Annotated in this window: 35 protein-coding genes and 1 other annotated feature; of the genes, 15 read left to right on the top strand and 20 right to left on the bottom strand. The window is 45.1% G+C overall.

The genetic code is table 11. The features are described 5' to 3' along the window. Positions 1–302: 302 nt before the first annotated feature. The 3 genes from R7O12_RS19890 to nfo form a co-directional block, all read right to left on the bottom strand. Entirely contained in the window at positions 303–854 is a 552-nt protein-coding gene (locus R7O12_RS19890; protein WP_005381807.1) for a hemerythrin domain-containing protein, read from the bottom strand. A 113-nt stretch (positions 855–967) separates the two neighbouring features. Further along, positions 968–1,648, bottom strand: coding sequence for a uracil-DNA glycosylase (gene ung, locus R7O12_RS19885; protein ID WP_042521850.1), 681 nt, complete (start codon positions 1,646–1,648; stop codon positions 968–970). A 289-nt stretch (positions 1,649–1,937) separates the two neighbouring features. Continuing rightward, positions 1,938–2,822, bottom strand: coding sequence for a deoxyribonuclease IV (gene nfo / locus R7O12_RS19880; RefSeq protein ID WP_318100740.1), 885 nt, complete (start codon positions 2,820–2,822; stop codon positions 1,938–1,940). Between the two features lie 326 nt (positions 2,823–3,148). Here nfo and grcA point away from each other — a divergent pair, with 326 nt between their 5' ends. Further along, entirely contained in the window at positions 3,149–3,526 is a 378-nt protein-coding gene (gene grcA / locus R7O12_RS19875) for an autonomous glycyl radical cofactor GrcA (protein ID WP_005381814.1), read from the top strand. 111 nt (positions 3,527–3,637) lie between these two features. Here grcA and R7O12_RS19870 read toward each other — a convergent pair whose 3' ends face one another. From R7O12_RS19870 to thrL, 5 genes are all read right to left on the bottom strand, one after another. Continuing rightward, complete coding sequence (locus tag R7O12_RS19870) at positions 3,638–4,297, bottom strand: NADPH-dependent FMN reductase (RefSeq protein WP_042521848.1); 660 nt, start codon at positions 4,295–4,297, stop codon at positions 3,638–3,640. 139 nt (positions 4,298–4,436) lie between these two features. Then, positions 4,437–5,717 (bottom strand): threonine synthase, encoded by a 1,281-nt coding sequence (gene thrC / locus R7O12_RS19865; protein ID WP_005381818.1) that lies wholly within the window; start codon positions 5,715–5,717, stop codon positions 4,437–4,439. Beyond that, entirely contained in the window at positions 5,714–6,670 is a 957-nt protein-coding gene (gene thrB, locus R7O12_RS19860) for a homoserine kinase (RefSeq protein ID WP_017635074.1), read from the bottom strand. The genes thrC and thrB overlap by 4 nt, the downstream gene beginning before the upstream one ends. 20 nt (positions 6,671–6,690) lie before the next feature. Next, positions 6,691–9,150, bottom strand: coding sequence for a bifunctional aspartate kinase/homoserine dehydrogenase I (gene thrA, locus R7O12_RS19855; protein ID WP_017821509.1), 2,460 nt, complete (start codon positions 9,148–9,150; stop codon positions 6,691–6,693). Between the two features lie 53 nt (positions 9,151–9,203). Further along, positions 9,204–9,323, bottom strand: a sequence feature (Thr leader region). Continuing rightward, a complete protein-coding gene (gene thrL / locus R7O12_RS19850) occupies positions 9,259–9,336 on the bottom strand; it encodes a thr operon leader peptide (RefSeq protein WP_074192076.1) in 78 nt (25 codons plus the stop codon). Its footprint overlaps the feature before it by 65 nt. Before the next feature lie 423 nt (positions 9,337–9,759). On the opposite strand from thrL, the gene R7O12_RS19845 reads away from it, so the two are divergent. Continuing rightward, on the top strand, positions 9,760–10,230 hold the full coding sequence (locus R7O12_RS19845) for a hypothetical protein (protein ID WP_017821468.1): 471 nt from the start codon (positions 9,760–9,762) through the stop codon (positions 10,228–10,230). On the opposite strand, the gene R7O12_RS19840 is transcribed toward R7O12_RS19845, so the two are convergent. Further along, positions 10,227–10,709, bottom strand: a complete 483-nt coding sequence (locus R7O12_RS19840) for a putative 4-hydroxy-4-methyl-2-oxoglutarate aldolase (RefSeq protein WP_005381822.1) — start codon at positions 10,707–10,709, stop codon at positions 10,227–10,229. The genes R7O12_RS19845 and R7O12_RS19840 overlap by 4 nt on opposite strands. Before the next feature lie 64 nt (positions 10,710–10,773). Then, complete coding sequence (locus R7O12_RS19835; RefSeq protein WP_005381823.1) at positions 10,774–11,181, bottom strand: DUF3293 domain-containing protein; 408 nt, start codon at positions 11,179–11,181, stop codon at positions 10,774–10,776. A 361-nt stretch (positions 11,182–11,542) separates the two neighbouring features. Here R7O12_RS19835 and arcA point away from each other — a divergent pair, with 361 nt between their 5' ends. Next, on the top strand, positions 11,543–12,259 hold the full coding sequence (arcA, locus tag R7O12_RS19830; protein ID WP_005381824.1) for a two-component system response regulator ArcA: 717 nt from the start codon (positions 11,543–11,545) through the stop codon (positions 12,257–12,259). 85 nt (positions 12,260–12,344) lie between these two features. Here arcA and R7O12_RS19825 read toward each other — a convergent pair whose 3' ends face one another. The 4 genes from R7O12_RS19825 to R7O12_RS19810 all read right to left on the bottom strand — a co-directional run bounded on the left by R7O12_RS19825 (position 12,345) and on the right by R7O12_RS19810 (position 18,128). Beyond that, positions 12,345–12,794, bottom strand: coding sequence for a hypothetical protein (locus R7O12_RS19825; RefSeq protein ID WP_005381825.1), 450 nt, complete (start codon positions 12,792–12,794; stop codon positions 12,345–12,347). Position 12,795: 1 nt separating this feature from the next. Further along, complete coding sequence (gene arcB / locus R7O12_RS19820; protein WP_005381826.1) at positions 12,796–15,150, bottom strand: aerobic respiration two-component sensor histidine kinase ArcB; 2,355 nt, start codon at positions 15,148–15,150, stop codon at positions 12,796–12,798. 237 nt (positions 15,151–15,387) lie between these two features. Then, entirely contained in the window at positions 15,388–17,133 is a 1,746-nt protein-coding gene (locus tag R7O12_RS19815; RefSeq protein ID WP_318100745.1) for a diguanylate cyclase domain-containing protein, read from the bottom strand. Between the two features lie 35 nt (positions 17,134–17,168). Then, positions 17,169–18,128 (bottom strand): TIGR01212 family radical SAM protein, encoded by a 960-nt coding sequence (locus R7O12_RS19810; RefSeq protein WP_017633631.1) that lies wholly within the window; start codon positions 18,126–18,128, stop codon positions 17,169–17,171. Positions 18,129–18,679: 551 nt separating this feature from the next. Between R7O12_RS19810 and gltB (R7O12_RS19805) the strand changes: the two genes are divergently transcribed. From gltB (R7O12_RS19805) to R7O12_RS19760, 10 genes are all read left to right on the top strand, one after another. Beyond that, a complete protein-coding gene (gene gltB / locus R7O12_RS19805) occupies positions 18,680–23,230 on the top strand; it encodes a glutamate synthase large subunit (protein WP_136976980.1) in 4,551 nt (1,516 codons plus the stop codon). Next, entirely contained in the window at positions 23,230–24,699 is a 1,470-nt protein-coding gene (locus R7O12_RS19800) for a glutamate synthase subunit beta (protein ID WP_042521841.1), read from the top strand. Before gltB (R7O12_RS19805) ends, R7O12_RS19800 begins: the two co-directional genes overlap by 1 nt. Before the next feature lie 448 nt (positions 24,700–25,147). After that, entirely contained in the window at positions 25,148–29,611 is a 4,464-nt protein-coding gene (gene gltB, locus R7O12_RS19795; protein WP_318100751.1) for a glutamate synthase large subunit, read from the top strand. 20 nt (positions 29,612–29,631) lie between these two features. Continuing rightward, positions 29,632–31,044 (top strand): FAD-dependent oxidoreductase, encoded by a 1,413-nt coding sequence (locus R7O12_RS19790; protein WP_053304346.1) that lies wholly within the window; start codon positions 29,632–29,634, stop codon positions 31,042–31,044. 91 nt (positions 31,045–31,135) lie between these two features. Beyond that, the gene (locus tag R7O12_RS19785; protein WP_025768418.1) at positions 31,136–31,564 is read left to right on the top strand and encodes a DUF1499 domain-containing protein; all 429 of its coding nucleotides are present in this window, start codon (positions 31,136–31,138) and stop codon (positions 31,562–31,564) included. A gap of 63 nt (positions 31,565–31,627) precedes the next feature. Further along, positions 31,628–32,323, top strand: coding sequence for a 5'-methylthioadenosine/S-adenosylhomocysteine nucleosidase (mtnN, locus tag R7O12_RS19780; protein ID WP_005381837.1), 696 nt, complete (start codon positions 31,628–31,630; stop codon positions 32,321–32,323). An 11-nt stretch (positions 32,324–32,334) separates the two neighbouring features. Further along, positions 32,335–33,288: a cobalamin biosynthesis family protein gene (locus R7O12_RS19775; protein ID WP_318100754.1), complete on the top strand. Its 954-nt coding sequence runs from the start codon at positions 32,335–32,337 to the stop codon at positions 33,286–33,288. After that, positions 33,288–34,109 carry a vitamin B12 ABC transporter substrate-binding protein BtuF gene (btuF, locus tag R7O12_RS19770; protein WP_237306520.1) on the top strand — a complete coding sequence of 274 codons (822 nt, stop codon included), beginning with the start codon at positions 33,288–33,290 and terminating at the stop codon, positions 34,107–34,109. The genes R7O12_RS19775 and btuF overlap by 1 nt, the downstream gene beginning before the upstream one ends. Positions 34,110–34,178: 69 nt before the next feature. After that, the gene (locus R7O12_RS19765) at positions 34,179–34,799 is read left to right on the top strand and encodes a TRIC cation channel family protein (RefSeq protein ID WP_005387377.1); all 621 of its coding nucleotides are present in this window, start codon (positions 34,179–34,181) and stop codon (positions 34,797–34,799) included. Between the two features lie 128 nt (positions 34,800–34,927). Further along, a complete protein-coding gene (locus tag R7O12_RS19760; RefSeq protein WP_005387379.1) occupies positions 34,928–35,782 on the top strand; it encodes a LysR family transcriptional regulator in 855 nt (284 codons plus the stop codon). Here the strand turns inward: R7O12_RS19760 and R7O12_RS19755 are convergent. Further along, a complete protein-coding gene (locus R7O12_RS19755) occupies positions 35,724–36,503 on the bottom strand; it encodes a TSUP family transporter (RefSeq protein ID WP_138938959.1) in 780 nt (259 codons plus the stop codon). The two genes, R7O12_RS19760 and R7O12_RS19755, sit on opposite strands and share 59 nt — an antisense overlap. Positions 36,504–36,807: 304 nt before the next feature. On the opposite strand from R7O12_RS19755, the gene R7O12_RS19750 reads away from it, so the two are divergent. After that, positions 36,808–37,677, top strand: coding sequence for a hypothetical protein (locus R7O12_RS19750; protein WP_017633622.1), 870 nt, complete (start codon positions 36,808–36,810; stop codon positions 37,675–37,677). After that, positions 37,674–38,099 (top strand): hypothetical protein, encoded by a 426-nt coding sequence (locus R7O12_RS19745; RefSeq protein WP_017633621.1) that lies wholly within the window; start codon positions 37,674–37,676, stop codon positions 38,097–38,099. Before R7O12_RS19750 ends, R7O12_RS19745 begins: the two co-directional genes overlap by 4 nt. A 323-nt stretch (positions 38,100–38,422) precedes the next feature. On the opposite strand, the gene carB is transcribed toward R7O12_RS19745, so the two are convergent. The 5 genes from carB to R7O12_RS19720 all read right to left on the bottom strand — a co-directional run. Continuing rightward, positions 38,423–41,656: a carbamoyl-phosphate synthase large subunit gene (gene carB / locus R7O12_RS19740; protein WP_005381854.1), complete on the bottom strand. Its 3,234-nt coding sequence runs from the start codon at positions 41,654–41,656 to the stop codon at positions 38,423–38,425. A gap of 16 nt (positions 41,657–41,672) precedes the next feature. Further along, a complete protein-coding gene (gene carA / locus R7O12_RS19735; protein ID WP_017821483.1) occupies positions 41,673–42,812 on the bottom strand; it encodes a glutamine-hydrolyzing carbamoyl-phosphate synthase small subunit in 1,140 nt (379 codons plus the stop codon). 481 nt (positions 42,813–43,293) lie between these two features. Further along, a complete protein-coding gene (gene dapB, locus R7O12_RS19730; RefSeq protein WP_005381860.1) occupies positions 43,294–44,103 on the bottom strand; it encodes a 4-hydroxy-tetrahydrodipicolinate reductase in 810 nt (269 codons plus the stop codon). Between the two features lie 110 nt (positions 44,104–44,213). Further along, the gene (gene mutT / locus R7O12_RS19725) at positions 44,214–44,612 is read right to left on the bottom strand and encodes an 8-oxo-dGTP diphosphatase MutT (RefSeq protein ID WP_005387387.1); all 399 of its coding nucleotides are present in this window, start codon (positions 44,610–44,612) and stop codon (positions 44,214–44,216) included. Between the two features lie 155 nt (positions 44,613–44,767). Next, a partial coding sequence (locus tag R7O12_RS19720; protein WP_318126295.1) for an SEC-C metal-binding domain-containing protein occupies positions 44,768–46,180 on the bottom strand: 1,413 nt, incomplete at its 5' end.

Genomic DNA, 46,180 nt, shown 5'->3' with positions numbered 1-46,180 from the left:
ATGAGTAGTTTTACAGGCAAAGCCGAAACGGATGATAACCACCTACTGAAGTAGGTGGTTTAGGGCTGAAAACAAAAGGCACCTTACAGGTGCCTTTTGTTTTTTGTTTACAGTGACCGTAAACACCGTGAGTTTATGTACCAAGGTTTAAGTATGAATACCATTATTACTCAATGAGAATCTTCCGTACTTTTTGCCGAGAAATATGCACACTAAATTTTCGGTTGATTCCCAATAAATAAGAAATGTATCTCACAAACCCGAGAGACGGCTTTCGCTCGCTCAGGTTTCATCACTCAGGCTTAAACATACTCAGTATCACTTTGACGAACACGTTCGGCCAACTGCTTATAACGATCAGCAATCGTGTCACCAAACACAGGATCATCCTCACTGACGCTCCATAAGCTCTCGACGTGCTGCCAATCTTCTGTGGTAAATAACTCTTCAATGAGAGGCAAAATTTTTCGCTCTTCTAGCTCCAAGTGGTGCCTTTGCGATTCTATGAAATCTTCTAGGTGAGCGACAAACATGTCTTGTGGCACAACAGCATCCTGAAGGATCATCTCTATCACGGATGAAAACTCTCTGGTTTTACTCGCTAACTCTAGATGTTCTTTCTCTAAATTTTCCATGGTTTGTTGCTTACCATAGTGTTCAAGAAAGTGGTGATAGAGGATATCTTCTTTCGGGTGGTGTACTTTCTCCGAATGATTAGAGAGGTAATCAACAATCTCGCTTACTAACGCATAGTTGATTACACGTTCTTTTTTTATCTCATTAAGCTTATGGCGCAGTATCGCCAACAGACGAACCATATAACCATGTTCGCGTCGAATTCTTTCGATCATCATAGCGTCTCTCCTTAACACCTACTTTTAGTAAGTGTACATGAGAAATTTACTATCAGCCTCGAGCGTGCTCAAAAAAACAGCGATCATACCACCCATGATCGCTGTCTCTTCATTTATACCGTTAATGGCAAATGCCAGTTAATTGGTGCTTTTTCTTGTGATGTAAGCAACTGGTTTGCTTGAGAGAAATGCTTACAACCGAAAAAGCCTCGATGTGCAGAAAGTGGCGATGGGTGTGGGGCAGCTAACACATGGTGCTTATTGCGATCGATAAAACGACCTTTCTTCTGTGCATGTGAACCCCACAGCAAGAACACTACACCTTCTTGATGCTGATTAATGGCTTCAATCACTCGATCAGTAAACGTTTCCCAACCTGTCTTTGAATGTGAATGCGCTTTACCTTGCTCCACCGTTAATACCGTATTGAGTAACAATACGCCTTGTTCAGCCCAGCTTTGCAAAAAACCATGCTGAGGGATTTGGAAACCTTCAATATCTTGCGCCAGCTCTTTATACATATTAACCAGTGACGGTGGCGTTTTAATGCCAGGAAGTACAGAGAAACACAGGCCATGCGCCTGATTTGGGCCGTGGTATGGGTCTTGTCCTAGAATCACGACCTTAACGTCTTTGAACTCGGTAAAACGAAACGCGTTAAAGACATCTTTTGCGGGAGGAAAAATAGCTTTGCCTGCGGCGCGTTCGGCTTCAACAAAATTCAAGGTGTCTACAAAGTAGATCTGCTTTTTCTCTTCGCCGATCACATCGTGCCAAGTGGGTGACTGATTCATGGAAAGTTCCTGTCCTAAATTTTGCTTCTATTCTAACGAGCGAAACTCAAACAAACAAAAACTTACCACGAACTTGAGACAAGTAATAAAAGACTAATGCTTCTGTGGCGTTCGAAAGTGCCCCTGTCCGGTAATGTGACGATTAGGCATCGGTAAGCGAAGCACGCGACGAGTGTAAGCATAAGGAGTAAAAGAGAGTGGTCGAGACATGTTGGCATCCTTCTTTGCTAATTCAGAGATTGATGTTCAATGACTAAGAAAGAAAGGTGCCAACTTTGTGGTTACGCCATTAACTGTCAATGGCCGCTAAATGGAATTGACGCAACGTGTTGATCTCTTGCTGCCAAATATCTGGATCAATTGTTTCTAAAATCAGAGGGATACCATCAAAACGAGGGTCTTTCGCGATGTACTCAAAGCAATCCCACCCGATCTCTCCTTTACCAAGAGAATGGTGGCGATCTACTTTGCTGGCAAACTCTACTTTTGAATCATTTAGATGCATTGCTCTTAAATAGTGCATACCTACGATACGGTCGAACTCTGCAAAGGTGCGCTCGCAATCTTCTTTTGTACGTAAGTCATAACCAGCCGTAAAGGTATGGCAGGTATCAATACAAACGCCGACACGATCTTTATCTTCCACTTGCTCGATGATTTCAGCAAGGTGCTCAAACTTCCAGCCTAAGTTAGTGCCTTGACCTGCCGTATTCTCGATAACAGCGATCACATTCGGCACCGCTTTATGCGCAAGATTGATCGACTCGGCGATCGTTGCGAGGCACTCCTGTTCAGAGACTTTCTTTAGGTGACTACCCGGGTGGAAGTTAAGAAAAGTCAGCCCTAACTGATTACAACGCTCCATTTCATCAATAAATGCCGCGCGGGATTTATTCAGCTTTTCTTCTTCCGGCGCACCCAAGTTAATCAGATAAGAATCATGGGGAAGAATATGTTCTGCTCCGAAACCCAGCATTTTACAGTTCGCTTTAAACGCACTGATGGTTTTTGCTTCTAAAGGCTTCGCCACCCACTGGCGTTGGTTTTTTGTAAATAGTGCGAATGCATTCGCGCCAATTTCACGAGCTCTCAACGGAGCTTGATCGACCCCACCAGCAGCAGAGACATGTGCACCAATGAGTTTATTCCCAAGCTTGTTTTTCATGTTTGTCATTTAATCACTTTAGACTTTCAGTATTGCTACCTAAATACAGATAGTTGCGTTAACCAGTTTAAACTTTAATCTCAATTTGTAGTAAATTTACAACAAAACCAGTTATTAAATATTTTTTATATTATCAAATAAATTGTAATTAGTTTGTTTTCAAAGGTTTTATTGATTTAACTCAATAAAATTACCTTAATAAAAATGATGTTTTTGGTTGTTTTTTGACTTAAATCAATATTAAAATAGTGGATATTAGCTATATAATACTCAGCTCAACGAAAATTCGAAAATTAACACCAATAATCACCACGTAAGTGGTCTAGGAGATAGTGATGATCCAAGGTATCCAAATTACAAAAGCGGCAAACGACGACCTACTAAACTCTATCTGGCTATTAGATAGCGAAAAAAATGAAGCTCGTTGTGTTGCTGCAACTGCTGGCTACGAAGCAGACCAAGTTATCGCAATCAGCGACCTAGGTGAATACGAAAGCCGTGAAGTTGCAATCGAAACTGCTCCTCGTATCGAAGGCGGCCAACACCTAAACGTGAACGTGCTTAAACGCGAAACACTAGAAGATGCAGTTGCACACCCAGAGAAATACCCACAACTAACTATTCGTGTTTCTGGTTACGCAGTACGTTTTAACTCGCTAACTCCAGAGCAACAACGTGATGTAATCGCTCGTACTTTTACTGAGACTCTATAATCTCTCAGTAAACTAGCTCGCTAGAATTTAAAAAGCTTGGTCTGCAATGACCAAGCTTTTTTTGTTTCAGAATCCTTCTAAACCCTTTCTATAATGGAAAGCAACTCGCCTCTAAGGTGCATTTCTTTGCGAAGGATCTTTCTGAAACGCTTGCGCTAAAGAGGTTGGATCAAGCCTATCTCTTTGCAGTGACGCCCCTTCTGCCCACCAAATCATTTGATGCATAGTGCGATTCATATAGTTGTCCCACTGCGTCTGCTCCGACTCATCCGCAGCAACGCCCTGTTCATCAAAGACTTCTTGCGCTTTCGGAATGTGGATCATCGCAGAGACAGGTAGACATCCAAGTTCAGATAAGAAGGTACGCATAGAAACAGCAGCTCTAACACCACCCCATTGTCCGGCAGAATAGGTCACGATAGCACTCGGCTTGTAAGAAAACAGCGAACTGCCGAAATGGTTAAGCATGTTCGCCAAAGCAGGACTCATCGAATGGTTATATTCCGGGCTAACCATCACATACCCATCGGCCTGTTTGATTTTGTCTGCCAGCTCACTTAGGTGCTGCGGAACTTTAGAGCGGTGATAAGCAAACTCGGGCTTAAACACATCGCCAAAGTCGTAATTCAAAGGGTCGATGATTTCGACCGTATGTTGCGAATGTTGACTCGCGATGAGTTTTTCACACGCTTTACTGACTCGCATTCCTAAACGGGCTGGTCGTGGTGGCGTGCTGTTTCTCACTGAGCCAAGAAAAATCAAAAAATGCATGCTTCTCTTTTCATCTCATTTAGTTAAGTTCGTTTCTCAATAATAAAGAGAGTCAAAACTTACCGACAATAAAAAAGGTGAATGATTACTCATTCACCTCTCGTTATTTCTGTTTTTGATACTTACTATACTTTGAAGCTTACTGCACGCGGCGCAGTACTTGTTTCAATGCGTCAAAGTCTGCGTCGAGCTCTTCCGATAGCAGCTCCATCGCAGCGTGCTTCGCTAGTGGCGCAGGAAGCTCGATATCGGATTCTAGAATATCATCCACGACTTCTTTGAACTTCGCAGGGTGAGCAGTACATAGGAACAGACCGGTTTCACCGTCTTGCAATTGTTCTTCAAGAACGCGGTAAGCAATCGCACCGTGCGGTTCGCATAGATAGCCTAGAGCATGTAAGTCTTTCACTGACTGTGCGCTTTGCTCATCAGATACTGCACCTTTACCTAACGTCTCCAAGCCCCACTCTTTCACACGGCACAGCTCTTCGATACGAGGCCAGTTGTTTGGTTGGCTCACGTCCATCGCGTTCGATGTTGTTGCGACTGTTGGTTTTGGCTCCCACTTACCTGTTTCTAGGTAGCGAGGAACCGTGTCATTGGCATTAGTTGCAGCGATAAAGCGTTTGATAGGCAAGCCCAACGCTTTTGCCAATAGACCAGCAGTTAGGTTACCGAAGTTACCGCTTGGTACTGATACCACTAGGTTTTCACGCTCTTGCTTGCTCATTTGCGCAGCTGCTTCAAAGTAGTAACAGATTTGCGCCATCAAACGGCTGATGTTGATTGAGTTTGCAGAGTTCAGACCGATCTCTTCACGCAGTGCAGAATCATCAAAAGCTTGCTTAACCAGTGCCTGACACGCATCGAAGTCGCCATCGATCGCGACAGTGTGAATGTTTTTACCAAGCGTACAGAATAACTTCTCTTGCAGTGGGCTGATTTTTCCTTTCGGGTAAAGAATCACAACATTGATGTCTTCCATACCGTAGAAAGCATGCGCAACGGCTGCGCCAGTATCGCCAGACGTTGCCGTCAGAATGGTGATCTTGCCGCCGTCCGAAACCGCAGCAAGAGATTGCGCCATAAAGCGACCACCAAAGTCTTTAAACGCAAGCGTTGGACCATGGAACAGTTCCAGTGCATAAACACCGTCTTTTACTTGGTTGATAGGCGCAGGGAATTGAAACGCAGCATCAACAAGGGCATTCACTTGCTCCTCTGTAAGTTCATCTCCAATTAACGCCGATAGAATCTTAGTGCTACGAGAGACAAAGTCTTCTGCAAGCAGCGCATCGATATCTTCAAATTTTGGTAATTCCGATGGAAAAAATAGACCTTGGTTACGGCCTAACCCTTGGCGAACGGCTTGGCCAAAGGAAACTTGTTCATCATTTTCTTTTATATTGTAAAGCTTCATAGCTCACTTCCTGTTACTTTCGAACCCTGCTTATCTAGACGACAAACGTGGACGAATCCTTCTTCGTTTTGTACGTAGTTTTGTTCTAACCAGCGAGCAACTCGCTCAGCGACATCTTTCTCTTTGCAAATACTGAACAGTGTCGGACCACTGCCAGAAATACCGGTTGCCAATGCACCCGCAGACGCTGCGTATTGACGTGCATTCGCAAAACCTGGAAGCAGTTTCTCACGATACGGTTCTGCGATCACGTCTTTGATCATTTTTGCAGCAAGTTCTGGCTGACCAGAATGACACGCATGAATAAAGCCCGCAAGGTGGCGACCATGAGCAATGATATCTTGTCGGCGGTATTGAGATGGTAGGATCTCACGCGCTTCCGCCGTTGATACCTTGATACCCGGATACGCCATCACCCAGTACCAATCATCAAAGCAAGGTACTTCTTGACTGATGATACCCAACTCTTCAAGCATCAGTTGCACACCACCAAGGTAACATGGCGCAACGTTGTCGTAGTGAATACCACCAGAGATCTTGCCTTCCATCTCTCCCATCAGCGCTAGTAATTCTGTCTCGTTAAGTGGCTGTCCATGGAATCGGTTCAATGCATCTAATGCAGCAACGATAGAACATGCACTTGAGCCTAAACCAGAGCCAATTGGCATGTTCTTTTCTAGCGTCATCTCAAGTGGTTTTAGCTCAACGCCTTTTTTGTCTAACTCACGAGCAAACACAAGCCAACAGTCGTAGACGATGTTCTCTTTTGGTTCAGTTGGCAATTTCTCAACAAAATCACCCGCCGTTTTAAGGCTGAACGGGTCAGCCCCAGATTTCACCAATACACGGTCACCCAATAGTGTGCCATCCACTGGAGACACGGCAGCCCCCAGCACATCAAAGCCAACGCTTACATTACCAATTGATGCTGGGGCATAAACCACTACATCCATATCACTTGAACTCATTATTGTTATACCCCTAGTTTCCAACCTAAAGTACGCATCACGTCAGAAAATACACCCGCAGCCGTTACTTCGGTGCCTGCACCATAGCCACGTAACACTAGTGGGATTGGCTGATAGTAACGGCTGTAAAATGCCAGTGCGTTTTCACCGTCCTTGATTTTATACATTGGATCGTTTTCATCCACCGCAGCGATGCTTACTGTGCACTTGCCCTCATTAATCTCACCAACGTAGCGCAGTACTTTGCCTTCTTCCGCTGCCTTTGCAGATAATTCTTTAAAGTAGGCGTCTGCTTCAGGTAAACGCGCCATAAATTCATCAACGCTACCAGAATCATCAAAACCTGGTGGCAGTGCTTGATCAACCACAACGTCTTCTAGTTCTAGAGACATGCCTGCTTCACGAGCTAGGATCAGAAGCTTACGCGCGACATCCATACCAGAAAGGTCATCACGAGGATCCGGTTCAGTAAAACCATTTTCTTTTGCGATATTAGTTGCTTCACTTAGGCTCATACCTTCATCTAACTTACCGAAGATGTATGACAGAGAGCCAGAAAGAATACCGCTGAAGCGCTCTAGCTCATCACCCGCTGAGATTAGGTTTTGCAGGTTTTCGATTACCGGTAGACCCGCCCCCACAGTTGTTTCGTACATCAGCTTGCGACGAGAGCTGCGCGCAACATCGCGAAGCTGATGGTAGTAAGCCATGCTTGCTGTATTTGCTTTTTTATTTGGTGTAACGACATGGAAACCAGCAGCTAGGAAATCAGCGTATTGATTCGCAATATCTTCACTTGATGTACAGTCAACCAATACTGGGTTGATGATGTGGTTACGTTGAACCAAAGAAATCAAACGCGCTAGGCTGAACTCTTCTGTCGCTGCCGACATACGATCACGCCAATGATCGAGTGGCAGACCTTCACTATCAAGCAGAAGACCTTTGCTGTTTGCCAAGCCACACACGCGAATAACGATGCCTTTTTCCGCAAGCTTCGCCTGTTGACGCTCGATCTGATCCACCAGCTCACCACCAACGCCACCAATACCAACCACGAATACGTCTAAGAAGTGCTTAGAGTTGAATAGGTTTTCGTGACACGCTTTGATCGCTTCAGAGATTTTATCTTCAGGAATCACGGCTGAGATAGCACGCTCAGATGAGCCCTGTGCGATGGCTACAATGTTTACGTTCACTTCAGCAAGAGATGAGAAGAAGCGAGATGCAACACCGCGCGATGTACGCATGCCGTCACCAACCAACGTTATGATTGAAACATTATCAATAAACTCGACCGGCTCTAATAAGCTATCTTTCAGTTCCAACTCAAACGCATCGGCCAGTACTTGTTGCGCTTTTGCTTTATCTTCTGCCTCAATACAGAAGCTAATGCTGTACTCAGAAGAAGACTGAGTAATAAGAACAATAGACACACCAGCGGAAGACATTGCGCCAAATACGCGGCTTGCCATGCCAACCATACCCTTCATACCTGGGCCGGAGACGTTAACCATAGTTAGGTCGTTTAGCGTCGTGATACCTTTGATCGCCAGATTGTCTTCACCAGTGTCTTGCCCAATCAAAGTTCCTGCACCTTGTGGGTTAAAGCTGTTTTTGATCAGACATGGGATGTGGAACTGTGCGATTGGGGCGATGGTTTTCGGGTGCAGAACGGAAGCACCGAAGTAAGAAAGCTCCATCGCTTCTTGATAGCTAAGAGATTTAAGTAGGCGAGCATCTTCGACTAAGCGAGGGTCACAGTTGTACACACCATCTACGTCTGTCCAGATCTCACAGCAATCTGCGCGCAGACACGCCGCAAGAACCGCCGCCGAATAATCAGAGCCATTGCGACCAAGTGTTACCAATTCACCTTTCTCGTTACCTGCGGTAAAGCCAGGCATGATGTTCACATGACCTTGAGGAAGAGGATTCTGGCGGAAGTTCTGAGTCGAAACTTCAACATCGACCATGGCTTCAAGGTGATCACCTTTTGCGTATAGGTATTCAACTGGGTCGATAAGATGTGCAGGCTGGCCTTTGGCTTCTAACACCGCTTTCATCAATTGAATCGAAACGCGTTCGCCTTTGCTAATAATACGTGCATTAACATTGTTTGGGCACATGCCAAGAAGATTGATGCCATGAACGAATTGGCGTAATTGAGAGAGAGAAGTTTTCACTTGGTTATCGAAAGCTGAACCATCGATATTGGGTAGTACTGCTTGGACTTGAGTGAAGAGCGTTTTAAACGACTCCTCCAACTCTTTGATTTGTAGTTCTGCTTCACCATTGCGCAATGCGCCTTCAATGACCGCAACCAATTTGTTTGTTGTTTTACCAGGAGCGGAAAGAACAACCGCCACTTCTTCTTGTTGAGCGTTATTGGCAATAATGTCTGCCGCTCTCAAAAAGCGATCTGCATCAGCTAGTGATGATCCGCCAAACTTCAATACTCGCATCCCTTCCTCCGGTATATCTTCTTAAATTTGTCTAAATTCTGGATAAAAAAGCATAAAAAAAGGCCTGTATCTTGTTGGATACAGGCCTTTTTTGTGAATTTCTTTCGCTCAGCAGCCTGCCCCAACATGTGTCGTGTCGGTAATAATAATGGTCGTGGTCATTACTACTAGGCTGTTAGATGGCATAAATAAATATTCAACGTTAATTGTGTTTGCTTAACTCTACGTTTACCGAGTTTCTGATACATAGTCAACAAAAAATTGTTTGTTTTTCCATCTTTCAGAGAATTCTGCTAAGCAATGTCATTGATATTTATAGTTAATTACACATTATTGATCATTTAAAAATCTACAGTTAGTTTTTGTAAAGGACTTAACCATCATCACCAGTTCGGTTTTTTATCTAATAACTAGTCTGATCTTTGCCATAAAACGTACGATCAAATAATTCGAGAGGGTTGTGACACATAACAACAACTTAACTGTGACTTATGTTCATAGGATCGAATTATTTAGAAAATAGGTGAGCTAGCTTTCATATTCTATGCTTTAATAGTGAGAAGCTTTGGGCGCATACTAATAAAAAAGTTGACACAAGGAGTGGTGAACATGAAAAGAGGGCTTTTTCTGTTGCTGTTTTTTGTGCCTGGTGTTTGTCTAGCAAACGAGCTTCCGCCGCTTCCAGGTAAAATATCCCCTTCTCCTCATAAACTATTCATTTCCAGCGACAGTTATCAGTCTGACAGTTTTGATGTTTGGAATATCGATACGGGTTACGCTTACGAACTTTTTGATTCGGTAGACGTTTATGTCGGTGCGCGAGTCAATAACTCTCCTACCAAAAATCAAAGTGGTTTTTTGAGTGGGATCAGCTATCACTTTAATGATCGTGTCACGCTGAAAAGTACAGTTCGCTCTTACAAGAATGAAACAGCGGAAGGTATTCGCCAAGACGACAGTAGCCTCGCGGCTGAAGTATCAAGTCGCGTAAAAATTACCGATAAACTGGATCTTCACGCGACTCTTGATTACCAAGATTGGCAACAAGGCTTTGAGGTTGGTTTAGGCTTTCGTTTTTAGAAGTCCAGCTTTTGCTTAGAAATCAACACACCGTTCCAGTCCGCGTAAACGTAGTGCTTAGGTTGAACGATTTGGTTTTGCATCGTTAAGGTTACGTTTACCTCTCCTATCCCGCGTTTCTCTGTTTTAAACGGGTTAGTTCCAAGAGCTTGAACGCCAATGTCCATTTGAGATATTTGTGCTACGTCGCGTATTGCACCATAGACAATGATACCTTCCCACCCATTTTCTATTCCGAGTATCGCTAATTGATCGCCGAGTAATGCTCTCTGACACGATCCATGTCCGTCAACAATCAATACTTTACCCGTTCCATCTTCGCCCAGTACTTCACGCACTTTCGAGTTATCGTGATAGCAGCGCACCGTAACGATTTCACCGTAAAAAGCGCTACGTTGACCAAAGTTCTGCAATGGTAAAGTAAGCAAGCTCACTTGGTCTTCAAATTGGTCACAAATATCGGGTGTAATGTCTCTCATATTTCCTCCGTGAATTTTCTCACCCAAGCGGTGCTTCAGTGAGCAGTATCCTTTTCTATACCTTCTATACGAGCCGAGGTTTAATGGAGCCTAACGTATGAAAAACTTTCGGCTGCGAGCACGCAATAAGATAAAGTTGGTCATTAATGACGTAATAAATCGCGTTTTGTTGAAAGTCACTCGCCAATTCAACGGCTACCTCTGGCGACAACTCGACGGCAAAGCTTTCCTCATACCATGTAAAAGCGCTATCACCTACCGTGACAGGCGCGTAATTAACGTGCTGTAGCTGTTTTTCTAACGCGTGATTGTTTATGCTGTTCTCTTCTTTGGACCTCAAGTTACTGTATGGGTTCCAAGCGGTTATCACAGCATAGTTTGAAACACGCCACTCGGCTTCGAATCTGAAAAAAGATTCTGAATAAGCATTCCATAACGATGCGTCTATGTTCTTATTACTTTTTTCTATCATAAGTCTTAAACGATTAATAACAGTTACATTTCATCAATTGATATAAATCAACAAACTGAATGGAATTAACATTTGAGCATTGTTAGCATGCTGTTAACAATATAAAATCCGCTCAATATCTTAGGGTGTTTACGTTTCAGGCCCCACTGAAAGCAGGAAATGAAAGGTAAACAAGCCCTTTAGAATAAACGTCGCCATTGGATACTGGTGAGTTGGCAAAATTCCATGGAGGGCGGATAACTGAAAGAAGTGTTTTTTTGATCAACTTGATTTATTATCAAAATCACATTACCTGTATGTTATATTTTTGCCTAGAATTTATTCTATTAGCACAATTTTGTCACAAATTTAGGTACCGCCAATGCAAACCCCGCAGATTCTTATCGTTGAAGATGAGCAAGTAACTCGTAACACTCTTAAGAGTATTTTTGAAGCAGAGGGATACGCTGTTTTTGAAGCCAGTGACGGTGAAGAGATGCACCAAGTGTTGTCTGATAACTCAGTCAACTTGGTTATTATGGACATTAATCTTCCAGGCAAGAATGGCCTTCTACTAGCGCGTGAATTACGCGAGCAAGCGAACATTGCTTTAATGTTCCTGACAGGCCGTGACAATGAAGTAGACAAGATCCTAGGTCTTGAGATTGGTGCAGATGACTACATCACTAAACCATTCAACCCACGTGAACTAACTATTCGTGCACGTAACCTACTTAGTCGCTCAATGAGCTCTAACGCGGTGCAAGAAGAGAAGCGCTCGGTAGAAAAGTATGAATTCAACGGTTGGGTACTAGACATCAACAGCCGCTCTCTAGTAAGCCCTGCTGGTGATAGCTACAAGCTACCTCGCTCTGAGTTCCGCGCATTACTGCACTTCTGTGAGAACCCGGGTAAGATTCAAACTCGTGCAGATCTTCTTAAGAAGATGACTGGTCGTGAACTTAAGCCACACGACCGTACTGTAGACGTAACGATTCGTCGTATCCGTAAGCACTTTGAGTCTGTTTCAGGTACGCCAGAAATCATCGCCACTATCCACGGCGAAGGTTACCGCTTCTGTGGCGATCTAGAAGACTAGATTTAACCGCTAATATGCAAAGGGCTTGCTCATTGAGCAAGCCCTTTTTGTTTTAGGTCTAACGACTAATGCAACATCATTGCGGTTAATAAACCTTGTTAATCTTCACGTACTTTTCGACTAACCAACGCTGTTTACCCGCATCGTCTAGAAGCACTGCGATATCAACCGATTTTTCTGTGTTCACATCAATGTGAGACGAGAACGCCACCTCCCATCGGCTTTCACTGTGCGTTCGAGTATCTAAAGACGCACTGTCCACCAACCACTCTTTTTGCCCCTGTTTAATAATAAGAGCTTCTGCCGTTAGATTTGCAGGAAGTAACTGATCTCCTTCGAGGTAAAGTGCACCTTGAATACTTTGCTCTTCCACGTCCCCAATATTCGGCATGAGGTTCACCCATAAATTACTTTTGAGCTCAACATTAACCTCATTAATCGTAATCTGACTGTTTTGTTGCCAATTCACATTTGGAACGGAACTACAGCCTGCCATCAATGCCATGGCTAATGCCAATGGTGCGATTCTTTTCATGTTATTTCCTTTGTTCCAACCAACTTTTGAGGACTTGAATATCGTTTTGGTATTCATTTTTGATCTCTTCAACCCAGTCTGAAATGTTTTCCCACCATGCTGGCATATCGGGCGATTGCGCTTTTTGCGCCACACTTTGGATACGTTTCAGGCCAATTGAACCTGCAGCACCTTTGATTTTATGCGCTTCAGAAACAATCCCATCTTGATCTTTCGCTGTCATGTTCGAATCTAAGACATCGATATAGTCTGGCATCATATCTTCAAACATTTTTATGCTGTCGTAGACAGGTTTTGCACCAACAATGTCGACGTAAGACTCTAACATATCCATATCGAGCAAATGTGTCTCAATCACAGGAGAAGGCACTGGCTCTTCCACTGTTTCGGGACCGCTCACCACTTCCTTAGGTTGTTCTAACTGGTGAGCGAAGAATTTATCAATCACTGACTGAATAGCATTCACTGCCAGCGGCTTACTGATCGCATCATCCATGCCGTTATCTAAGTATTCACGACGATCTTTCATTACATTAGCAGTTAAGGCGACCAATGGAGGAAGATTGTTATAATGCTTGCGGTAATAATTGGCGACATCAAAGCCCGTCATATCAGGCAGTTGGATATCCAACAACGCTAAGTCGTATTTTTCTGGCACAAAGTTCACTAACGCTTCTTGGCCCGTCATTGCCACGGTGACAGAGTGCCCTAGGCTCTCTAGTAACGATTTAGCCACAGTTACGTTAAGCTCGATGTCTTCGACCATAAATATGTTGAGGCGCACATTGTCGCGTTTCGCATCAATGACTGGCTCAGCTAGTTCAACAATCGGAACGTGGATCGATACAGTAAAAGTGCTACCAAAGCCTTCCTCACTGGTAACCGTAATGTCACCATCCATCATATTGATCAGTTGCTTAGATACCGCCAAACCAATACCTGTACCGACCGCATGCAGGTTGTCCTTGCCTGATTTCACTTGGTAGTACATCGCAAAGATCTTATCTAGCTCTTCGTCTGGGATACCAATACCTGTGTCTTCCACTTCCATAATAATGGTCGCAAAATCGTCTTCGACATCCGCGCTCACTGTCATCACAACGCCACCTTCCTTGGTGAACTTCATTGCGTTGCTGACCAAGTTCCAAATCACCTGACGTAGACGGGTTGCATCCACTTCAATTGCTTTTGGCAAGTCGCTTAAACGTTCTAAGTCAAAGCGTAACCCTTTTTGTTCCGCCATCAGAGCTGAGATACTCTCAATCTCTGCGACGAAGTCTTCGAAGTTAAGTGGCGCAGGTAATAGTTCTAACTTACGGCGATCAAATTTATCCATATCGATAATATCGTTGAAGATGTTACCTAGAGTAATCGCACTCACATTGATGGTCTGCATGTGTTTACGCTGCTCTTCTGTCAACGGACTATCTAGAAGCATACGACTTAAGCCTACAATGCCATTCAGCGGCGTTCGCAGCTCATGACTGATGGTTGAGATGAAGGTAGTTTTGTCGCGGCTTGCTTTCTCTAACGACTCTTCATGGCGCTTACGTTCAGTGATATCACGACCGAACCCAACGAGACCAAGGTGGCGGCCATCTTTGCTGTAAAATGGCACTTTACGCAGCTCAAAGTAATGCTTGCGACCATCTGGGTATTCGAGCCATTGCTCGTAAGTAATTGCTTGATTATCGGCAAAAACCTTTTGGTCAGTATCAACGATATGCTCGGCGATTTCTTTGCTATACACATCCCAAGGGCTTAATCCGACTAACTGGTGCTCTTTCTTGCCCGTTAGCTCTTCCATCGCGCGGTTACAGCCAGAGAAAACACCATCCGCATTGCGGTAGTAAATTAAGTCTGGTGAGGCATCAATAAATGAACGCAGTAATGCGGTACGTTCTGCCAACTCTAATTGAGTACGTTCGCGTTGGAACACCTCATTTTCGAGGTCTTGCATCGCCTCTTCACGTGCTTCTTCCGCTTTAATACGCTCTTCAATTTCTTGGTTAAGCTTTTCAATGTTTTGTTGAAGTTGGTAATTCAGCTCTTGATCTCGCGAACGCATGTCCTTCAGTTTGGACACCAGCTTAGTTAAACGCTGGCGAGACTCTTCTAGTTGATCGACAACCACAGAGAGGAAGTAAACCGCCCAAGGGGTGATCAATAGACCAAAAAACACCGAACGGACAATGTCGATATCATCTACTCGCCCTTTGAGAGCTAAAGTAATCCCTACCTGCACCACAACAGCTAATGCCACCAGCGCAAGGGCTAGCAAAATAGAGAAGCGAACAATCCCCAGTTTGACTAGCAAGTCGACATAATACTGGGCGAGATTTTTCATGGGTTTCATTAACTACTCCATGGTGGTGGCTAGATAGCGCCATTCGATGATGAAAAACAGGTAAATGCACTCGACCTAACGCAATTTAGGTCTGTTTGATTAGTGAAAAACACACGGTGCGATCTGCTCTTGTGATACGAGATAAAAAGATAAACCAACGAGCGCACAGGCTTGTGTAAGTTTAACGTGTTTAATACGGTGATTTAAACAATCAGCTATCAACTTAGAGCAAGCGGTCACAAAGCGTTAGCAAGAACTGGGGTGAATACAAGTGCGATTACGTCCATCAGCTTTAGCTTGATATAACGCACTGTCAGCCATAGCGATGCCCATTTCGGGTTCATCACCATGCTGAGGAATGTAAGAGACCAGACCGATACTGACGGTAAGGCGTTCAGATGCTTCTGAACTGTCGTGTTCCATATCAAGCTGTAGAATTTTCTCATGAATACGCTGTGCTACGTTGCGCGCACCTTCCGTGGTGGTATTCGGCAAGATAAAACCAAACTCCTCGCCACCATAACGCGCAACACAATCCGAAGAACGATTGATGACTTGTGTAAACACGGTAGCAACACTGACTAACGCTTCATCACCTTGTTGGTGACCGTAACAGTCGTTGTAATCTTTGAAAAAGTCGATGTCACATAACATGATGGTGAGCGGCAGCTTTTCTCTAGCATGGTGGTACCACAATACCTGCAGTTGTTCATCGAAACGGCGTCGGTTCGATACTTGAGTTAAGCTATCCATAAAGCTCAATTTTTCTAACTCTAGGTTGGCTTTTTCCAACTTTTGTTCTGCAAGATAACGCTCAGAAATATCACGCGCCATGATCAGCACACCATTCGTTCCTGATGCTTTATCTTTAAAAGGCGATTTCACCACATCAAACCACGTACTTTTACCATCACTACTCACGACTTTATCTATGTATCGAACTGGCTCTAACTGGCGTAATGCTTCTAAGTCACTGTCTGCTAAGCGCGCGTACATCTCTTTAGGAATCACGTCTTGGAGGCGCTTACCTATCAAATCAGAAATTTTTGAAATTCCTAACGCCTTAACAAAAGGCTGATTACACGCTTGATAGACCATGTTCTCATTGAAAATACCAATAGAGTCCGGACTGGCATCCAGAATCGTTTGTAAGATAGTATCTCTTTGCGCTAGCGCCACCTCTGTATCTTTGCGACGCTCCATTTCATCTCGCAGATTCTGTTGCATCTTGTGCCATTCAGTCACGTCATGACTAATAGACAGCGTACCGATAAGCTCACCACTCGGCGAAACAAGAGAGTTTTGATTGACTTCCAGTAAGCAACTTCGACCTTGTGGATCCGTTGTCCATTTACGTTCGCTTTTTCTGGTCATCTCACCCAAGGTCTTGGATGCGCAAGCTTCTTCCCTTCGCCCTTGCCAGAATTGATCAAATGCTCGATTGGTCGTTAACAGATTGCCTTGGCGGTCTTGGGTACAAATCAGCTCTGAAAGTGAGTCTAATGCCGAACGTGCGATGATTAATTGGGCAAGTTCTTGTTGCTGCTCTTGGTGAGTGGCTTGATATGGCTGAGCATAAAGAATCCAAACTCGATGATTGCGCAATAAACTCTTTCTGCCTGACAGCTCCACTTTAATAGATTCACTATCAGATAGTCGCCAGTCAAAAGCCTGCTGACGAAAATGACGACTAGAGAAGCGATCGAGAAACTGCTCAAGCTCATGAATATCGAATAAAGCAGGATACAAATATCCCGTTCCCAAAGAGCGAATGCCTAATAACTGCATCGCAGCCCGGTTAGATAGCAAGAGCTGAGCATGGCTAGTGTCCACCACTATGACTGGATAGGGAGAATCCGTTACTAGTTTCTTAAGTGACGTCTGAAAGTGCAAATAGATCAGTGCTAACGCACACACGCCTGCGATTAATAACAAGACGACATAGCCATAACCGCCTTGACCACCCCAAAGCCAATTGAGTAACTGATCCATCGTTTAAACCTTCAAAAAACACTGGTTAAAATATATCAGTTATTTATTGAGCGATCTGCTATTAATTCCGGTTTAGTATAGATAAAGGTATTCCCCGTAAGACTCCCTTGAGCACCATGAGCACTGAGATCTCGACCAATTTCCGTCATCGCTAGCCAACGGTTTTCACACCACAGAGGCGATAATAACGTGGGCCTCCTGGCTGCTGATGAAACGCGATGATAAATCACATCTGGTGGTGTCATACGAATCATTTCACTGGCGATCGCAACATATTCTTCTAATTCAGGGGCTTCTAGCTTTCCAGCACGCCAAGCTTTCGCCATGGTGCTACCTTCGACAATATGCAAGCCATGTAACTTGATGCCATCCGTTCCCACGGCCAACACTTTTTGCAGCGTTTCAATATTTTCGGCGCGGGTTTCTTTGGGTAAACCCACAATTAAGTGAGTACAAACCTTGATTCCGAGTGTTCGCGCACGCTTAGTGATTTCGGCATAACACTCAAAGTCATGACCACGATTGATACGTTTTAGGGTGTCATTGTTGGCGGTTTGAAGACCTAGTTCTAGCCAAATTTCATAACCTTGCTGTACATAGCCCGACAGTAAATCCAATACCGCATCAGGGACGCAATCAGGACGCGTCCCCACACAAAGACCAACCATGTCTGCAGCCTTTAGTGCTTCCTCATACATGTTTTTGAGAACTTGTACTTCTGCATAGGTACTGGTGTAGGCCTGAAAATAAGCGAGATACTTCTTCGCTCTGTGAATTTCACCTGCGCGATCTTTTAACTGTTCGTGAATGCTTTTTATCTGGACTTCTTCATCTGCAAACGAAGCCACATTGCAAAATGTACATCCTCCCCGCCCAATCGTGCCATCGCGGTTAGGGCAACTAAATCCACCGTGCAATGTTAACTTATGAACCTTTTCACCGTATCGACGCTGAAGATCTTGGCCGATTGTATTGACCAACTCATGTAACTGCATAAATTCTCACCAACAATAAATCGTAATCAATCTCACTACGATCTGTGTAAATAAATTACATCCCTGCAAGAAAAAACACACAATATTAATCAATTCAAACACCCATCATGCGGGTCAAAATCAATAAACTTGCATAATTAAAGGCAAAAATCGTTCATGTTGCGTAAATGTTAAACTAAAAATGCATAATTAAACGAAAAAATTGGGTCACAACGCCGAGTTTTTCATTGCATTCTGAAGTGACAAAATTGTAGGATACTTACACAACCCCGTTATTTTTGTGACTTTTATTACAAAGCACACTGCGGGATTTGTCGGTGTTATCCCACTCCTACCTATATAAATCACTAGATAGTGATAATAAATAAAGGGATACCACCAAGGATTGTTTTTCTCGCAAAACTTTTCCTGCGAGATACGGAAAGGAATCAAGACCGGTCAACCTAGATCGGTGGCGATAATAAATATAAAGGACAAGACGTAATCAATAGTCTAGGTAGTATTTGCTGCCCGGTACTTTTGCGTCGACATTGAACTGGAAGGATGTATCTATGGTAGATAGAGAGCAAAATCCACAGGGTCTGTACACTCCGGAACTGGAGCATGACGCTTGTGGTATCGGTTTTGTTGCTCACCTTAAAAACCGTAAATCTCATGAAGTAGTGACTCAAGCATTGGATATGCTGGCTCGCATGGAACACCGTGGTGGTCAAGGTTGTGACCCATGCAGCGGTGACGGTGCGGGTATCTTGTTACAAAAACCTCATGAATTCCTATTAGAAGAAGCCGTTAAGCTAGGCATTAAACTGCCTTCGTTTGAAAAGTATGGTGTTGGTGTCGTTCTTTTCCCGAAAGACGAATACAAACGCGAACAATGCCGTGACATTCTAGAACGCAACGCACAGCGTCTAGACCTTGAAGTTATCGGCTACCGCGTATTACCAACCGACAACTCCATGATTGGTGCCGACCCTCTAAGCACAGAGCCTCAATTTGAGCATGTGTTTATCTCCGGCGGCCCTGGCATCACGCCTGAAGAGCTAGAACGCAAACTGTACGTACTTCGTAATTACACCGTACGCGTTTGCCTAGAAAGCGTTTCGAACATTGGTGACGACTTCTACATTAACTCCATGTCTTACAAGACATTAGTGTACAAAGGTCAGTTAACGACTGAGCAAGTACCTCAGTACTTCCTCGATCTGCAAAACCCGACCATGGTGACTGCACTGGCACTGGTACACTCTCGTTTCTCTACCAACACCTTCCCGAAATGGCGTCTTGCACAGCCTTTCCGTTACATTGCCCACAACGGCGAAATCAATACAGTTCGCGGTAACTTGAACTGGATGAAAGCCCGTGAAGCAATCCTAGAATCAGACCTGTTCACTCAGGCTGAAATCGACATGCTTCTTCCAATCTGTCAGGAAGGCAGCTCGGATTCATCTAACTTCGATATGGCACTTGAGCTCCTAGTTCTTTCTGGTCGCAGCCTGCCACACGCATTGATGATGATGATCCCGGAAGCATGGCAAGAAAACAAAAACATGGATCCTAAACGTCGCGCGTTCTATCAGTACCACGCGAACATCATGGAACCATGGGATGGTCCTGCTTCAGTATGTTTTACTGATGGTGTTCAAGTTGGTGCGACACTAGACCGTAACGGTTTGCGCCCTTCTCGCTACACAGTGACCAAAGATAACTTCCTAGTGATGGCATCTGAATCTGGTGTTGTGGATATTGAACCAGAGAACGTAGAGTTCCGTGGTCGTCTACAACCGGGTCGTATCTTCGTTGCAGACCTAGAGCAAGGTCGCATCATCTCCGATGAAGAAGTGAAAGACACCATCGCAACGGCACAGCCTTACGAGAAATGGGTAGAAGAAAACCTACTGAGCTTGAAGAAGCTGCCAGATGCGAGCAACCAGTTCAGCCAACCTAAGCCAGAACACCTTCTACACCGCCAACAAGCGTTTGGCGTAAGCACTGAAGAAGTGAACGAAATCATCGTTCCAATGGCGAATGACGCGAAAGAGCCATTATCAGCAATGGGTGCCGACTGGCCTCTTGCGGTTCTATCTCATCAGTCTCAACATCTTTCTAACTACTTCAAGCAGCTGTTCGCACAGGTAACCAACCCACCGATCGACCCGATCCGTGAGCGTATGGTTATGTCGCTGAACACTTACTTGGGTAAAGACCAAAACCTTCTGACTGAAACACCACTTCACTGTCAGAAAGTCGAATTAGAATCGCCGGTTCTGGCGAACTCAGAGCTTGAAAAACTGCGTGCGATCGATAACGAGCACCTACAAGCGAAAACGTTGGATATCGTATTCCAAGCTAGTGAAGATCAAGGCAAACTTGAGCGTGCATTAAAACGTATCTGCCAATACGCAGAAGACGCGGTTATCGATGGTTACTCAATCATCCTACTCACTGACCGCGCAGTGAATTCAAACCACGCGGCGATCCCAGCAATGCTGGCAGTTGGCGCAGTGCACCACCACTTGATCCGTAAAGGTCTACGTGCGAAGTGTGACATCGTGGTTGAAACTGGTGACGCGCGTGAAACGCACCACTTTGCAACGCTACTTGGTTACGGTGCGAATGCGGTTAACCCTTACCTAGTGATTGAAACCATCATTGAACTTCAACGTACGAAGAAGTTGGATCCAGAAGCGAACCCTCGTGATCTGTTCAACAACTACCGTAAAGCGATCAATGGCGGTCTTCTGAAGATCTTCTCGAAGATGGGTATCTCAACGCTACAGTCGTACCATGGTGCGCAAATCTTCGAAGCCCTGGGCATCCATAAATCCGTGGTAGACAAATACTTCACAGGTACAGTTTCTCGTATCCAAGGTCTAACCCTTGATGATATCGCCAAAGAAGTGCTGATCCGTCACCGCATCGGTTACCCACAACGCGAAATCCCAATTCAAATGCTGGATGTTGGTGGTGTTTACCAATGGAAACAGCGTGGTGAGAAGCACCTATTCAACCCAGAAACCATTTCTCTACTGCAAGAGTCTACGCGCAACAAGAACTACGATCAGTTCAAGCAGTACGCGACAGCCGTAGATAAACAAGGTGACAACGCAGTAACTCTGCGTAGCCAGCTAGAATTCATTAAGAACCCAGCAGGTTCTATCTCTATCGACGAAGTCGAACCAATTGAAAGCATCGTGAAACGCTTCGCGACGGGCGCTATGTCATTCGGTTCTATTTCTTACGAAGCACACTCCACACTAGCTGTTGCGATGAACCGTCTTGGCGCGAAATCGAACTCTGGTGAAGGTGGTGAAGACCCAATGCGTTTCGAGCGCAAAGAGAACGGCGATTGGGAACGCTCTGCAATCAAGCAGGTGGCTTCAGGTCGTTTCGGCGTAACCTCTTACTACCTAACTAACGCTGAAGAGCTGCAAATCAAAATGGCTCAAGGTGCGAAGCCAGGTGAAGGTGGTCAGCTACCAGGCGATAAAGTAGATGACTGGATCGGTGCAACGCGTCACTCGACTCCGGGCGTTGGCCTTATCTCGCCACCACCACACCACGATATCTACTCAATCGAAGATTTGGCTCAGCTTATCTACGACTTGAAGAACGCGAACCGCGCAGGCCGTGTAAACGTGAAGCTGGTATCAGAAGCAGGCGTAGGTACGATCGCTTCTGGTGTAGCGAAAGCGAAAGCGGACGTTGTACTAATCGCAGGTTTCGACGGCGGTACAGGTGCATCACCAATGTCTTCAATCCGCCATACCGGTCTTCCTTGGGAACTTGGCTTGGCAGAAACGCACCAAACGCTACTGAAGAACGGTCTACGTAACCGTATCGTGGTTCAAGCAGATGGTCAGATGAAGACACCTCGCGACCTTGCAGTGGCAACACTACTTGGTGCAGAAGAATGGGGCGTAGCAACCGCAGCATTAGTGGTTGAAGGTTGTATCATGATGCGTAAGTGTCATAAGAACACTTGTCCTGTTGGTATCGCGACTCAGAACAAGACGCTTCGCGAGCGCTTTGATGGCCGCGTAGAAGACGTCGTTACCTTCTTCCAATACATGGCACAAGGTCTACGTGAAATCATGGCTGAGCTTGGCTTCCGCACTATCGATGAAATGGTCGGTCAAGGTCAGAAACTGAAGATCCGCCAAGACATTTCTCACTGGAAATACAAGAACCTAGATCTGTCTCCTGTTCTCCACGTTGAGCAACCACGTGAAGCTGATGGTGTATTCAACCAAGCTCAACAGAACCACAACCTAGAAGAAGTGCTAGACCGTAAGCTGATTCAAGCAGCGATTCCTGCACTAGAGAAAGGCGAAGCGGTGAATGCCGAGTTCCCTATCGTCAACACGGACCGCTCTGCAGGTACCATGTTGTCGAACGAAATCTCGAAAGTGTACAAAGATGCAGGTCTACCTCAGCCAATGAACGTGAAGTTCAAAGGTTCTGCAGGTCAGTCATTCGGCGCATTCCTAGCTAAGGGCGTGAAGTTCGAAGTGGAAGGCGACGCGAACGACTACTGGGGTAAAGGCTTATCCGGCGGTACTTTAGTACTTTATCCAGATGCGAAATCAAGCATTGTCGCGGAAGACAACATCGTGGTTGGTAACGTGTGCTTCTACGGTGCAACTTCGGGTGAGTCTTTCATTCGTGGTATGGCTGGTGAACGTTTCTGTGTTCGTAACTCAGGCGCGAAAGTAGTAGTAGAAGGCGTCGGTGACCACGGTTGTGAATACATGACTGGCGGTGCAGCCATCATCCTTGGGTCAACAGGTCGTAACTTTGCCGCAGGTATGAGTGGTGGCGTGGCTTACGTATGGGATAAATCAGGTGACTTTGAGTCAAAACTGAACCCAGAGTTAGTAGACCTAGATCCAATCGAGCAAGAAGACAGAGATCTATTACTCGACATGCTAACTAAGCATGTTCAATTCACAGGAAGTGAAGTCGCTCAGTCTTTCCTAGACAACTTTGAAGCAAGCCTAGCCTCTATGGTTAAGGTAATGCCGCGTGACTACAAAGCGGTTCTTCAAAAGCGTAAAGCTGAAGCACAGTCTCAAGGAAACGAAACTCAAGTGGAGGCCGTATAATGGGTAAGCCTACTGGATTTTTAGAGCATGGTCGTGAACTACCACAGAAGATCGACCCAGCTGAACGCATCAAGAACAACAAAGAGTTCGTTCTGAACGAGGAGTTTGGTGACAAGATCAATACTCAGGCTTCTCGTTGTATGGATTGTGGTGTGCCGTTTTGTCATAACGGCTGCCCTATCGGTAACATCATCCCAGAGTTTAACGATGCGGTTTATCGTGATAGCTGGGAAGAAGCTTGGAACATTCTAAGCTCAACCAATAACTTCCCAGAGTTCACTGGTCGTGTTTGCCCTGCTCCGTGTGAAAGTGCTTGTGTACTTGGCATCAACCAAGATCCAATCACTATCTGTAATATCGAGAAAACCATCGTAGAAACGGCGTATCGTGAAGGGTACGCCAAACCAAAAACACCACGCTCTCGCACTGGCAAAACCGTTGCGATCATTGGTTCAGGTCCTGCTGGCCTTGCGGCAGCAGAGCAGCTAAACAGCGCTGGTCATACTGTGACGGTATTCGAGCGAGACGAGAAAGTGGGCGGTCTGCTACGTTTTGGTATCCCAGACTTTAAACTGAGCATGGAAGTCATTGATCGCAAGATCAATCTAATGGCAGAAGCTGGCATTGAGTTTAAAGTAAACCAACACGTCGGTGTTGATGTAAATGCTCAACAATTGCGTCAAGAGTTCGATGTGGTTCTACTAACCGGTGGCTCAACGGTTCCACGTGATTTGCCCGTTCCGGGTCGTGAACTAAAAGGCGTTCACTTCGCGATGGAATTCCTAGGTCAAAATAACCGCCGTGCCAACGACATGGATCTTAAGGGTGAAGAACTTCACGCCGCGGGTAAACACGTTGTCGTTATCGGTGGTGGTGATACGGGTTCTGACTGTGTAGGTACATCAAACCGCCACGGTGCAGCAAGCATCACTCAGGTTGAAATCATGCCGATTCCACCAGAGAAACGTCCTGCCAATATGCCATGGCCACAGTACCCGATGATCCTACGTACTTCGACGTCTCATGAAGAAGGCGTTGATCGTCACTGGAATATCCTAACCAAAGAGTTCATCGGCAATGACAAAGGTGAAGTTACCGGTCTTCGTTTAGCTGATATCGTTTGGCAAGATGCGAAACCAGGCGAGCGTCCAAGCTTCAAAGAAGTAGAAGGCAGCGAGCGTGTGATTCCATGTGATATGGCATTTCTAGCGATGGGATTCCTACACCCTGAACCAACAGGCGTACTTGCTCAACTGGATATCGCGCTAGATGATCGTGGTAACGTAGCAACTCAAGGTTTTGCTACAAACCAAGAAGGTGTATTTGCTGCTGGTGATATGCGAACAGGCCAATCTTTGGTGGTTCGTTGTATCAACGAAGGCCGTGAATGTGCCCGTGCTATCGATGATTACTTAATGGGTGGCACAAACCTAGAAGCAAAAGCAGATTCACTGATGCTTTCTGCTTAACGAAGCAGTCATGCTTCTCTCTTTCAATTGCCTAATAGCCATCAGCAATATCGATGGCTATCGGTGAAGAAAGAAAACAATTCCTTCCAATCTTTCTATTTTGACCAGCATTTTATGCTGGTCTTTTTTATCTCCCACAGAATCAAATGTTACTTTTTTGTAACAATCAATTTTCTATCTATTTGAAATTATTAAACTATTTTAGCTTATTAAATGGTAAATCGCATATTCACGTGATGATCCACTAATAACTTGACCTTTTTTACAATAAGCTATAGCTTGTGAAGTTGATGAAAATAAAACACTCAAAAAATGTTAAATATTTCACAACTTTTACTGAATAATTATACATAAAGCTATAAAGATGACGCATAGTTAGTCATCGATATCAACGTAAGCAGTGTTGATATATCTGTCGGGATGACGGATAAGCAAAGGGAGAATTGCAATGGCTCTTTATGATCCAAGTCTTGAGAAAGACAACTGTGGATTTGGCTTGATCGCGCATATGGAAGGCGAACAAAGCCACAAGCTGGTACGTACAGCAATTTCTGCACTTGACCGCATGACTCACCGTGGTGGTATCGCCGCCGATGGTAAAACTGGTGATGGTTGTGGTCTTCTATTACAAAAGCCCGATTCCTATTTACGTCTTATTGCCGAAGAAAATGGTTTCAACCTTGGCAAGCAATACGCCGTAGGGATGATTTTCTTCAACCAAGATCCAGTCAAAGCTCAACTCGCTAAAGACATCGTCAACAAAGAACTGGCTCAAGAGACGCTAACTGTGGCTGGTTGGCGTGAAGTACCAACTAATTCAGAAGTACTCGGTCCAATTGCGGCCAACTCGCTTCCAAATATTCAGCAAGTCTTTATCTCTGCACCGGCAGGTTGGCGCGAGCGTGACATTGAACGTCGTCTCTACATCGCACGCCGTCGCATCGAGAAACAAATCACCGAAGATCCGGATTTCTACATCTGTAGCTTGTCGACTCAAGTTTTGGTGTACAAAGGCCTATGCATGCCTGCGGACTTACCGCGCTTTTATCTTGATCTTGCCGATCTACGTATGGAATCTGCTATCTGTCTGTTCCACCAGCGTTTTTCTACCAACACTCAACCGCGTTGGCCATTAGCTCAACCGTTCCGCTACCTTGCTCATAATGGTGAGATCAATACCATTGAAGGTAACCGACAATGGGCACGCGCTCGTGCTTATAAGTTCTCGTCACCACTGCTGCCTGACCTACAAACTGCAGCACCGTTTGTGAACGAGACAGGCTCAGACTCGTCTAGCTTAGATAATATGCTAGATCTCTTTTTAGCTGGCGGTATGGATATCTTCCGTGCCATGCGTATGCTCGTACCGCCAGCATGGCAAAACCACCCGGATATGGATCCGGATTTGCGTGCGTTTTACGATTTCAACTCCAAACACATGGAACCATGGGATGGCCCAGCAGGTATCGTACTGTCCGATGGTCGTTATGCTGCTTGTAACCTAGACCGAAACGGTCTACGTCCTGCGCGTTATGTAATTACCAAAGACAAGCTGATCACTCTGGCATCTGAGGTAGGGATTTGGAATTACGCCCCAGATGAAGTTGCCAAAAAAGGTCGTGTAGGTCCGGGGGAATTGCTCGTCATCGACACTCGTAAAGGTAAGCTTTGGCAGTCTAGCGAGATCGATAATGACCTGAAATCTCGTCACCCTTATCGCGAATGGATGGAGAACAACGTTCGCAAACTAACACCGTTCTCTAAGCTGCCTGAAGATCAAGTAGGTGAGCGCAGCTTTGATGAAGACTTGCTTAAGACTTATCAAAAGCAGTTTGCCATGAGCAATGAAGAAGTCGATCAAGTATTGCGTGTCCTCGGTGATATGGGGCAAGAAGCCGTCGGTTCGATGGGTGATGACACCCCGATGGCGGTTCTTTCTTCGAAAGAGCGCTTGGTGACTGATTACTTCCGTCAGAAGTTCGCGCAGGTCACCAACCCACCAATCGATCCGCTGCGTGAGAAACACGTCATGTCGCTAGCGACCAGCATCGGCCAGGAGATGAACGTCTTCTGTGAAACCGATGGCCACGCGCATCGTGTAACCTTTGATTCTCCAGTACTGCTCTATTCAGACATGCAGCAACTACTAGAGCTGAGTGACGATCATTACCGTAATACCATTCTCGATATCAACTACGACCCACAACAAAAAGATCTTAAACAAGCCATTAATGATCTGTGTGAGCAAGCAGAGCAAGTCGTTCGTGAAGGCACGGTTTTAGTGGTGCTTTCGGACAGAGCCTTGGTCAAAGGTAAGTTGCCAATTCCGGCAGCAATGGCAGTCGGCGCCGTTCAAACTCGTCTGATTGACGCGAACTTACGTTGCGATGCCAACATTGTTGTCGAAACCGCAACAGCCCGTGATCCACACCAATTTGCCGTCTTGCTTGGTTTTGGTGCCACTGCGGTTTACCCATACCTTGCTTATGAAGCGTTAGGTAAACTGATTGATGATAAAGCGCTAGAGAAAGACTACCGCGATGTGATGCAAAACTACCAATACGGCATCAACAAAGGCCTGTACAAGATCATGTCGAAAATGGGGATCTCAACCATCGCCTCTTACCGCTGCTCACAACTATTTGAAGCAGTTGGCTTGAGCCAAAATGTGGTCGATCTGTGTTTTAAAGGCGTCACAACTCGAATTGAAGGCGCGAATTTTGAAGACTTCCAGCAAGATCTTACAAACTTATCTCGTAAAGCATGGGCGAAACGCAAATCGATTGATCATGGCGGCTTGTTAAAGTACGTCCATGGAGGTGAGTATCATGCTTACAACCCGGATGTTGTCGGCACGCTGCAACAGGCCGTTAAATCTGGCGAAAGTAACGACTATCAGAGCTTTGCTAAGCAGGTAAATCAACGCCCTGTAGCCATGCTGCGTGACTTAATGTCGCTGAGAAAATCAGACTCACCGCTGCCACTTGAGCAAATAGAACCACGCACTGAACTGTTCAAACGCTTTGACTCTGCGGCAATGTCCATTGGCGCACTTAGCCCAGAAGCGCATGAAGCACTTGCAACGGCGATGAACCGTCTTGGTGGTTACTCTAACTCGGGTGAAGGCGGTGAAGATCCTCGCCGTTTCGGTACTGAGCGTAACTCACGTATCAAACAGATTGCTTCTGGCCGATTTGGTGTAACGCCGCATTACCTGACTAATGCGGATGTACTGCAAATCAAGGTGGCACAAGGTGCGAAACCGGGTGAAGGTGGACAGCTACCAGGACACAAAGTCACCGCTGAAATCGCAAAACTGCGTTATTCGGTACAAGGTGTGACTCTGATCTCCCCTCCTCCGCACCACGATATCTATTCGATTGAAGATTTGGCCCAGCTGATCTTCGACCTAAAACAAGTCAACCCGAATGCGCTGGTTTCGGTAAAACTCGTCTCCGAGCCAGGTGTCGGCACCATCGCAACGGGTGTAGCCAAGGCTTACGCTGATCTTATTACCATTTCGGGTTACGACGGTGGTACTGCAGCAAGCCCATTAACTTCGGTAAAATACGCTGGTAGCCCTTGGGAGTTGGGGTTGGCAGAGACACAACAAGCTCTGGTTGCTAATGGTCTGCGTCATAAGATCCGCTTACAGGTAGACGGTGGTCTAAAGACTGGTTTAGACGTAGTTAAAGCCGCAATTTTAGGTGCAGAAAGCTTCGGTTTTGGTACTGCGCCAATGGTCGCTATGGGTTGTAAGTTCCTACGAATTTGTCACCTCAACAACTGTGCAACTGGGGTTGCGACTCAAGACGAGACACTGCGTAAAGAATACTTCAAAGGTCTACCAGAAATGGTGATGAATTACTTCATCGGCTTGGCAGACGAAGTGCGCGGATTACTCGCCGAACTTGGCGTTGAAAAGCTGACGGACTTGATTGGTCGTACCGATTTACTTGAGGCAGTAGAGGGATTTACAGCGAAACAGACCAAGCTGGATCTATCCAATATTCTAGAAGCTCCAGTATCACCTGAGGGTCATCCGCTATTTTGGACAGAGCCAAACAAACCGTTTGATAAAGCTGAGCTCAACCAAAAGATCGTTGATGATGCCATGCATGCGGTCGAAAGCAGTCAATCGGCAAGTTTCTTCTACAATGTCATCAACACTGATCGTTCTGTTGGTGCACGCTTATCTGGCGAAATAGCAAAACGCTATGGCAACCAAGGATTGGCGGCTTCCCCTATCAAAATCTATCTTGACGGCACCGCAGGTCAGTCCTTTGGTGTTTGGAACGCAGGTGGTGTAGAGCTTTACCTCACGGGCGATGCGAACGACTACGTGGGCAAAGGCATGGCGGGTGGTAAAGTGGTTATCAAACCTCACCTTGGTACCGCATTTAAATGCAATGAAGCAACTATCATTGGTAACACCTGCCTGTACGGCGCGACTGGCGGCAAGCTGTTTGCGGCGGGTAAAGCAGGTGAACGTTTCGGCGTACGAAACTCAGGTACGATAGCCGTCATTGAAGGTGCTGGCGATAACGCTTGTGAGTACATGACTGGCGGTATTGTTGCCATTCTTGGTGCGACAGGTGTGAACTTTGGCGCGGGTATGACTGGAGGCTTTGCCTATGTTCTGGATGAGAACCAAAGCTTTGAAGGTCGAGTTAATACTGAGTCTGTCGAAGCCATCTCATTGTCCGATCTTTACATCCACCAAGAACATTTGCGTGGCCTAATTGCGGAACACCTTGAAGAAACAGGGTCGAGTCATGCAGAAAATATTTTGGCGAACTTTGATGAATGGATTCCAAAGTTCTATTTGGTGAAACCACAAGCGGCAGATCTTCGCACGCTACTTGGTCACCAGAGCCGCAGTGCCGCAGAGCTGCGTGTTCAAGCACAGTAATCATGGAGGATGTTTGAATCATGAGCCAGAACGTTTATCAATTTATCGATGTGCAGCGTGTAGATCCTGCGAAAAAGCCTATAAAAGTTCGTAAGATCGAGTTCGTTGAAATCTATGAACCGTTCACTAAACAACAGGCGACTGCACAAGCGGATCGCTGCTTAGATTGTGGCAACCCATATTGTGAATGGAAATGCCCAGTCCACAACTACATCCCTCAATGGTTAAAACTTGCCAATGAAGGTCGTATTCTTGAAGCGGTTGAACTATCGCATCAAACCAATAGCCTACCGGAAGTATGTGGGCGCGTTTGCCCTCAAGACCGCCTATGTGAAGGTTCATGCACGCTTAATGATGACTTTGGTGCCGTCACCATCGGTAACATAGAAAAGTACATTACCGACAAAGCGTTTGAAATGGGCTGGAAGCCAGATATGTCCAAGGTGGAGTGGACCGATAAAAAGGTTGCAATCATTGGAGCTGGCCCAGCTGGCTTGGCTGCCGCAGATATCCTAGTGCGCAATGGCGTTAAGCCAGTCGTGTTTGACCGCTACCCTGAAATTGGAGGCCTTCTGACCTTCGGTATTCCTTCCTTCAAGCTTGAAAAAGGCGTGATGGAAAACCGCCGCCGTGTGTTCACTGAAATGGGCGTCGAGTTCCGCATGAACATGGAAGTAGGCAAAGATGTCCAAATGCAAGAGCTGCTTGATGAATACGATGCTGTTTTCTTGGGCGTTGGCACCTATAAATACATGCGTGCAGGTCTAGATAATGAAGATGCGCCGGGTGTGTATGACGCGCTGCCATTTTTAGTTTCGAACACCTACAAAGTCATGGGTCTTGAGAGTAACCAACCCTTTATCGATATGGCAGGAAAGAAAGTCGTCGTACTGGGTGGTGGTGATACCGCAATGGACTGCGTTCGTACCTCAATTCGCCAAGGTGCCTCCAACGTAGTTTGTGCTTATCGTCGTGATGAGGCCAACATGCCAGGCTCTCGTCGCGAGGTAAAAAACGCAAAGGAAGAAGGCGTGAAGTTCATGTTCAACCTTCAGCCTTTGGGAGTGGAAGTGGATGCGTCAGGCAAAGTCTCGGGGGTCAAAGTGGTGAAAACCGCACTTGGTGAACCTGATGAAGCGGGTCGCCGACGTCCAGAGCCCGTTGAAGGCAGCGAGCACGTTCTACCAGCAGACGTTGTTATCATGGCGTTTGGTTTCCAGCCGCACAAAATGGACTGGTTAGCACCGTTTGATGTCGATTTGGATCAATGGGGTCGTATCAAAGCCCCAGCGAAGCAAGAGTTCCAGTTCCAGACCAGCAACGAAAAGATCTTCGCGGGTGGCGATGCGGTACGAGGTTCTGATCTTGTCGTAACCGCAATTGATGAAGGACGAAAAGCGGCAGAAGGCATTCTCGATTACCTCGAAGTTTAATCTCAGCTAACCTCACAAAAAGGGTCCTGTTATTGGATCCTTTTTCTTTTGTATCCATATAATTAGAAACAAAATTATAAGAGTAAATATAATGAAAAAAGCCGCTCTCCTTTCCATTACTTTGCTCGGCTTAACCGCTTGTAGCCAAGGAGTCACAACCATGACGGATCGTTCTCAATCACCTTGTGGTGACAAACCAAACTGCGTCTCCACCCAAGACACGCGAGAAAAATACAACCTAACGCCATTTATCTTAGTTGATTCAGCAAACATCGACGCTATTGAGCAAGTTGCGCTTGAACTGCCAGGCGCGAAAACCGCGGTGAAAGAAAGCAACTACCTTCGTATCGAGTGCACATCTAAAATCATGCGCTTCGTGGATGACCTCGAACTAAAAATAGCAGGAGACCAACTGATTGTGCGCTCGGAATCTCGTGTGGGCTACTCTGACTTTGGCGTAAACAGAAAGCGCGCCGATCAATTACGAGAAAAGCTCACTCAAGCTAAGCTCATCAAATAGAAAACTGCCAACGGGGAGTGCTATACTCTCGGCCAACTAAAATATTTACTTAAAGAGAGTGTTATGAAAGTTGGTATCATCGGTGCGATGGAACAAGAAGTGACCATCCTGAAGCAAGCAATTACAAACTGCAAAACTGTAAATAAAGCGGGTTGTACGTTTTTCTCTGGTCAAATTAACGATGTCGAAGTCGTCGTACTACAATCGGGCATCGGTAAAGTTGCAGCGGCAGTGGGCACGACAATCCTTCTTGATGAATACCAACCAGACGTTGTGATTAACACAGGCTCTGCTGGCGGTTTCGATTCAAGCTTAAACCTTGGCGATGTAGTTATCTCTACAGAAGTTCGTCATCACGATGCAGACGTAACCGCTTTTGGTTATGAAATTGGCCAAATGGCCGGTCAACCAGCTGCATTCAAAGCGGATGACAAGCTAATGGACTTAGCCGAAAAAGCCCTAGCACAAATGGAAAACACTCATGCGGTTCGCGGCCTAATTTGTACTGGCGATGCGTTTGTTTGTACTGCTGAGCGTCAAGAGTTTATTCGTAAACACTTCCCGTCAGTTATCGCTGTAGAAATGGAAGCATCTGCTATCGCTCAAACTTGTCACCAATTCAACACGCCGTTTGTTGTTGTGCGTGCAATCTCTGATGTCGCTGATAAAGAATCACCAATGAGCTTTGATGAGTTCCTACCTCTAGCAGCAAAAAGCTCTTCCGAAATGGTATTCAAAATGCTGGAACTCATTAAATAAACGACTCATTCATGGAAGAAGTTTTTCAGTCATTTTATGCCAACGGTGCGCTCCTTATAATGTGGGGCGCACTGATCTTGCACCTTCTAGTGCCAATCCCCAATTCAGCGCACCCCATCACTTTATGGCGAAAGCTAGCAGAACAGCTAGCTAACAAAGTGAACAATAATCACAATTACTCACAGAGTGTAATCTCAGGCAGTCTTGCACTAGGCTTGATGCTGTTTCCTTGCTTGATATTACTGATTGCAGTAAAGCCGTTTGTTTGGCAAATCCCTTTATATGAACTGGTTCTATTGATCCTTGCGCTAGACTGGCGCAACAGCGAAACGTTAACGAAACAGCTCGTAACTAGTATGTCTTCGGAAGACAAAGCTCAGTGTCGAGCATTACTGAGACCATATCTTAATCGCGATACTGGTAGCCTCTCGATCGTTGGCATAGGTAAAGCTGGCTCAGAAACCCTGATTATGGGATACAGCCGCAACGTGATCGGCGTACTATTTTGGTACGCACTAACAGGTGGTATTGGTGCGCTAATGTATCGACTCACAACAGAATTAGCGCGAGTGTGGTCCCCTAGCCGACGCCAATATTTGCCCTTTGGTAAACATGTGATTCAACTGGTTGCTACTCTGGATATTATTCCACTTCGTCTCTTTGCCATACTTTTAGCTGCCGGAAAGAATGCAAGTAATGTGCTCTCTGGAATACAACAGCAAGCGAAGTCTTGGCCCTTACCAGGACCTAGCTGGGTGTTATGTACTATCGGACACAAACTACAACTGTCTTTATGCGGCCCTGCTATCTATCAAGGTGTGCGTGCAGAGCGCGCAAAAATCGGTGGGCGCATTGCGCCATCGGCTATTCACCTTTCACAAATACATACGCTGCTCGTTTGGCGCGTCCTGGCTTGGATCGCAATCCAAAGTTTGCTTTTAGGAATAATTTATCAAGGATTATGATGAATAAATTATGCTTCGCATTAACGCTGTTTGTTTCGACAGCGACCTTCGCTCAACCCGCTCAACGCATTATAAGTTTAGCTCCACATGCCACCGAAATTGCCTTTGCAGCAGGGCTAGGAGACCAGCTTGTTGCTGTCAGCGAAATGAGCGATTATCCAGAACAGGCAAAGCAGCTAGAAAGAGTCTCAAATTATCAAGGAATTAAATTAGAGCGCATTATTGCTCTTCAGCCGGACTTAGTGATTGCTTGGCCAGCCGGAAACCCCGCTAAAGAGTTGGAGAAAATTAAACAGTTCGGTATTCCTATCTATTACTCCACTACAGGTTCATTAGAAGATATCGCCAATAATATTGAGCAACTCAGCCAATACAGCGAAACTCCACAAGTAGGAAAAAAGGCCGCTGAAGATTTTAGAACGCAGCTGAGTACACTAAAAGAACAGTACAACACGAACGAGAAAGTTAGTTACTTTTATCAGTTGAGTGAAAAGCCTATCATCACTGTCGCCGGAAAGAACTGGCCAAGTGAAGTCTTTACTTTTTGCGGTGGTGAGAACATTTTCGCCGCATCTAGCGCGCCTTATCCTCAAGTTAGCATCGAGCAAGTCATTACTCGCCAGCCAGAGGTTATTTTTACTTCTCGTCACGCAATGAGTAACGATGGTATGTGGACTGAGTGGAGTAATGAGCTTCTTGCTCTTAAAAACAAACACATCTGGTCCCTAAACTCTGATTGGATTAACCGTCCCACACCACGCACATTGAACGCGATCAAAGAAGTGTGTGAGCACTTTAAAAGCGTTCGTCAAAAACGCTAACGATTTCGTGGCAAATACCGTACAATTTCCGCCCATTTTTTCTCACACTATTTAAAGGTACTAAGTAACATGGACTCCATGCTGCTTTATATGATCGATTTGTTCGGTACCGCTGTTTTCGCCATCTCTGGCGTATTACTGGCGGGCCGTTTAAAAATGGATCCATTCGGCGTTATCGTGCTCGGCAGTGTGACTGCTATAGGTGGCGGAACAATCCGAGACATGGCGCTTGGTGCCACTCCCGTATTTTGGATAACAGATACGACTTACTTATGGGTGATATTTGTTACGTGTCTACTAACCATGCTTGTTATTCGAAGACCCAAGCGACTCTCATGGTGGGTATTACCCGTTTGTGATGCCATCGGTCTCGCTGTGTTTGTGGGAATAGGAGTAGAAAAGGCACTCGCCTACAATGCATCCGGGATGGTCGCGGTGATAATGGGGGTTATTACTGGCTGTGGCGGTGGCATTATACGAGACGTGCTGGCTCGCGAAGTTCCTATGGTATTAAGAAGTGAAGTCTATGCTACGGCATGTATTATTGGCGGCATCTTCCATACGATGGCGGTAAACATGGGATATGACCACTCAACGGCTTTGCTCGCTGGTGTAATCTCAACGCTCATTATACGTCTCGGTGCGATTCGTTGGCATCTATCCCTGCCAACTTTCGCCATTAACCGTTAAACACCAACAACATCACTCACCATGGAGTCGACCAAGTGTCGGCTCCTCTCATTTATGCTCATTTGATTCGCCAATTCTTGGGCAATTCGCTAAATTATCTCAACCATTCCTAACTTTCATTAATCATTATGTTGCTTGAAGGTATTGAAACGTTACTTGTCCTCAGTAAAGAAAAAACCATGAGCCGCACGGGCAGTCAACTCTATATTAGTCAATCTGCCGTGAGTAAACGTATTTCAAATCTAGAGAAGAAGTTAGGAAAAAAATTAATAGAGCCAAATGGTCGGCACATAAAGCTGACCTCCGATGGCCTTGCGCTCATCAACACGATCGAGCCAACGTTCAATGAGTTAAGAGGTCAGATCTATGATCAACAACAAATAGAAGATACTTCTTTGATCAAGATAGACTGCTCTGAAACCTTAGTCGCTGGATACCTCAGCATGATCATGGCAGAACACTTTGCCCATGATCAGTACATACGAATATCGACCAATCATACGCCACGCATTATTGAGAATGTGAAATCAGGCAAAGCTACATTGGGATTTTGCGCTGGCTATCTACCACCTCATCATGGATTAATGAGCCTTCACCTCGCCGATGAACCTTTCTCAATTGTCAGTCGACATTCACTTTCACAACTACCTAAAGCTATTTTGACCAATGACCTAACTAACCCTGCCAACACATATCAACAAGCTATTTTATCCAAACACGGAATCGAACCTTTGATGGAAATGGATTCGTATACTGCGGCAGCACAACTGGCTTTGGGAGGTATGGCTCCCGCTTTAATCCCTAAATCTATCCTAACGACACTTAATATCACACCTAAGTTCTGCTATGACTTTGAAGAGCTAGATCAGTTAGTTCGGCCAATACATATCTGCTTACGTCACAGCACATATCGTAGCGAGCGAGTTAAAGCACTGACAGAATCCATTGCTGATGTTGTTGCCAAAGAAGTTTCGTTGCCATAAGCATCGACATCACTATAACTAGAGGACGAATCCATTTTTGCCCTTTACTTACCACGACCTTCGCCCCTAACTGAGCACCAAGAAAACCGCCAACAGCCATAGTTAAGCCAAGCTTCCACACGGGCAACCCAGCTAAGATAAAAAAGAGTAGTGCCGCTATGTTTGACGTGAAATTGAGGATTTTGGTTCTAGCTGTGGCTTCGACCAAAGAAAAGTGACCTAGTGCAACAAAACAAACAGTAAAAATAGATCCAGTCCCAGGGCCAAAAAAGCCATCATAGAAGCCGATCCCGCCACCAATGCATAGCGCAAACATCGCTTCAGATAACTTTGGTTCTCCATCGATTTTTCGCGTACTTGGCGCGAGTAAAAAATAGAGGGAAATGGCTATCAAAAGAACAGGGATCAAACTGGTGAGTACGCTAGCATCAATAAACTGCACAGCCTCGGCACCGATTGCAGCACCTATAAAAGTGCAGAGTATCGCAAAACGCATTTCCTTTAAGCTGACAATACCGTTACGCACGAAATACCAGCTAGCAGAGAAACTGCCAAACGAACTTTGTAACTTATTGGTTGCTAGAGCTTGAGTCGGACTCAACCCCGCAGCCAAAAGCGCAGGGAGCGTAATGAGCCCTCCCCCACCAGCCATCGCATCAATAAAGCCTGCGGCAGTCGCAACCAAAAATAAGACCAACAAAATTTCAACCGTGATTTCCACTACACTTCCTTTTTGAAGAGGTATCAAAGAGGAAGAAACGGTAGCACTTATTCACAAAACTACCAATGGAAAGTCAAGACACCAATCTATTCCTAATTTTCATAGAATTAATGCTTAAACTTGACTCCAAACTTTTATATAAAATTTAGTTGTCAGAAAGAATTGAATCACTGTCACAAATCTATTGCTGATAATGAGATCAAACGCTTACCTTTAAATATAAAACTAGACGAATATGAAAGATCTGTTCAGCATGTAGAGTTTACATTGTCAGCGCTCAAGGCCCGATATCTGAGGAAAATACATGACTAGCAACTACCCTTTATCACGACATCAATCCTCAAAAAATAGTGGTAGTATAAGCACCTACCCACTTTATAAATCAAATCATCAACATCGAAATCAAGAAACCATTATCTTATCTATCGAGAGCTTCGATATCGTTGTCAAGAACAATGTAAAAGATAAAGCGAAATTAGAACGTTGGGAAAAGATAAAGGGAATGTTTGAAAATACAGCAAACTATTATGCTACAGGACAGGACTTAGTTTTTATAACCAACTTATCAAACTATTTGTACGGAAATAATAGCTCTGTTATCGTTAAAAATTATTCTGGAGCTCCACATATCATACTCACAGGCTCCCCTGCTATGCACTCAAAGCTTTCTGGATTAGGAAAATTTCTTCCCACTCCAACTGTGGCAAAGTTCGCTGTTGGACCAGAAGGGGCATTACAATCCATTAGAAGTGGGGGCATAATAACAATTATCTTAATATCCACATACAGAGTGATTGACTTTTTCCTCAATGACCGTCAAACCTTAGCCAAACTATTTGGTACTTTAGCTAGTGATATAATCACTATCGGGTTATCGTCAGCTGCAGCAGCTATATTTGTAAACTTTGCCGCAGCAGTGGGTGGCAGTGTTGTAACTTTAAGTGCTGGCCCATTATTAGGGGCTATTTTGATAAGCTCGGCTGTAGGTCTTTTATTGAATAGAGAAAATGATAAACGAGGTTTAACACAGAAGTTAATAGCCTCTATAGATATTTACTTAAAGCAAAGAGATATAGAAGCAAAGAGAAGAGCAAAAGAAGAATATAATGAGATTCAACGTAAAACTCAAAGTATGATTTTCTCGCAAGAAATACAGCGAGGTTTGTTACGATGAAAAAAGGGAGTTACGACCGAACGCAAGTGTTTTTTTATTTAATAATTTTATTAGCATCAGCAATATCACTGTTAATATATGGTTTTGATGGATTGTCAGACTTTTATCTTAACATCTATAATAATGAAAGTTATTCATCTTTTGATCAAGCTGATATTTTGATTATAGGCTCTAGTTTGATCTTATTTGAATGCTCTAGAATGTCCGTAAAAACATTAAAATCAAATAATTTCCTAACTAAAAGTGAGTTTAAAAGCTCTAGTAAGATATTCCTAACTATATCGGTAACTAGTTTTTTTCTTCTTTATCCCTCGCTACTAGCAGCAGATGTTTTTGCAAAAAGTAACGGATACTCTCTTGATACTGAAGAATCAACTTATAACTTAGTCCTAGAAAAAAGAACATATCGAAGCACTCCATAGTTAGTATGTCTTTAAGCTCGACACTGCTTATTTTAACTTTTTCTAATTACCTATCTGCTTAAAGAGTTATGGTCGGCTTAATACCTCAGTCCTACAGCATTAATTTTGTTGCAGCAAGTGGTAGTTCTATTGCTTCATCTTTGGGCACATTGCTTGCCATCATTAGCTTAATGATCTTCAAAAGCAAAGCATACCAATCGTTCCTAGCACACTTTAATGCTCTTCATTTTAGAAAAACCTCGATATAAAAAAGCCCGCTCAAATGAGCGGGCAATGAGGTTGTCATGTAAGCCCTGATTAATGAGCTTACTGATTTTTATCTGTTACGCGTCTAGACTCGCTTTCACTTTAGCGTGTAACTCTTGAACCGAAGTTACTGACGCTTTTGCGTCTGCAGTATGAGACATACATGTAGCGAACGCTGCATTCAGTGTCGTTGTGTAGTTCACTTTTTCTGCCAGTGCACCACGGCGTAGAACTTTCGAATCTTCAATCGCTTGACGACCAGCAGCCGTGTTTACGATGTAGGTGTATTCGTTGTTCTTGATGCGGTCAAGAATGTGTGGACGACCTTCGTGTACTTTGTTTACCAAACGTGGGTTAATACCCGCTTCGCCCAGAATTACAGCAGTACCGTGTGTCGCATCCAACTGGTAACCCAGTTTCACTAACTTAGAAGCTAGGTCAACAACACGCTCTTTATCACCTTCACGTACAGACAGTAGCGCACGACCACCTTCAGGATAAACCGCACCACAACCTAGCTCTGCTTTCGCGTAAGCTTCTGCGAACGTTGCACCCACACCCATTACTTCACCTGTTGAGCGCATTTCAGGGCCCAATAGAGGGTCAACACCAGGGAATTTGTTGAACGGCAGAACCACTTCTTTCACTGAGTAGTAAGGAGGGATAATCTCTTTAGTAAAGCCTTGTGACTCTAGAGATTGACCCGCCATTACACGTGCAGCGATTTTCGCTAGAGGAGCGCCTGTCGCTTTCGATACGAATGGTACCGTACGAGCAGCACGAGGGTTCACTTCAATTAGATAAACGTCGTTGTCTTTCACAGCAAACTGCGTGTTCATCAAACCGCGTACACCGAGTTCGAATGCTAACTTCTCAACTTGCTCACGCATCTTGTCTTGAATTTCCTGACTTAGCGTGTATGCAGGCAGTGAACATGCAGAGTCACCAGAGTGAACACCCGCTTGTTCGATGTGCTCCATGATACCACCGATAACGACGCGTTCACCGTCACAGATAGCATCAATATCAACTTCGGTTGCATCATCCAAGAAACGGTCTAGCAGAACTGGAGACTCGTTCGATACGCTTACTGCTTCGTTGAAGTAGCGACGCAGGTCTTGCTCATCGTATACGATTTCCATCGCACGACCACCGAGTACATAAGATGGACGAACAACTAATGGGAAGCCAATTTCTTTCGATTTCTCAACCGCTTGCTCCATCGTTGTTACTGTCGCGTTTTCTGGCTGAAGTAGACCTAAACGGTCAACAGCGGCTTGGAAGCGTTCACGGTCTTCCGCACGGTCGATAGCATCTGGGCTAGTACCAATGATTGGCACACCAGCCGCTTCTAGAGCACGAGCCAGTTTAAGTGGCGTTTGACCACCGTACTGAACAATCACACCTTTTGGTTTTTCAACGCGAGCGATAGACAGTACATCTTCCAGAGTTACTGGTTCGAAGTACAGACGATCAGACGTATCGTAGTCAGTAGATACCGTTTCTGGGTTACAGTTAACCATAATGGTTTCGTAACCGTCTTCACGCAGCGCAAGTGATGCATGAACACAACAGTAATCGAATTCGATACCTTGGCCGATACGGTTTGGACCGCCACCAAGAACCATGATCTTATCTTTGTCTGTTGGGTTTGCTTCACATTCTTCATCGTAAGATGAGTACATGTAAGCCGTGTCAGAAGAAAACTCTGCTGCACATGTATCCACACGTTTGTAAACCGGATGAATATCAAACTGCTCACGAGCACGGCGAATTTCACTTTCAGCGACACCAAGCAATTTAGACAAGCGAGCATCAGAGAAGCCTTTGCGTTTCATCTGACGAAGAACTTCTTTGGTCAAACCTGCGTAGCCGCCCGCCTTGACTTGTTCTTCGAGTTTTACAATTTCTTCGATTTGAACCAGGAACCAGCGGTCGATTTGAGTCAAGTTGAACACACCGTCGACTGACATACCCGCTCGGAATGCATCGGCGATGTACCAGATACGCTCTGCACCTGCTTCTTTAAGTTCGTGACGAATCTTAGTCAGTGCATCTGGCGCTTCCAGATCGACCATCTCATCAAAACCAGTTGCGCCAACTTCTAGGCCACGCAGTGCTTTGTGAAGAGATTCTTGTTGGTTACGACCAATCGCCATTACCTCACCAACTGATTTCATCTGAGTTGTCAGACGATCGTTTGCACCAGCAAATTTCTCGAAGTTAAAGCGAGGGATCTTAGTTACGACGTAGTCGATAGTTGGTTCAAATGACGCAGGTGTTGCACCACCTGTGATGTCGTTTTGTAGTTCGTCTAGCGTAAAGCCAACAGCCAGTTTCGCGGCAATTTTCGCGATTGGGAAGCCTGTTGCTTTTGATGCTAGCGCAGAAGAGCGAGATACACGCGGGTTCATCTCGATGATGACCATACGACCATCTTTCGGGTTGATACCAAACTGTACGTTTGAACCACCTGTTTCAACACCAATCTCACGTAGAACGGCTAGCGATGCATTACGCATAAGCTGGTATTCTTTGTCAGTCAGTGTTTGTGCTGGAGCAACCGTGATTGAGTCACCCGTATGGATGCCCATTGGGTCAAAGTTCTCGATTGAACATACGATGATACAGTTGTCCGCTTTGTCACGAACGACTTCCATTTCGTACTCTTTCCAACCGATTAGCGACTCATCGATAAGAAGTTCGTTGGTCGGAGATAAGTCCAGACCGCGACGACAGATTTCTTCGAACTCTTCTTTGTTGTACGCGATACCACCACCAGTGCCACCCATGGTGAACGATGGACGAATGATACAAGGGAAGCCAACCATATCTAAAACTTTGTAAGCTTCTTCCATGCTCTTCGCTGTATCTGCGCGAGGACACTCAAGGCCGATAGACTTCATCGCTTTATCAAAACGAGAACGGTCTTCCGCTTTGTCGATTGCATCAGCCGTTGCACCAATCATCTCTACGCCAAACTCTGCGAGAACGCCGTGCTTCTCTAAATCTAACGCACAGTTAAGTGCTGTCTGACCACCCATAGTTGGCAGAACTGCATCAGGACGTTCTTTCTCGATGATCTTGCGTACAACTTCCCACTGAATCGGCTCGATGTAAGTCGCATCTGCCATCTCTGGGTCAGTCATAATCGTTGCTGGGTTAGAGTTAACCAGGATAACTCGGTAGCCTTCTTCGCGAAGAGCTTTACACGCTTGTGCGCCAGAGTAGTCAAACTCACATGCCTGACCGATAACAATCGGACCAGCACCAAGAATTAGAATACTTTGAATGTCAGTACGTTTTGGCATTATCTACTACTCCGAATTAAGCGCTGTGTTTTTTGATTAGTTCGATAAAGTGGTCAAATAGCGGTGCCGCGTCATGTGGACCAGGGCTCGCTTCTGGGTGACCTTGGAAGCTAAATGCTGGCTTGTCTGTGCGGTGGATACCTTGCAAAGAGCCATCAAATAGCGATACGTGAGTAGCACGTAAGTTTTCCGGTAATGTTGCTTCATCTGCCGCAAAGCCGTGGTTTTGCGAAGTGATCATCACAACGTTACGCTCTAAATCTTTTACTGGGTGGTTTGCACCGTGGTGACCAAACTTCATTTTCACCGTTTGCGCACCTGATGCTAGCGCCAGAATTTGGTGACCTAGACAAATACCAAAAATTGGCAGGCCTTTTTCTAGGAACACTTTGGTTGCTTCAATCGCGTAAGTACATGGTTCTGGGTCACCAGGGCCGTTTGATAAGAATACGCCATCTGGATTTAGTGCCAGAACTTCTTCCGCTGACGTTTCTGCAGGTACAACCGTTAAGCGGCAGCCACGGTCAACCAACATTCGTAAGATGTTGCGTTTTGCGCCGAAGTCGTAAGCGACAACGTGGTATGGCAGCTCGCTGTCATCTTTCGCCTCTGGAAGTCCACCTTCAAGCGTCCACGAACCTTGCTTCCATTGATACGCTTCTTTTGTTGTAACTTCTTTCGCAAGGTCCATTCCTTTTAAGCCTGGGAATTCTTTTGCTTTCGCTAGTGCCAAAGCTTCGTCTAGGTTGTTGCCCGCAACAATACAGCCGTTTTGAGCACCTTTTTCACGCAGGATACGAGTGAGCTTACGAGTATCGATATCAGCGATGCCAACGATATTTTGAGACTTAAGATAATCAGAGAGGGATTGTTCGTTACGGAAGTTAGAAGCGATTAGAGGAAGATCGCGAATCACAAGGCCTTGTGCATGAATGGAAGAGGATTCTTCATCTTCGGAAGTGGTTCCGGTATTGCCAATGTGAGGATAAGTGAGAGTGACGATTTGCTGAGAATAGGAAGGATCAGTGAGGATTTCTTGATACCCCGTCATCGAGGTATTAAAAACGACTTCACCAACGGAAAGACCATCTGCCCCTATGGACACTCCGCGGAACACTGTCCCATCTTCTAGGACCAACAGTGCTAATTTACCCAAGACAACCTCCAGAATAAAAATGCAAAAAAAATAAATCAAACTGCAAACATGCCTTCCTTTACCTATAAAATCTACATAAATAGGTATTTCAGACAAATTGGCGGTATTCTAAAGTTGGACTCGAAACCTGTCAACCTACAATCAAAAATAAATGATTAATTTCTAGCGAGTAAGGTCATTTTGAATCAGTAAGGCCCAAAAAGATAACTTTTACATGCTATTACATAGAGAGGCATAGAGGTTTAATGAATTTTACAAATTTGAACTTTTTAGAGATCACAAAAAAGTATGAATTTTTCACGCAAACGTTCACTCGACAAAAAAGACATTAGTTTTTAGACATCAAAACCCAAAACACCCACAAAACAACCAAAACAACGACAAAAGTAAGCACCAAAATACTTTCTGTTAGAATCATTTCATTTACAAATAATTCTATAGATATAAAAAAGCCGGCTACCGCCGGCGAATAATTATGTATTTAGAGTTCATTCAATCCCAAAACATCTGTCATGGTATAAAAGCCCGCTGGTTTGGCACTCAACCAAACAGCGGCCTTGACGGCGCCATTAGCAAACGTCATACGATCGGTCGCTTTGTGCGTTATCTCCACTCGTTCCCCGATATCAGCAAACATGGCTGTGTGCTCACCGACAATATCGCCAGCGCGAATTGTAGCAAAGCCGATCTCATCTTTAGTACGTTCACCTGTGATACCTTCTCGCGCATAGACAGCTACATCATTCAGCTTGTTGCCCATCGCACCAGCAATGGCTTCGCCCATCCCGATAGCGGTACCAGAAGGAGCATCAACTTTATGACGATGATGTGCTTCGACAATCTCAACATCACAGTAGTCGCCCATCACTTTGGCTGCTTTCTCAAGAAGCTTAAATACTAGGTTCACACCAACAGAGTAGTTAGGAGCCATGACAACAGGCACTTGCTTAGCGGCTTCGTCAATCAGTTCACGCTCTGCATCACTGAAACCAGTCGTCCCAATCACAATACTCTTTCCATGCTTCTTACACAGTTCAAGATTCGCCAACGTACTTACTGGGGCAGTAAAATCGATGATTACATCAAAATTATCGACGTCTTTAGCAAGATCATCCGTTAAGAACACATCGAATTTGCCTTCACCACAAAGTTCACCGATATCGACACCGACAAGTGAGGACTCAGGTCGTTCTGATCCCGCGCTCACTGTCGCCTCTGGGTTAAGGTGTGAAGCTTTAACCAAATTACGGCCCATTCGGCCTGCTGCTCCTGCGATTGCAATACGAACCATTGCGCTTTCTCTCCTTCTCTGGATAACGAGGTTTGCTCTCGTTCTCTCGTTTCGCTTAATCTGTTTAAACTAACAACATACCGTGGTTACCACAAGCAAGTTCATCAGGCTTAAGCGAACTCTTTTACGACACGCTCCAAGATAGGCACGTTCGCTTCAGGAAAGGCATAGTTACCCAATTCTCTTATCTCAACCCAGCGACCTTCTTGACCTTCTCGGCCGTAAGGCTCATTACTGAACTTAGATACCGTAATAAAATCAAACTTAAGTGATTTGTCTGGATAGTCATATTCCAAATGCTCGAAAAGGGCTTGCTCAGTAACTTCAATTCCTACTTCTTCTTCAAGTTCTCTTGCTAGAGCATGTTCAATACTTTCTCCTGACTCGACTTTCCCGCCGGGAAACTCCCAAAACCCGCCTTTATGCTTGTCGTCTGGACGCTTTGTAATAAAAATTTTTGATTTGTCTTGGTTAAAAATAATAGCCGCGACTATGTGAATTCTTTTCATAGGGGTTCCTAACTCTCAAGCCGTTACACTTCAACGGTCTTTGAATCTCTAAAACTATCCGATGCTATCAAAACTTATGAAATTCGACAGCCACAGAATTTGCTTAAAAAAAGAGCCGCCTAGGCGACTCTTTAAAAAATTATCTGACTAATACGTTAGTCGATTTTGCCGTGGCACTGTTTATACTTCTTACCACTACCACAAGGGCAAGGCTCATTGCGACCTACTTTGCGTTCATCACGTACCATTGGCTGACTTGAACCTTCTTCAGATTCTTCACCTTCAGAAAGAGGGTTTTGTGCTGCTGCGTGTTGCGCTTGAGCACGACGAGCGGCCTCTTCAGCTTGCGCACGACGTTGCTCTTCCATACGTTCAACTTCTTCTTGTTGCTGAACTCGAACGCGAGATAGAACAGTAATCACATCAGTTTTCAGCGCTTCTAGTAGACCTTCAAACAGTTCAAACGATTCACGCTTGTATTCCTGTTTCGGGTTCTTCTGCGCATAGCCGCGTAAGTGAATACCCTGACGCAAGTGATCCATTGCTGCCAAGTGCTCTTTCCAAAGCGTATCCAGAGTTTGAAGCATAACCGATTTCTCGAAGTTACGAAGCACTTGGGCACCCACCACTTCCTCTTTCTCTTTGTACACTTCAACGGCTAGATTGATGATCTTCTCGCGTAGCGCCTCTTCGTAAAGCTTATCGTCTTCTTCAAGCCATTGCTTCACTGGCGCATCAAGATCGAAGTCTGCTTTCAAGCGCTCTTGCAGACCTTCAACGTCCCACATATCTTCTAGTGATTGTGGCGGGATGTACTCATCAATAACCGCGGTTAGCACATCTTCACGGTTTTGCTCGATCATACCGCTGATGTCTTCAACGTTCATCAATTCGTCGCGCAGCTCGTAGACAACCTTACGCTGATCGTTCGCCACATCATCGTATTCTAGTAGCTGCTTACGGATATCAAAGTTACGACCTTCCACTTTGCGCTGTGCTTTTTCAATTGAGCGAGAAAGCATTTTCGATTCAATTGCTTCACCTTCTTCCATACCACTTTGGATAAGGCTCGCCATACGATCAGAAGTGAAAATACGTAACAAAGAGTCTTCCATAGATAGGTAGAAGCGAGATGAACCTGCATCTCCTTGACGACCAGAACGACCACGTAGCTGGTTATCAATACGGCGAGATTCGTGGCGCTCAGTACCAATGATGTGTAGACCACCAGCATCTAGTACTTGCTCATGTACCACTTTCCACTCTGCTTTAATCGCATCGATTTGTTCTTGAGTTGGGTTCTCCAAAGCTTCCACTTTTGATTGCCAACTACCGCCAAGCACAATATCCGTACCACGACCGGCCATGTTGGTCGCGATAGTTACCGCACCAGGCATACCCGCTTCAGCAACAATTTCCGCTTCCTTTTCATGGAATTTCGCATTCAATACGTTGTGTTTGATCTTCGCTTTCTTCAATGCGTTAGAAAGAAGTTCTGATTTTTCAATCGATACTGTACCAACCAATGTTGGCTGACCTTTCGCAACGCGCTCTTTGATATCTTCAAT

The organism is Vibrio sp. Vb1574 (assembly GCF_033338675.1).
Note: the sequence above shows the minus strand (reverse complement) of the source record. Positions and strands in the feature narration are given on the sequence as shown.

What these genes read in the sequence shown, in the direction of transcription:
- R7O12_RS19815 (WP_318100745.1), bottom strand. Translation starts at nt 17,133, where the DNA reads ATGGATCAGTTACTCAATTGGCTTTGGGGTGGTCAAGGCGGTTATGGC.
- R7O12_RS19810 (WP_017633631.1), bottom strand. Translation starts at nt 18,128, where the DNA reads ATGCAGTTACATGAGTTGGTCAATACAATCGGCCAAGATCTTCAGCGT.
- grcA (WP_005381814.1), top strand. Translation starts at nt 3,149, where the DNA reads ATGATCCAAGGTATCCAAATTACAAAAGCGGCAAACGACGACCTACTA.
- R7O12_RS19785 (WP_025768418.1), top strand. Translation starts at nt 31,136, where the DNA reads ATGAAAAAAGCCGCTCTCCTTTCCATTACTTTGCTCGGCTTAACCGCT.
- arcB (WP_005381826.1), bottom strand. Translation starts at nt 15,150, where the DNA reads ATGAAACCCATGAAAAATCTCGCCCAGTATTATGTCGACTTGCTAGTC.
- R7O12_RS19775 (WP_318100754.1), top strand. Translation starts at nt 32,335, where the DNA reads ATGGAAGAAGTTTTTCAGTCATTTTATGCCAACGGTGCGCTCCTTATA.
- mtnN (WP_005381837.1), top strand. Translation starts at nt 31,628, where the DNA reads ATGAAAGTTGGTATCATCGGTGCGATGGAACAAGAAGTGACCATCCTG.
- R7O12_RS19890 (WP_005381807.1), bottom strand. Translation starts at nt 854, where the DNA reads ATGATGATCGAAAGAATTCGACGCGAACATGGTTATATGGTTCGTCTG.
- R7O12_RS19840 (WP_005381822.1), bottom strand. Translation starts at nt 10,709, where the DNA reads ATGAGAGACATTACACCCGATATTTGTGACCAATTTGAAGACCAAGTG.
- R7O12_RS19745 (WP_017633621.1), top strand. Translation starts at nt 37,674, where the DNA reads ATGAAAAAAGGGAGTTACGACCGAACGCAAGTGTTTTTTTATTTAATA.
- carB (WP_005381854.1), bottom strand. Translation starts at nt 41,656, where the DNA reads ATGCCAAAACGTACTGACATTCAAAGTATTCTAATTCTTGGTGCTGGT.
- R7O12_RS19825 (WP_005381825.1), bottom strand. Translation starts at nt 12,794, where the DNA reads ATGAAAAGAATCGCACCATTGGCATTAGCCATGGCATTGATGGCAGGC.
- gltB (WP_136976980.1), top strand. Translation starts at nt 18,680, where the DNA reads ATGGTAGATAGAGAGCAAAATCCACAGGGTCTGTACACTCCGGAACTG.
- R7O12_RS19870 (WP_042521848.1), bottom strand. Translation starts at nt 4,297, where the DNA reads ATGCATTTTTTGATTTTTCTTGGCTCAGTGAGAAACAGCACGCCACCA.
- gltB (WP_318100751.1), top strand. Translation starts at nt 25,148, where the DNA reads ATGGCTCTTTATGATCCAAGTCTTGAGAAAGACAACTGTGGATTTGGC.
- R7O12_RS19760 (WP_005387379.1), top strand. Translation starts at nt 34,928, where the DNA reads ATGTTGCTTGAAGGTATTGAAACGTTACTTGTCCTCAGTAAAGAAAAA.
- R7O12_RS19835 (WP_005381823.1), bottom strand. Translation starts at nt 11,181, where the DNA reads ATGATAGAAAAAAGTAATAAGAACATAGACGCATCGTTATGGAATGCT.
- R7O12_RS19790 (WP_053304346.1), top strand. Translation starts at nt 29,632, where the DNA reads ATGAGCCAGAACGTTTATCAATTTATCGATGTGCAGCGTGTAGATCCT.
- mutT (WP_005387387.1), bottom strand. Translation starts at nt 44,612, where the DNA reads ATGAAAAGAATTCACATAGTCGCGGCTATTATTTTTAACCAAGACAAA.
- R7O12_RS19800 (WP_042521841.1), top strand. Translation starts at nt 23,230, where the DNA reads ATGGGTAAGCCTACTGGATTTTTAGAGCATGGTCGTGAACTACCACAG.
- R7O12_RS19845 (WP_017821468.1), top strand. Translation starts at nt 9,760, where the DNA reads ATGAAAAGAGGGCTTTTTCTGTTGCTGTTTTTTGTGCCTGGTGTTTGT.
- thrL (WP_074192076.1), bottom strand. Translation starts at nt 9,336, where the DNA reads ATGCCATCTAACAGCCTAGTAGTAATGACCACGACCATTATTATTACC.
- thrC (WP_005381818.1), bottom strand. Translation starts at nt 5,717, where the DNA reads ATGAAGCTTTACAATATAAAAGAAAATGATGAACAAGTTTCCTTTGGC.
- thrA (WP_017821509.1), bottom strand. Translation starts at nt 9,150, where the DNA reads ATGCGAGTATTGAAGTTTGGCGGATCATCACTAGCTGATGCAGATCGC.
- thrB (WP_017635074.1), bottom strand. Translation starts at nt 6,670, where the DNA reads ATGGATGTAGTGGTTTATGCCCCAGCATCAATTGGTAATGTAAGCGTT.
- arcA (WP_005381824.1), top strand. Translation starts at nt 11,543, where the DNA reads ATGCAAACCCCGCAGATTCTTATCGTTGAAGATGAGCAAGTAACTCGT.
- ung (WP_042521850.1), bottom strand. Translation starts at nt 1,648, where the DNA reads ATGAATCAGTCACCCACTTGGCACGATGTGATCGGCGAAGAGAAAAAG.
- R7O12_RS19750 (WP_017633622.1), top strand. Translation starts at nt 36,808, where the DNA reads ATGACTAGCAACTACCCTTTATCACGACATCAATCCTCAAAAAATAGT.
- nfo (WP_318100740.1), bottom strand. Translation starts at nt 2,822, where the DNA reads ATGACAAACATGAAAAACAAGCTTGGGAATAAACTCATTGGTGCACAT.
- R7O12_RS19765 (WP_005387377.1), top strand. Translation starts at nt 34,179, where the DNA reads ATGGACTCCATGCTGCTTTATATGATCGATTTGTTCGGTACCGCTGTT.
- dapB (WP_005381860.1), bottom strand. Translation starts at nt 44,103, where the DNA reads ATGGTTCGTATTGCAATCGCAGGAGCAGCAGGCCGAATGGGCCGTAAT.
- btuF (WP_237306520.1), top strand. Translation starts at nt 33,288, where the DNA reads ATGAATAAATTATGCTTCGCATTAACGCTGTTTGTTTCGACAGCGACC.